This window comes from Paratractidigestivibacter sp., assembly GCF_963660155.1.
Taxonomy (GTDB): Bacteria; Actinomycetota; Coriobacteriia; order Coriobacteriales; family Atopobiaceae; genus Paratractidigestivibacter.
In genome coordinates, this window is sequence record NZ_CAVKWG010000049.1 from 1 (window position 1) to 57,671 (window position 57,671).

46 protein-coding genes and 1 pseudogene (1 of these 47 running past the window's edge) are annotated in these 57,671 nt (G+C 63.1%); 24 read left to right on the forward strand and 23 right to left on the reverse strand.

What is annotated here, in order from left to right; translation table 11 throughout:
- On the forward strand, positions 1 to 480 hold a 480-nt coding region (locus tag U5709_RS09970), incomplete at its 5' end, for a hypothetical protein (RefSeq protein WP_321972304.1).
- 103 nt (positions 481 to 583) lie between these two features.
- Here U5709_RS09970 and U5709_RS09975 read toward each other — a convergent pair.
- The gene (locus U5709_RS09975; protein WP_321973312.1) at positions 584 to 1,669 is read right to left on the reverse strand and encodes a GGDEF domain-containing protein; all 1,086 of its coding nucleotides are present in this window, start codon (positions 1,667 to 1,669) and stop codon (positions 584 to 586) included.
- Between the two features lie 233 nt (positions 1,670 to 1,902).
- Here U5709_RS09975 and U5709_RS09980 point away from each other — a divergent pair, with 233 nt between their 5' ends.
- The 4 genes from U5709_RS09980 (at position 1,903) to U5709_RS09995 (ending at position 6,747) form a co-directional block, all read left to right on the forward strand.
- Positions 1,903 to 2,604, forward strand: a complete 702-nt coding sequence (locus tag U5709_RS09980; RefSeq protein ID WP_321973313.1) for a 3'-5' exonuclease — start codon at positions 1,903 to 1,905, stop codon at positions 2,602 to 2,604.
- 137 nt (positions 2,605 to 2,741) lie between these two features.
- Complete coding sequence (locus U5709_RS09985) at positions 2,742 to 3,608, forward strand: MurR/RpiR family transcriptional regulator (RefSeq protein WP_321972299.1); 867 nt, start codon at positions 2,742 to 2,744, stop codon at positions 3,606 to 3,608.
- 162 nt (positions 3,609 to 3,770) lie between these two features.
- Complete coding sequence (locus U5709_RS09990; protein WP_321972298.1) at positions 3,771 to 5,168, forward strand: PTS transporter subunit EIIC; 1,398 nt, start codon at positions 3,771 to 3,773, stop codon at positions 5,166 to 5,168.
- 175 nt (positions 5,169 to 5,343) lie between these two features.
- Positions 5,344 to 6,747, forward strand: coding sequence for a glycoside hydrolase family 1 protein (locus U5709_RS09995; RefSeq protein WP_321972297.1), 1,404 nt, complete (start codon positions 5,344 to 5,346; stop codon positions 6,745 to 6,747).
- 347 nt (positions 6,748 to 7,094) lie between these two features.
- Here U5709_RS09995 and U5709_RS10000 read toward each other — a convergent pair whose 3' ends face one another.
- The 3 genes from U5709_RS10000 to U5709_RS10010 all read right to left on the reverse strand — a co-directional run bounded on the left by U5709_RS10000 (position 7,095) and on the right by U5709_RS10010 (position 10,486).
- On the reverse strand, positions 7,095 to 8,138 hold the full coding sequence (locus U5709_RS10000) for a Gfo/Idh/MocA family oxidoreductase (RefSeq protein ID WP_321973314.1): 1,044 nt from the start codon (positions 8,136 to 8,138) through the stop codon (positions 7,095 to 7,097).
- Between the two features lie 121 nt (positions 8,139 to 8,259).
- Positions 8,260 to 9,516: an MFS transporter gene (locus U5709_RS10005; RefSeq protein ID WP_321972295.1), complete on the reverse strand. Its 1,257-nt coding sequence runs from the start codon at positions 9,514 to 9,516 to the stop codon at positions 8,260 to 8,262.
- Positions 9,517 to 9,604: 88 nt separating this feature from the next.
- Complete coding sequence (locus tag U5709_RS10010; RefSeq protein WP_321972294.1) at positions 9,605 to 10,486, reverse strand: SDR family oxidoreductase; 882 nt, start codon at positions 10,484 to 10,486, stop codon at positions 9,605 to 9,607.
- Between the two features lie 161 nt (positions 10,487 to 10,647).
- Between U5709_RS10010 and U5709_RS10015 the strand changes: the two genes are divergently transcribed.
- Complete coding sequence (locus U5709_RS10015; protein WP_321973315.1) at positions 10,648 to 11,532, forward strand: LysR family transcriptional regulator; 885 nt, start codon at positions 10,648 to 10,650, stop codon at positions 11,530 to 11,532.
- Positions 11,533 to 12,064: 532 nt separating this feature from the next.
- Here U5709_RS10015 and U5709_RS10020 read toward each other — a convergent pair.
- The 7 genes and pseudogenes from U5709_RS10020 to U5709_RS10055 all read right to left on the reverse strand — a co-directional run bounded on the left by U5709_RS10020 (position 12,065) and on the right by U5709_RS10055 (position 21,165).
- On the reverse strand, positions 12,065 to 12,310 hold the full coding sequence (locus tag U5709_RS10020; protein WP_321972292.1) for a hypothetical protein: 246 nt from the start codon (positions 12,308 to 12,310) through the stop codon (positions 12,065 to 12,067).
- Between the two features lie 345 nt (positions 12,311 to 12,655).
- Positions 12,656 to 14,110: a 6-phospho-beta-glucosidase gene (locus tag U5709_RS10025; RefSeq protein ID WP_321973316.1), complete on the reverse strand. Its 1,455-nt coding sequence runs from the start codon at positions 14,108 to 14,110 to the stop codon at positions 12,656 to 12,658.
- 77 nt (positions 14,111 to 14,187) lie between these two features.
- Complete coding sequence (locus U5709_RS10030; RefSeq protein ID WP_321972290.1) at positions 14,188 to 15,627, reverse strand: glycoside hydrolase family 1 protein; 1,440 nt, start codon at positions 15,625 to 15,627, stop codon at positions 14,188 to 14,190.
- A 66-nt stretch (positions 15,628 to 15,693) separates the two neighbouring features.
- Positions 15,694 to 16,696 (reverse strand): annotated as a pseudogene (locus U5709_RS10695) (AEC family transporter).
- Positions 16,697 to 16,745: 49 nt separating this feature from the next.
- Entirely contained in the window at positions 16,746 to 18,221 is a 1,476-nt protein-coding gene (locus U5709_RS10045) for a PTS transporter subunit EIIC (protein WP_321973319.1), read from the reverse strand.
- 90 nt (positions 18,222 to 18,311) lie between these two features.
- Complete coding sequence (locus U5709_RS10050) at positions 18,312 to 19,166, reverse strand: PRD domain-containing protein (RefSeq protein ID WP_321972287.1); 855 nt, start codon at positions 19,164 to 19,166, stop codon at positions 18,312 to 18,314.
- 244 nt (positions 19,167 to 19,410) lie between these two features.
- Positions 19,411 to 21,165 carry an HTH domain-containing protein gene (locus U5709_RS10055; RefSeq protein WP_321973320.1) on the reverse strand — a complete coding sequence of 585 codons (1,755 nt, stop codon included), beginning with the start codon at positions 21,163 to 21,165 and terminating at the stop codon, positions 19,411 to 19,413.
- A 165-nt stretch (positions 21,166 to 21,330) separates the two neighbouring features.
- Between U5709_RS10055 and U5709_RS10060 the strand changes: the two genes are divergently transcribed.
- On the forward strand, positions 21,331 to 22,815 hold the full coding sequence (locus U5709_RS10060) for a glycoside hydrolase family 1 protein (RefSeq protein ID WP_321972285.1): 1,485 nt from the start codon (positions 21,331 to 21,333) through the stop codon (positions 22,813 to 22,815).
- Positions 22,816 to 22,926: 111 nt separating this feature from the next.
- Here U5709_RS10060 and U5709_RS10065 read toward each other — a convergent pair whose 3' ends face one another.
- Both U5709_RS10065 and U5709_RS10070 read right to left on the reverse strand, forming a co-directional pair.
- A complete protein-coding gene (locus U5709_RS10065; protein ID WP_321973321.1) occupies positions 22,927 to 24,267 on the reverse strand; it encodes an ADP-ribosylglycohydrolase family protein in 1,341 nt (446 codons plus the stop codon).
- 164 nt (positions 24,268 to 24,431) lie between these two features.
- Positions 24,432 to 24,854, reverse strand: a complete 423-nt coding sequence (locus tag U5709_RS10070; protein ID WP_321973322.1) for an ATP-binding protein — start codon at positions 24,852 to 24,854, stop codon at positions 24,432 to 24,434.
- Here U5709_RS10070 and U5709_RS10075 point away from each other — a divergent pair.
- A complete protein-coding gene (locus tag U5709_RS10075) occupies positions 24,847 to 25,353 on the forward strand; it encodes a flavodoxin family protein (protein ID WP_321973323.1) in 507 nt (168 codons plus the stop codon). The two genes, U5709_RS10070 and U5709_RS10075, sit on opposite strands and share 8 nt — an antisense overlap.
- On the opposite strand, the gene U5709_RS10080 is transcribed toward U5709_RS10075, so the two are convergent.
- Positions 25,346 to 26,074, reverse strand: coding sequence for a UTRA domain-containing protein (locus U5709_RS10080; RefSeq protein WP_321972281.1), 729 nt, complete (start codon positions 26,072 to 26,074; stop codon positions 25,346 to 25,348). The genes U5709_RS10075 and U5709_RS10080 overlap by 8 nt on opposite strands.
- Before the next feature lie 232 nt (positions 26,075 to 26,306).
- On the opposite strand from U5709_RS10080, the gene treP reads away from it, so the two are divergent.
- From treP to U5709_RS10095, 3 genes are all read left to right on the forward strand, one after another.
- The gene (gene treP, locus U5709_RS10085; RefSeq protein WP_321972280.1) at positions 26,307 to 27,773 is read left to right on the forward strand and encodes a PTS system trehalose-specific EIIBC component; all 1,467 of its coding nucleotides are present in this window, start codon (positions 26,307 to 26,309) and stop codon (positions 27,771 to 27,773) included.
- A 93-nt stretch (positions 27,774 to 27,866) separates the two neighbouring features.
- Positions 27,867 to 29,603, forward strand: coding sequence for an alpha,alpha-phosphotrehalase (locus U5709_RS10090; protein ID WP_321973324.1), 1,737 nt, complete (start codon positions 27,867 to 27,869; stop codon positions 29,601 to 29,603).
- A 54-nt stretch (positions 29,604 to 29,657) separates the two neighbouring features.
- Positions 29,658 to 29,981, forward strand: a complete 324-nt coding sequence (locus U5709_RS10095) for an HAD family hydrolase (RefSeq protein ID WP_321972278.1) — start codon at positions 29,658 to 29,660, stop codon at positions 29,979 to 29,981.
- Between the two features lie 403 nt (positions 29,982 to 30,384).
- On the opposite strand, the gene U5709_RS10100 is transcribed toward U5709_RS10095, so the two are convergent.
- Positions 30,385 to 31,728, reverse strand: a complete 1,344-nt coding sequence (locus U5709_RS10100; protein ID WP_321972277.1) for a CAP domain-containing protein — start codon at positions 31,726 to 31,728, stop codon at positions 30,385 to 30,387.
- A 396-nt stretch (positions 31,729 to 32,124) separates the two neighbouring features.
- Here U5709_RS10100 and U5709_RS10105 point away from each other — a divergent pair, with 396 nt between their 5' ends.
- A complete protein-coding gene (locus U5709_RS10105; RefSeq protein ID WP_321972276.1) occupies positions 32,125 to 32,862 on the forward strand; it encodes a VUT family protein in 738 nt (245 codons plus the stop codon).
- Positions 32,862 to 33,560 carry an SDR family oxidoreductase gene (locus U5709_RS10110; protein ID WP_321972275.1) on the forward strand — a complete coding sequence of 233 codons (699 nt, stop codon included), beginning with the start codon at positions 32,862 to 32,864 and terminating at the stop codon, positions 33,558 to 33,560. Before U5709_RS10105 ends, U5709_RS10110 begins: the two co-directional genes overlap by 1 nt.
- A gap of 238 nt (positions 33,561 to 33,798) precedes the next feature.
- Here U5709_RS10110 and U5709_RS10115 read toward each other — a convergent pair whose 3' ends face one another.
- The gene (locus U5709_RS10115; protein ID WP_321973325.1) at positions 33,799 to 36,909 is read right to left on the reverse strand and encodes a glycoside hydrolase family 3 protein; all 3,111 of its coding nucleotides are present in this window, start codon (positions 36,907 to 36,909) and stop codon (positions 33,799 to 33,801) included.
- A gap of 201 nt (positions 36,910 to 37,110) precedes the next feature.
- On the opposite strand from U5709_RS10115, the gene U5709_RS10120 reads away from it, so the two are divergent.
- The gene (locus tag U5709_RS10120) at positions 37,111 to 37,818 is read left to right on the forward strand and encodes a LytTR family DNA-binding domain-containing protein (RefSeq protein ID WP_321973326.1); all 708 of its coding nucleotides are present in this window, start codon (positions 37,111 to 37,113) and stop codon (positions 37,816 to 37,818) included.
- Complete coding sequence (locus tag U5709_RS10125) at positions 37,815 to 39,197, forward strand: ATP-binding protein (RefSeq protein WP_321973327.1); 1,383 nt, start codon at positions 37,815 to 37,817, stop codon at positions 39,195 to 39,197. The genes U5709_RS10120 and U5709_RS10125 overlap by 4 nt, the downstream gene beginning before the upstream one ends.
- A 232-nt stretch (positions 39,198 to 39,429) precedes the next feature.
- Here the strand turns inward: U5709_RS10125 and U5709_RS10130 are convergent, their stop codons facing one another.
- Positions 39,430 to 42,243 carry a glycoside hydrolase family 3 C-terminal domain-containing protein gene (locus U5709_RS10130; protein ID WP_321973328.1) on the reverse strand — a complete coding sequence of 938 codons (2,814 nt, stop codon included), beginning with the start codon at positions 42,241 to 42,243 and terminating at the stop codon, positions 39,430 to 39,432.
- 128 nt (positions 42,244 to 42,371) lie between these two features.
- On the opposite strand from U5709_RS10130, the gene U5709_RS10135 reads away from it, so the two are divergent.
- Complete coding sequence (locus U5709_RS10135) at positions 42,372 to 43,085, forward strand: LytTR family DNA-binding domain-containing protein (RefSeq protein ID WP_321973329.1); 714 nt, start codon at positions 42,372 to 42,374, stop codon at positions 43,083 to 43,085.
- Entirely contained in the window at positions 43,085 to 44,461 is a 1,377-nt protein-coding gene (locus U5709_RS10140) for an ATP-binding protein (protein ID WP_321972269.1), read from the forward strand. The genes U5709_RS10135 and U5709_RS10140 overlap by 1 nt, the downstream gene beginning before the upstream one ends.
- Positions 44,462 to 44,681: 220 nt before the next feature.
- On the opposite strand, the gene U5709_RS10145 is transcribed toward U5709_RS10140, so the two are convergent.
- Entirely contained in the window at positions 44,682 to 46,646 is a 1,965-nt protein-coding gene (locus U5709_RS10145) for an FAD-dependent oxidoreductase (RefSeq protein ID WP_321972268.1), read from the reverse strand.
- A gap of 134 nt (positions 46,647 to 46,780) precedes the next feature.
- Between U5709_RS10145 and U5709_RS10150 the strand changes: the two genes are divergently transcribed.
- Complete coding sequence (locus tag U5709_RS10150; protein ID WP_321972267.1) at positions 46,781 to 47,410, forward strand: PadR family transcriptional regulator; 630 nt, start codon at positions 46,781 to 46,783, stop codon at positions 47,408 to 47,410.
- Here the strand turns inward: U5709_RS10150 and U5709_RS10155 are convergent.
- A complete protein-coding gene (locus U5709_RS10155) occupies positions 47,314 to 47,997 on the reverse strand; it encodes a TIGR00730 family Rossman fold protein (protein ID WP_321972266.1) in 684 nt (227 codons plus the stop codon). The two genes, U5709_RS10150 and U5709_RS10155, sit on opposite strands and share 97 nt — an antisense overlap.
- A 124-nt stretch (positions 47,998 to 48,121) precedes the next feature.
- Between U5709_RS10155 and U5709_RS10160 the strand changes: the two genes are divergently transcribed.
- Complete coding sequence (locus U5709_RS10160; RefSeq protein WP_321972265.1) at positions 48,122 to 49,075, forward strand: phosphatase PAP2 family protein; 954 nt, start codon at positions 48,122 to 48,124, stop codon at positions 49,073 to 49,075.
- A gap of 69 nt (positions 49,076 to 49,144) precedes the next feature.
- On the opposite strand, the gene U5709_RS10165 is transcribed toward U5709_RS10160, so the two are convergent.
- Together U5709_RS10165 and U5709_RS10170 are read right to left on the reverse strand one after the other, a co-directional pair.
- Entirely contained in the window at positions 49,145 to 49,711 is a 567-nt protein-coding gene (locus tag U5709_RS10165; RefSeq protein ID WP_321972264.1) for a sugar O-acetyltransferase, read from the reverse strand.
- Between the two features lie 110 nt (positions 49,712 to 49,821).
- Positions 49,822 to 52,110, reverse strand: a complete 2,289-nt coding sequence (locus tag U5709_RS10170; protein WP_321973330.1) for a hydratase — start codon at positions 52,108 to 52,110, stop codon at positions 49,822 to 49,824.
- Between the two features lie 553 nt (positions 52,111 to 52,663).
- Between U5709_RS10170 and U5709_RS10175 the strand changes: the two genes are divergently transcribed.
- The 5 genes from U5709_RS10175 (at position 52,664) to U5709_RS10195 (ending at position 56,527) form a co-directional block, all read left to right on the forward strand.
- Positions 52,664 to 53,224 (forward strand): prolyl-tRNA synthetase associated domain-containing protein, encoded by a 561-nt coding sequence (locus U5709_RS10175; RefSeq protein ID WP_321972262.1) that lies wholly within the window; start codon positions 52,664 to 52,666, stop codon positions 53,222 to 53,224.
- A gap of 332 nt (positions 53,225 to 53,556) precedes the next feature.
- Positions 53,557 to 53,775, forward strand: coding sequence for a hypothetical protein (locus U5709_RS10180; RefSeq protein ID WP_321973331.1), 219 nt, complete (start codon positions 53,557 to 53,559; stop codon positions 53,773 to 53,775).
- A gap of 21 nt (positions 53,776 to 53,796) precedes the next feature.
- The gene (locus tag U5709_RS10185) at positions 53,797 to 55,047 is read left to right on the forward strand and encodes a hypothetical protein (protein WP_321973332.1); all 1,251 of its coding nucleotides are present in this window, start codon (positions 53,797 to 53,799) and stop codon (positions 55,045 to 55,047) included.
- Positions 55,025 to 55,789 carry a hypothetical protein gene (locus U5709_RS10190; protein ID WP_321973333.1) on the forward strand — a complete coding sequence of 255 codons (765 nt, stop codon included), beginning with the start codon at positions 55,025 to 55,027 and terminating at the stop codon, positions 55,787 to 55,789. The genes U5709_RS10185 and U5709_RS10190 overlap by 23 nt, the downstream gene beginning before the upstream one ends.
- Before the next feature lie 72 nt (positions 55,790 to 55,861).
- Positions 55,862 to 56,527, forward strand: a complete 666-nt coding sequence (locus tag U5709_RS10195) for a DUF4230 domain-containing protein (protein ID WP_321972258.1) — start codon at positions 55,862 to 55,864, stop codon at positions 56,525 to 56,527.
- A 117-nt stretch (positions 56,528 to 56,644) separates the two neighbouring features.
- Here U5709_RS10195 and U5709_RS10200 read toward each other — a convergent pair whose 3' ends face one another.
- Positions 56,645 to 56,944 carry a TIGR04076 family protein gene (locus tag U5709_RS10200; protein WP_321973334.1) on the reverse strand — a complete coding sequence of 100 codons (300 nt, stop codon included), beginning with the start codon at positions 56,942 to 56,944 and terminating at the stop codon, positions 56,645 to 56,647.
- Positions 56,937 to 57,671, reverse strand: the 3' portion of a protein-coding gene (locus U5709_RS10205; RefSeq protein WP_321972256.1) for a PfkB family carbohydrate kinase. The gene runs 90 nt beyond the window's last position; 735 of the gene's 825 nt are visible here — the last part of the coding sequence; its start codon lies off the right edge, out of view; its stop codon occupies positions 56,937 to 56,939. Before U5709_RS10205 ends, U5709_RS10200 begins: the two co-directional genes overlap by 8 nt.

Consider the following 57,671-nt stretch of genomic DNA (forward strand, 5'->3'; position numbering starts at 1 on the left):
ATGCAAGAAGAGGTGCCCGAGGGCTTCACGCTCTCGCTCGCGCTGGTGGATGCTTTGCCGGTCGCGTTCTTTGCGACGGCGACATTCGCGTTCGGCAGCCGCCTGAACAGCGGTTTGTTTATTGCCGGGGCGGTATTTGCGGTTATCGGCGGCACCGGCAAGGTGGCCTGGAAGCTCGTGATGGCGCTCGGGCACAAAAACCTGCCCGCGCTCGCGCGCCAGATGCGCGTAACGATGCCCATCGGGTTCGTGCTCATCATCGCGGGGTGCGTGGCCGAGGGGCAGGCGTTCATGGGCCTTACGGCGGGGCTTGTGCGGATGCCAAGCCTCGCTTTGCTGCTCGCGTTTTGCGCGTGCATGGTGGCCATGGGGTGGTTCGCCGGCCACATGGACCAGGCCGATGCACGCGCCAACTGGGTCGAGCAGCTGACCAACGCCTGCGGCCAGGCGTGCCTTCTCGCCGCCGTCCTCCTCGCTTAGCCCGCAATACGAGGTCTGTCCCCTTTCTGCAGCGGTTTGGGGACTGTCCCCTTTCTGCAGCGGTTTGGGGACTGTCCCCTATCTGCAGATGCAGGCGGGCGGGCTAGCGGCCAACCTTCTTGGCGCGCTTGACCTCGTACATCTTGGCGTCGGCACGGCGCTTGACGTCCTCGACGTCGCTCGTCGCCGGGTCGAACAATGCGCCGCCGATGGAGACGGTGGGTAGGATCGGCATCTCGGCGCGGGCCTCGGCCAAACGCCGCTCGAGCTCGTCATCGAGCTTCTTGGCCTGCTCGGCATCGCCGAACACGATGGCACTGAACTCGTCGCCGCCGATACGGTAGCAGCTGCCGGCCTTTCCGTAGGTCTCGAAAATGGCGCGACCGATGATGGTGAGGACCTGGTCGCCGATGGCGTGGCCATAGGAGTCGTTCACGCTCTTGAAGTCGTCGACGTCGATGAAGAGGACGACCGCCGGCTTGGCGAGGATCTGCATCGCGCTCTCGTAGCTGTAGCGGTTAAACAGGTGCGTGACCGAGTCGGACTGCTGGATGATGCTGCAGTAGAACAGGTAGAAGAGCACGCCGGCCATGGCCATCGAGACCCACACGACGCGGGCGCCGTCGCCGACCATCTGGATAGCCGTGCCCGCAAGGACGAACGTGAGGATGAGCCACGGAATCGAGCGGTTTCGGGTCTGGAAGCTGATGGAGCAGCGCTTGGTCTCGACGAGCAGGAACAGCGCGCTCGCGATGTAGGCGATGATGTAGAGCGCGTAGGCAGGCCCATGGCGATATACTCCGGCGGCGTCGACGAAGAAGATGAGGCCGATCGGAACGGCAAGGACCTCGATGATCGCGTGCAGTCCAAGGAGCCTATAGGCGCGCATAAGATGCTCGTCGAACATGGACTCGTTGAACACGGCGGCATAGAGCACCGCAAGGGCCGGCGAGAGGGAGAACTCGCAGAGCTTGAGCAGCACGATGGCGTAAGAGGCGATGCCACCCATGCCGTCCAGCATCTTTGCAGCCCACTCGAAGAGGCCGCCGGCCACGACGCCGACGAAGATGGACATGAAGAGGTTTCGCTTCTCGCGGGGCAGCGTGACGTTGCCGAGGACCGCCACCACCATGATGAGAGAGCAGAAACAGGCGAGGATAATGACCGAGGTGTAGAACGAGGTGTTCACGAGGCGGTCCAATCAGTGGGAATTACGAGGCAAGTCTATGGTAACGCCCGGGGCCATGCAGCGGCGGCCCATAAGACAAGGGGACAGTCCCTTGGTCTTACGAAGAAACGCCTCGCCGGGCGCCTCGCGCAAAGAAACCGCCGCATTTTCCCCTGTCTGAGCAGGCGTTTTAATTGTTGTCCCGTGCGCAGGCGATGATGGTCCCAAAGTTATCCGGGGACTAAGGAGCCCACATGAGCAACACGTACGACTGCGACATCATCATCGACCTCGAGTTCACCTGTGTACCAAAGCGCGAGCGCACACTCGGCCTCGCCAACGAGATCATCGAGGTGGGCGCGGTCAAGCTTGCCGCGGACGGCCGCGAGCTCGGGCGCTTCTCTTGCCTGGTCAAGCCGCGCGAGGCCACGCACGTCATCGGGCCCGTGCGCCGCCTCACCGGCATCGACGACAACGACCTCGTGGACGCTCGGCCGCTCGAGGAGGTCGTGGAGCAGCTCGTGGCGTGGATCGGCGCCGGGCGGGCGCGCATGGTCGCGTGGAGCGGCACCGACGAGTGGCAGCTCAAGACCGAGTGCGCCGCCAAGGGCATCGACCTCTCGGCACTCCCCCGCCGCTGGCTGGACATCCAGCGCATCTACCCGCGCCTCATGGGCACGAGCGGCCGCGCGGTGCGGCTCAGCGAGGCGGCCGATTGGTGCGGTATCTCGCTCGACAACAAGCACGCCCACCGCGGTCTCGACGACGCGCTGGTCACGGCCGAGATCTTCCGCATGATGGCTACCGGCGAGTGCGCCGCCCAGCGCGCGGTGCTCGACTCCGGCATCCGCAGCGGCCAGAAGGACGGCCGCGCCAGCAGCATCGCCAGCCGCTGCGGAGGCGACCTCGCGGCACTTCTCGCCAGCCTTCGCGCCGCCAAGGCAGCGGCCGCGTGATGCGAGGCGTGTTTCGGGCAACACAGCGCCAGGAGCGCCTCTCGCCACAGTCATCGAGCGATTCCTCACTCGAAGTGTGACAATGAGCTCTGGCGGCAATTTGGTATCGCCGCGAGAAACGGAGACCGAGGAGCCGTATGTACCTCTACCACCGCATCGAGGAGCTCGTAGCCGCGAACACCGACTCTCGCCGCGCAATCGGCTCGTTTGTGCTGAGCGAAGCCGAGCATCTCTCCGACTTCACGATCGCCGACATCGCTCAAGCCACCTTTACCTCCAAGGCCTCCTGCACGCGATTCGCCCAATCGCTCGGCTACGACGGCTGGCGCCCTTTCATCAAGGACTTCATCGCCGAGCAGCTCTACCAAGAAAAACACCCCGCCTTTGTGGACGCGAACTTCCCGTTCGATGCCGAAGCCAACGAAGAGCAGGTCATCGAGGCAATCGCGGACCTCACAGCCGACGCCGTTTCGGATACAGCGCGCCTCATCAACCGCGGCTTGCTCGCCCGCGCCGCTAAGCTCTTGGCCGATGCGCGCCGCGTGCGCGTCTTCGCGCTCTCCCCCAACTCCTACATGGGAGGGCTCTTTTGCCGCAAGCTCCTCTCCATTGGCATCGACGCCATGGAAGCCGTCCCCAGCGAGCTCGGCGTGATTGCGCGCTCCCTCGGCGAGCTCGACTGCGCGGTCATCATCTCCTACTCCGGAAACAACCCAGAATCGGACCCCATGCGCCAGGTCCCGATCCTTCTCGCCAACAAAGTCCCCATCGTCGCCATTGCCGGAGACGGAAATAATTACCTGCGCAAATGCGCAAACGCCACGCTCACCATCTCCTCCCGTGAGAGCCTCTATTCAAAGATCGGCACCTTGGCGAGCGAGGCCTCGGTCAACTACCTGCTCGATGTGCTCTTCGGCTGTGTCTTTGCGCGCGACTACGAGCGCAACCTCGAGTTCAAACTCATCGGAGGCAGGCAGCTCGAGAGCGAGCGATCCCAAGCGTAAGTTTCATAAAGTTTCATGCTCACGGAACTTCCAACCTATCTCGCTGAAACCTTGTATCGGATTCAGCAGATTCTATTGTTGCAGTTCATGCCCACTTTTTAGAATCCATGCCAAGAAGTGCACACCGGTGCACATGGTAAAGGTTCAAGGAAAGGAAGGGCTATGAGTTCCAACTACACTGAACTCGCTGCATCCATCGTTCGCCTCATCGGCGGCAAAGAAAACGTGAGCGAGGCCAGGCACTGCCAAACCCGACTGCGCTTTATCCTCAAGGACGAGTCGCTCGCTGACGACGATGCCATCAAGGCGCTCGACGGCGTGATCAACGTCCTGCACAGCTCGGGCCAGCTCCAGATCGTCATCGGTCCGCATGTGCACAACGTGTTCGAGGAAGTCGAGCCCCTTGTCGGCAACCTCACGAATCAGCCGACTGGCAAAGCAGCCGAGACCGACGAGAAGAAGAACGCCTCCGAACTCGTCATCGACTTCGTCTCCGCCGTTTTCCAGCCGATCATCCCTGCCCTCTCCGGCGCTGGCATGGTCAAGGCCGTCATGGCGCTTCTCGTCGTGTTCAACCTGATCGACAACAAGTCGCAGACCTACACGATGCTCAACATCTTCGCCGACGGCGTCTTCTATTTCCTGCCCATGCTGCTCGCCTTTACCGAGGCCAAAAAACTCAAGTGCAACCCGATCCTGGCTGCCGGCGTGGCAGCGATGATGCTGCACCCCAACTGGACCGCGCTCGTCTCCGCGGGCGACCCGGTCAGCTTCTTCGGGTTCATCCCCTTTACCCTAGCCAGCTACGGCTCCAGCGTCATCCCCATCATCCTGGTCGTGTTCGTTCAGTCCTACGTCGAGAAGTTCCTTGACCGCGTGATCCCCAAGGCCGTTAACCTAGTGTTTGTTCCCATGCTCACCTTCCTTGTCATGGGCACGCTCGCGTTCTCGGTCCTCGGCCCCATCGGCGCCGTCATCGGCGGCTGGCTCGCCCAGTTCTTCACGTTCCTCTCCACTAACGCCGCTTGGGCGCCCGCGGTCCTCATCGGAGGCCTGCTGCCCATCATGGTTATGTTCGGCATCCACAACGGCGTCGCCCCGCTGGGCGTTATGCAGATGAGCCAGCTCGGTTACGACAGCATCTTCGGGCCCGGCTGCGTCGTCTCCAACATGTGCCAGGCCACCGCGGGCGCCATCGTCGCTTGGCGCACACGTAGCAAGAAGACCCGCGAGATCGCGACCACTGGCGCCGTGACCGCCTACATGGGAATCACCGAGCCGATCCTCTACGGTGTCAACCTGCCCAAGAAGTACCCCCTCATCTGCGCCATGATCGGCGGCGCGTGCGGCGGCCTCTACGCCGGCCTCACGCAGACCCACCGCTTCGCCACCGGCTCCTCGGGCCTTCCCGCCATCCTGCTCTACATCGGCGACGATTCGATGGCCTGCTTCTTCAACATCATCATCGCCATCCTCATCGGCGTCGCCGTCACGGCCGTGCTCACCTTCTTCGCAAGCGCCAAGTTCGAGAAGGACGATGCCGAGAAGACCGAGGCCTAAGGCCCCGAGCGGGCAATGGGCCGCAAAGCGCCACCGGCGACGATGGGGCCGCGTCACGGCCAAGGCCCTCGTCAGGCCCCGTCGCCGCCGAGCGTGCGAGCATGCTCATTCCCCTCGCGGAAGGCTGGGGCACCACCCAACGGCCTTCCGCGAACATCCAGCCAAAGGAGCAATCATGTTCTACAAGCAGGCAAAAGCCTTTCCCGATGGGTTTCTCTGGGGCGCCTCAACCTCTTCTTACCAGGTAGAGGGCGCATGGAATGCGGACGGAAAGGGCCCGAGCGTCCAGGACCTGCATGAGCCGCCCGCAGGCATCACCGACTTTAAGGTGGCGAGCGACCACTATCACCACATGGAGGAGGACGTCGAGCTCATGGCCGAGCTGGGCCTCAAGGCGTACCGCTTCAGCGTGAGCTGGTCGCGTGTGATCCCCGACGGCGCAGGTAAGGTCAACGAAGCCGGGCTCGCCTTCTACGGTCGCCTAGTCGACGCCTTGGTCGCACACGATATCGTTCCCGTGGCCACGATGTTCCACTTCGACCTGCCGCTTGCGCTCCACGAGAACGGCGGCTGGGCCGAACGCGCGACCATCGATGCGTTCGAGCGCTATGCGCGTGTGCTCTTCGAGCGCCTGGGCGACCGTGTGAAGCACTGGCTCACCATCAACGAGCAGAACGTGATGGTCATCCACCCCGGCGCCATGAACCCCGGCCGCGTGCCGGACCAGCCTGAACTCTACCAGCAGAGCCACAACATGTTCGTGGCGAGCGCCAAGGCGACGCTCCTGCTGCACGAGATGTGGCCCGACGCGAAGATCGGCCCCGCCCCCAACATCACGGCGATTTACCCCGCGAGCTGCGACCCCCGCGACGTGATTGCCGCCGACAACTGGGAGGCGATCCGCTGCTGGAACTACCTCGATGTCGCGTGTTTCGGGCACTACAACCCGCTGGCTTGGGCCTATATGGAGGAAAAAGGCTGCGCGCCGAGAATCGAGCCGGGCGACATGGAGCTTCTCGCCAAGGCTAAGCCGGACTATTTGGGCTGCAACTATTACGCGACGGCCACCGTGGCGGCTGCGAAGAACGACGGACACGACCGGGCGCCGCGCGCAGGCGACCAACAGGTGATGCTCGGCGAGGAAGGCGTGTACCGAGGCGCCGAGAACAGTTCGCTGACCAAGACCGAGTACGGCTGGATCATCGATGCCGTGGGGCTGCGAACGACCCTACGCCGAATCGCCGGGCGCTACGGGCTGCCGATCCTCATCACCGAGAACGGCCTGGGCGCAAAGGACGTTCTCGAGACGGACGGCATCGTGCACGACCCGTACCGCATCGACTATCTGCGCCGTCACTTCGAGCAGGCGCAGCTGGCGATAACCGACGGCGTGGACCTGATCGGCTACTGCCCCTGGTCGTTCATGGACCTGGTGAGCACGCACCAGGGCTATGGCAAGCGCTACGGCTTCGTGTACATCGACCGCGGCGAGGAGGAGCTGGGGAGCCTCGCGCGCATCCCCAAGGATTCTTTCCGCTGGTATAAGGGTGTAATTCGAAGCAACGGCGCCGAGATGTAGAGACACGCGGAGCCGAGAGCGGGGGTGCGCCTTCGGCGCCAAGAAACTGAGGTCGCTTGGTTAGAAACGGCCCCCGCGCAAAGAAAACCGCCCGAGTTGGTTCGTAAGCGGTCCGGATGCGAAGAAAACCGCCCGAGTTGGTGCAATAACGACCAACTCGGGCGGTTTTCTTCGCGTATAGGCCGAGATTCGACCAACTCGGCGCGGTTTCTTTGCAAATCGGGCCACGCAGACCAACTCGGCGCGGTTTCTTTGCAAATCGGGCCACGCAGACCAACTCGGCGTGATTTCTTTGCAAGCTGCGGCGGGGCACCAGTTGCAGCGACGCGAGGGCTGCGGCGGCGCGCCTAGAGCTCGACGAGCTCGCCGGTCTCGGCGGCCTGCTTGATGGCGTTGAGCGTGCGCAGGGTCTTCACGTTGTCGGCCGGGGTCACGACGGGCTCGGCCTCGCGGCGCACGACCTTGACGAAGTGCTTGAGCTGCATCTTGTGCGGAAGCGCGGGGTCCACGGCGGGCACGTTCATCTGCAGCGGTTTGTGCCAGCTGGAGGCGCCGTCGTAGCTCACCTGGTGCAGGCGCGGCAGCGAGAGCGCGCCCAAGGTTCCGCCGATGAAGTACGCATCGGCGTCGAACGGGCGGTACTGCGGGTCCTCGCGCGCGGTGGCCTCCCAGTTCCAGGGGCTCGCGGTGGCGTCGGAAATGGTCATGGACGCCAGGCTGCCGTCGGCAAAGCGCACGTTGACCACGGCGGAGTCCTCGGTCTCGAAGCCGCGCGTGGCGCTCGACTGCATGCCCTGGACTGCCACGGGCTCGCCGAGCAGGTAACGCAGCAGGTCAACGTCGTGGACGAGGTTCACCAGGATGGGGCCGGCGCCCTTCTTGCGGCGCCATTCGACGTCGAAGTACTCGTCGTTCTTGTAGATCATGTAGTGGAAAGAGGACACGGTGAGCTTGCCCAGCTCGCCGGACTCGATGATCTGCTTGGCCTTGTTCACAAACGGGTTGTGGCGGCGGTGCTGGCCCACGAGCACGGGCACGCCCGCGGCCTCGGCCTCGGCGGCGAAGCCCTCGGCGTCCTCGAGGTCGTTGGAGATGGGCTTCTCGACCAGCGGCACGATGCCGCGGCGCACGGCCTCGCGAGCGACGCCCAGGTGCAGGTCGTTGGGAGTGGCGATAATAACGCCGTCGGGCTTGACCTCGTCCATCATGGCAGCGGGGTCGGTGAAGAACGGCACGCCGGCGGCCTCGGCGGTGGCGCGGGCGCCCTCGAAGGCGTCGACAATGGCCACGAGCTCGGCCTCAGGCTCCTCGGTGACGAAGCGGATGTGGTTCTTGCCCATGGCGCCGGCGCCGATGACGGCGAGACGGACGGGGGCCTGGTTCTCGGACATGGTTGCTCCTTTTATGAGTTAAGAAGTGCGGCCCGACCGATATAGCTGCGGGGGTTTCGGCCGGGCCGCCAGGAGAGGCTGCGAAATGAGCTGCCTAGTATGCAGGCTCGCGCCCAGATGCCTACGCGGCCTTCTTCTTGGAGTCGGAGACCATCATGTAGACGGTCAGGGCCACGGCGACGGCCGCGATGACGATAGCGCCGTAGAAGGACTGCTGGTAGGCGGCGTTGCCGGCATCGGCGTGGTAGAGCACGGCCGTGATCGGCTGGCTGATCCAGGTGGAGGCGGCGTAGCCAAGGAACATGATGCCGTAGTTGACACCGAGGTTGCTCGTGCCGAACGCGCCGCCGGTCAGCGGCGGGTAGATGACGAGCAGGGCGCCGAAGCTGAAGCCGAGCAGGGCCAGAGCCACGAAGAACATCGCCTGCGAGAAGCTCATGGACATGATGACCAGCGCGGCCATGGTGATCACGAGCATGATGAGCAGGGACTTGTAACCGCCGATTCTGTCGGTGATGTGGCCGAACGTAAGGCGCCCGACGAGGTTCGCGCAGGTGTTCACGGTGACCACGACGCCGCCCAGGGCCACGGCCGCGGCGGAGTTGGGGTCCTCGAAGAGCTGGACGGCGGCGATGGAGGCCACCTTGCCGACGAGCAGCGTACCGGCCGTCGCGGCAAAGGCGAACGTGGCGATAAGCACCCAGAAGCGCGGGGTGCGGACCATCTCGCCGGGGGTCAGGTCGCCGAATGTGCCGGCGTGGGCGCCGCTGGCGGGGGCCACGTAGCCCTCCGGCAGCCAGCCCTTCTCGGGGGCCTTGAGGAAGAGGGCCGAGGCGGCGATGGTCACGAGGAACAGGACGCCCATGACCTTAAGGGCGGTGAAGACGCCGAAGGTCGGGATGAGGAACGACGCGAAGACCGGGGACAGCACGGCGGGGCCGGCCGTGGAGGCGGCCAGGGTGATGCCGGAGGCGAGGCCCTTCTTGTCGATGAACCACTTCTGGCCGCAGGTCAGGGCCGGGTTGTAGCCCAGGCCGTTGCCGATGGCGGCGACGACGGAGAACCACAGGTAAAACTGCCAGACCTCGGTCACGGTGCCGCACATGAACCAGCCGATGCCGTAGGCGGCAGCGGCGGCAATCACGATGTTGCGCGGGCCGATTTTGTCGGAGATGCGGCCGGCGAAGATGCCGGTCACGGCCATGATGGTCTGGAAGACCGGGAAAGCCCAGGTCAGAGCGCCGGACCAGTCGGGGTAGACGGCACAGAGGTTCTTGCTCACCACGGAGTAGAGCGCGATGTTGCTGATGAAGAACATGGTGACGCAGGCGGCGGAGAGAACCGCGGCGCGTCCCTTGTTGGAAGACTCGTTTGCCATGCTGTTTGGGTCTCTTTCTGTTTTGCTTTATCGATCGGACGGCACCTGCAGAAGGGACTGTCCCTTTTGCAGGTGCGATCAGGTCGGCTTACTGGTCGGTCGGGGTCTTGACGCCGGCCTCGTCGGTCCACAGGGCCACGCCCTTGTTCTTGAGGTAGTTCTCGGCGTAGGCGCGACGGCCGCCGGGCTTGGCGGTGAGGTCGCCCATCATGTTGGAGAAGCCGCCGTCGACCATGATCTCGGCGCCGGTGGTGAAGTCGGAGCGGGTGGACGCCAGGAACATGACGGCGTTGGCGATGTCGGTGACCTCGCCGATGCGACGGGTGGCGATCAGGCGGCTGCGGTCCTTCTCGACCTGCGGGTCGGCGTAGAAGTTCGCGGACATCGGGGTCTTGACGAAGCACGGGCAGACGCAGTTGGAGCGCACGCCGTAGGGGCCCCACTCGGCGGCGAGCATCTTGGAGAGCATGTTCACGCCGGCCTTGGTGGAGGAGTAGACGCCCGAGAAGGTCTCGGGGGTGTAGGAGGCGGCGGTGGAGATGTGGACCAAGCGGCCGCGGCCCTGCTTGATCATCTCGCGGCCGAAGCGCTGGGAGGCGATGAAGGTGCCGGTGAGGTTGACCTTGATGACCTGCTCGAAGTCGGAGAGGGGCAGGTCCTCCATCGGGGAGAAGCGCAGGATGCCGGCGGTGTTGACCAGGACGTCGACCTGGCCGAAGTCGCGCATGACGGCGTCGACGGCGGCCTGGACCTCGTCCTCGTTGGTGGCGTCCATGCGATAGCCCTCGGCGTGGATACCGAACTCCTCGGAGAGGGCAGCGGCGGAAGCCTTTGTCTTCTCCTCGTCAAGGTCGAGAAGCACGACGTTGGCGCCGTTGCGCGCAAACTCGCGGCAGATCTCGACGCCCATGCCGCCGAGCGCGCCGGTGACGGCGCAGACGTCACCCTTGAGGTTCAGCCAGTTTTCCATGATTAACTCCCATCGTTTACGTGCGAATACATACCATTCGCAATCGTATTTGCGCGACGTATGTAGGGGAATTACCGATTGGATGGTACGGTGTGAACCCCAGGTTCACAGTTGGTATAAGACAAAGGGGCTGTCCTCTTGTCTTGTGGAGGGAGGCGCGCGTGTACGACCGCAGGTTGGACGCCATCGTGGCGGCGGCGGAGCTCGGCAGCTTCACACGGGCGGCCGAGCGGCTGCGCATCTCGACGACGGCGCTGGTCAAGCAGGTGACGACCTTTGAGGGCGAGTTCGGCGTCACACTGTTTGCCCGCAGCCACACCGGCGTCTCCCCCACCGCGGCAGGCGAGCTGCTGGTCTCCGACGCGCGGCAGATCATCGGCCTCTCGGAGGCAGCGCTTCGCCGTGCGCGCGGGCAAGGCGCGCCCGTGCGCCTGGGCGTCTCGCTCATGTGCCCTGGGAAGAACACGCAGGCCCTTTGGCCGAAGATCCACGAAATCGCGCCCGATCTGCAGCTCGAGGTCGTGACCATCGGCGACCTGTACGACTCGCGCACCACCGTGATGGCGCGCCTCGGGGAGCAGGTCGACGTGGTGCAGTCAAGCTACTCGACGGTCCGCTGGGGCGGCCTGTGCCAGCTGCTGCCCATCTTCTCGACCCCGTTCTCGGTCGACGTTCTGCGATCGAGCGAGCTCGCGGGGCAAGGGAAGGTGACCTTGGATGACCTTCGTGGGATGCGGATCCGCATGTTGAGGCACGCCAACGACGCCACCGACCAGCTGCGACAGGCCCTCAAGCGCGAGCACGGAATCGAGGTCGCAGATGCGCAAAGCTTCGACTTCGCCCTGTTCAACGACGCTGCCGAGCATGGCGACGCGGTCATAACGAGCGGCGCCTGGTCGGGTGTTCACCCGGGCTTTGTGGGCGTGACGCTGGACTACCCGCTGGAGGTGCCGTGCTTTCTGGCCTATCCGCGCGACCCCGCGTCCCACATTCAGCGCTTCGTCGACGCCATGGCGCAGGTCCTCGACGACACGCGGGGCGCGTAGGGGCGCGTGCACCGCGCCAACGGCGTACCTGCGCCGCACCGGCGCCAAATCTCCCCTGGTTTTGAGGGTTTTGCGCCGCCCGTTCGGGTGTCATAGCGCAAAACCCTCAAAACCAGGAGGATTACTTCCTCAAATCGAGGGTTCTGCGCGATGTCGATGAATCCAAGGGCGCAAAACCCTCCGTTTGAGGAACGCGAACGCCATTGCCCAAGCGCATAAACCCAGCCGCGGAAGGTTTGAAGTCCTCGGGCCGCACCGCACCGAAAACGCCTTCTTTCCTCTAAGGGCAATGGTCTTCTCAAGTTCTGACGCATTGGTTTACTCGCAGGTTTGATAATCGAGAAGCGTATAACACTCGTTAACGTAGGGCGCGGGATCGTAAAAGGGCCCGCCCAGAAGCCGTGTCGCTTGCCGGCTGCATGCAGTCAACCGCAGAGCCGCGCGGCGAGAAACTCCTGCGCCGAGAGCGCCTCGCCTGCGACGAGCGCGCGAATGCGCGAGGCGTCGCGTGCGGCAGCCCGGCAGCCCCGAGTCACCGCCCACACAAACGACAGGCCCACGAGCGCGCGGATGCGCAGGCTCCGTAAAACGTAACATCCACCTGCAGAAACACCAGCGAAGCCCTCGCCCAGCCCGAAAGCGCCGCCCCGTCGAGAAAGCACGCCCGCCACGTGACCGCAGCGGCGCCCGCCACCACGAGCGCGGCGCCGACGATCGCCCGGCACGCGGGCGGCGCATCAACGCCCTCGAACGAGAACGCCCGCAGCGCGAGCTCCACGAGCTTCGCCGTTCTCACCTCGATCTGTCCCCGGTCCAGCCATCCGTGTTCACAAGCTCATCGTCCAGGTTCAGCCTGCTCAGGAAGAATATTCCTGGGCTTCCGCTGGACGCAGCAAGTCAATGGGACAAAGAATCCGAGCGGTAAGAATCATCGCGACAAGACCAGGTCTTCGAAGGATGAGAGGTACCACAGCCAGGGAACAGCTCGACCAACGAGTCGCGAACGACCTCCGAAAGATGGCGGCGTCGCCGACGCCCGCACGACTTCAATAGGTCATGTGTGTCCCTATCTAGCGAGATAAACACAAGGATCACGTATCACGCCATGCGCCGAACTCGGGTCCTACAGTTCTTCGCCGTTGGTCTCACAGACCTTCTTGAACCAGAAGAAGCTGTCCTTCTTGGCGCGGCGCAGGTCGCCCGAGCCGTCGTTGTGCTTGTCGACGTACACAAAGCCGTAGCGCTTCTTCATCTCGCCCGTGCCGGCCGAAACGATGTCGATGGGACCCCACATGGTGTAGCCCATAAGGTCCACGCCGTCGTGCACGGCCTCGGCCATCTGCTCGATGTGCTCGCGCATGTAGTCTATGCGGTAGTCGTCGTGGATGGAGCCGTCCTCCTCCACCGTGTCGGCGGCGCCTAGGCCGTTTTCCACGACCATAAGCGGAATCTGATAACGGTCGTACATGTCGTTGAGGTACCAGCGCAGGCCCTTGGGGTCGATAGCCCAGCCCCAGTCGCTGAACTTGAGGTAGGGGTTCAAGGCGTCGTCGTAGAACACGTTGCCGGTGCCGGCCTCTACCGTGGGGTCGGTGGAAACCGTGGAGCTCTTGTAATAGCTGAAGGTATAGAAGTCCACCTTGCCCTCGGCCAGGATCTGCTCATCGCCGGGCTCCATGTCGATGCTGACGCCCTTCTCCTCCCACAGGCGCGGGGCCCAGCTGGGATACGCGCCACGCGCGTGCACGTCACCGCAGTAGTGGTTGCAGATGCGCTCCATCTTCTGAGCCAGAAGCACGTCCTCGGGGCGGCAGCTGTACGGGTACACGGCGCGGCTAGCGATCATGCAGGCGACCTTGTTTTCGGGGTCGATCTCGTGGGCAGCCTTCACGGCAAGGGCGCTGGCCACGAACTGATGGTGCAGGGCCTGGTAGCGGCGCTGCTCGTCGTCCCACTCGACCTTGATGCTAAAATCGAGCAGCGTGTTGTCCTCGGGCGGCATGATGCCGGCGCCCATGACGTTGCCGAACGGTGCGCACAGGCAGTTGATCTCGTTGAAGGTGATCCACAGCTTTACAAGGCCCTTGTACTCGGTGAAGCACAGCTTGGTGTAGCGCACGAACAAGTCGATAAGCTTGCGGTTGGACCAGCCGCCGTACTTCTTGGCCAGCGCGAAGGGCAGCTCGTAGTGCGAAAGCGTAACGAGCGGCTCGATGCCGTTCTTGTGCATCTCCTCAAACATGGAGCGATAGAAGTCGATGCCGGCCTGGTTGGGCTCCTCGTCCTCGCCCGTGGGGAAGATGCGGCTCCAGTTGATGGACACGCGCAGGCACTTAAAACCCATCTCGCCAAAGAGCGCGATATCCTCCTTGTAGCGATGATAGAAGTCGATTGCCTCGTGGCTGGGGTAATACTCGCCCTCGTGGATGGTGGTGGTCACCATGCGCGGGGTGTCCATGGTGCCGCCCTTGATGACATCGGGCACCGAGAGGCCCTTGCCGTCTTCGAGGTAGGCGCCCTCGCACTGGTTGGCGGCCAGAGCGCCGCCCCACAGGAAGCCATCGGGGAACTTAGACATGCGAATTCCTTTCGTCGCAGGTTAATGAACAAAGATACGCGCAAGCGCCAGTTTGAGCGGCAAGCCCGCCGACTCAGTTAGGCCAGGTCTTGGCCGTTGGACTCGATGCACTTCTTATACCAATAGAAGCTGTCCTTGCGGCTGCGCTCGCCGGTGCCGGTACCGTCGTCGTGCTTATCGACGTAGATGAAGCCGTAGCGCTTGGCCATCTCGCCGGTAGAAGCGCTCACCAGATCGATGCAGCCCCACATGGTGTAGCCCATAAGCTCCACGCCGTCTTCCACGGCCTCGCCCATCTGCTGAATGTGCTGGCGCAGATACTCAATACGGTAGTCGTCGTGCACTACGCCGTCGTCGCCTGGCTTGTCGAAGGCGCCCATGCCGTTCTCAACCACCATGAGCGGCTTCTGGTATCGATCCCACATCTCGTTGAGGCTCCAACGCAGACCCTTGGGGTCGATCTGCCAGCCCCAGTCGCTGGCTTTAAGGTAGGGGTTCTTAACGCCGCCGAACAGGTTGCCGCCGGTCTTTTCCAGCGTCTCGTCGCAGCTCACGCAATTGCTCATGTAGTAGCTGAAGGTGCAGAAGTCAACGGTGCCGGCGCGCAGCAGCTCCTCGTCGCCCTCCTCCATCTTCACCGTGATGCCGTTGTCGGCAAAGTAGCGCTTCATGTAGCCCGGGTAGTAGCCGCGCACGTGCACGTCAGAGGTGAAGTAGTTCACGCGCTGCATCACCTGCTGCGACAGCAGGATGTCGTCGGGCGCGCAGGTGCGGTAGTAGTACGGAACGTAGATGCACATGTCGCCGATCTTAAGCTTGGGATAGTGCTCGTGCGCGTAGAGCACCGTTTTTGCGCTGGCGACAAACTGGTTGTGCACGGCGGTGTAGCGCACCGAAAGATCAAACGGCAGCTCGGTGCGCGGGCCGGTGTAGCCCTTGAACGTACCGGTAGAAGTGCTGGCGCCGCCGCTGGCCAGGCCGCAGTTGATCTCGTTGAAAGTGAGCCAGTACGTAACCTTGTCGTGATAGCGGTCGAGCACGCACTTCGCATAGCGAATGAAGTGATCGATGCAGCGACGGTCCTCCCAGCCGTTCATCTCGTCTACCAGCGCATAGGGCATCTCGTAGTGGCTGATGGTAACAAGCGGCTCGATGCCGTGCGACCGCAGGCAGTCGAACACGCGGTCGTAGAAGGCAAGGCCGGCCTCGTTGGGCTCCTCCTCCATGCCCGTAGGGAAGATGCGCGTCCAGGCAATGGACATGCGAAAGGTCTTGAAACCCATCTCGGCCATGAGGGCGATGTCGCTCTCGTAGGTGTGGTAGAAGTCGATGCCGTCGTGGTTGGGATAGTACTTGGCGGGATCGAGCGAGGGGTCGATCATGCGCGGCGTGTTAACATCGCCGCCGGTGACCACGTCGGCAACCGACGCGCCCTTGCCGTCCACGTCCCAAGCGCCCTCAAACTGGTTGGCGGCGGTGGCGCCACCCCACAGGAAGCCTTCGGGGAACTTTGCCATAACGGACTCCTTTCCTTTACGCCCGGGCCGGGCGATTGAAGATAAACGGGGCGAGGCGCCCTACGGTCAGTACAGCCTGAGGCCGAACATGAGCATGAGCGGCATGGTCACGATGGACAGGATGGTGGAGACGGTGGAAAGCCCGGCGCCGAAGCGATAATCGCCGCCGAAGAGCTGCGGAAACATTGAAGACAGCGTGCCGCATGGAGCCGCGAAGGCAATAAGGATCACGGCCTTGCACGGCACGGGCATGGGCCACACCGCCAACAGCAGCACCGTTATGCCGGTGACCACGATAAGGCGCAGGAAGCTAGCCTTGTAGATGGAACGGGTGCGCAGCAGGGCGCGCAGGTCGGACTGGGCCAGAAACACGCCCAGAAGCAGCATGCTCAGGCCGGTGTTGAGGTTGGCCATGCCATCGAGAAACGAATCGATAGCGCCCGCGGGCTCAAACGAGCAGAAGAAGCACACGAAGCCCACCGCGACCGAAACGATGACGGGGTTGGTGACGATCTTCTTGGCGCTTACAAACGAGGCGTCGCGCGTATAGACACACCACGTACGTCCAGATAAAGAGCACCTGCACGGCGATGCAGGCCGAGACGAACACCACGTATTCCGAGCCGATGACGCTTTCCACCAAGGGGATGCCGATAAAGCCCATGTTCGACACGCTGCTGCCGATCTGGGGCACGCGCTCGCCGTTGAAGCCGAAGGCGGCATGCGCCACGGCGATGCTCACCACCATGAGCACGGCGGTGACGGCGCACACGGTTAGCACGTCGCCCAGAAGCGCAGGGTCGAACTTGACGGCCAGGGCGCGGATGATCGCCGCGGGCGTGGAAACATAGGTAGCTATGTTGGTGAGGACCTTGGAGCCCTCCCTGCTGATGAACTTGGCCTGGAAACAGATGGCTCCCACGGCCACCATCATAAACATGGCGGCTATCTGCGAGAGCATGATGGGCATCGTTGTTGTCAGGGACAACTCCATGTGCAACAGGACCTTTCGGGGGTGGAATCGGAATACGCGGGGTCGGTCGTGTAGGAAAAGGGCCGCTCGGGCCATAAGTCAGAGCGGCCCTCTGCAAACTATGCGATCAATCGCATGTGCTCAATTAAGCCTGAACCTTCTTGGGCTCGTCCTCCTTGTAGGTGACGTAGGTCAGCGCGAAGGAGATGACGCAGGCGATCACGATGCCGATGGCATAGTAAATCATGTTGGTGATGCCCTCAGTGCCCGCAGGATCGATGTAGACGGGCAGGCCGAGCAGACCGGAGTAGCCCATCATGAACTGCTTGGCACCCATGAGGCCCATAAAACCGCCGCCGATAGCGGAAGCGATGCAGGACATAACGAACGGGGTCTTCTTGGGCAGGGTAACGCCGTAGATAGCAGGCTCGGTGGTACCAAACATACCAGTGATGGCAGCAGGGATGGCAATGTCGCGGATGCTCTTGTCCTTGGTCTTCACAAGCACGGCGAGAACAGCGCCAACCTGAGCATGAGTGCAGACCTGGCGGCCGCCGAAAACGGCGTCATAGCCGAGGGCGCTGATGTTGTTAAGAATAAGGGGGACAACGGCCCAATGAAGACCGAAGATAACGAGCACCTGCCACAGGCCACCCAGAACCGCGCCGCAAAGCAGGCCGCCGACAACGGGAATCTCGTAGATGGACTGGAAGAAGAGGGCCAGCAGGTTGGTGAGGACGCCGGCAACGGGGCCGATGACCAGATAGGTAAGGGGCACGAAGATGATCAGCGTCAGCATGGGCGTAGCGAAGAAGCGCAGGGCTGCGGGGATCTTCTTGTCAACGGCGTTCCAGAACTTGGCGGCGCAGAGCACGGCCAAGATGATGGGAACAACCGAGCTGGTGTAGCCAGAGCTGGGGAACACGATGGGCAGGCCGAAGAACGTGTTGGAGTAGCTCATCTCCATGAAGGTGCCACCGAAGACGGAGCCGATGGCGTCGGCCGACTTCATGGCAACCATGTTGGGATAGCAGAGGGCGGCACCCATAGCGCCACCCACGAACTGGTTCATGCCGAACTTCTTGGCCGAGGTGATGCCGAGGAAGACGGGCAGGAAGTAGAAGAAGCCGTCGGCGAACGCATAGATGGTCTGGTAGGCACCGTCAGTGGAGGTCACGACGCCCAAGAAGGCCAGCAGCGACAGCAGGCCCTTGGTCATGCCGGAAGCTGCAAGAACGGGAATGACGGGCTGAAGAATGCTGGAAATGAGGTCGATCAGAACGTCGACGGGCTTCTTGGGAGCGCCGTCGCCCTCGCCCTCGCCCTCCTCGAGGGCGTTGCCATCCTCGTCGACCAGGCCACCGGCCTGGAACTTGCCGATAGCAAGAACGGTGTCGTACACGTCGGTTACGTGCGGGCCGATAACAACCTGATACTGGCCGCCGGCGTGCATAACCTTGATCACGCCGTCGGTATTCTCGAGGATCTCGTCGTTAGCCAGCGACTCGTCCTTGAGCTTGAAGCGCAGGCGGGTAACGCAGTGAGCCAGGCTCTTTACGTTGTCCTTGCCGCCCACGTTCTGGATGATGATGCGCGCCAGGCCATCATATTTGCTTGCCATGTCCACTCCTTTTCCAAATGTCGGGCATAAACGTATATGTACTGACGTGCATACTCGCGGCGCCTGCGAGCTTGCACGGTCGATACCGATCTAAAAGACCTGCTCTTTTTCGGGGGACATCGAAATGAGGTACATAAGCAAGTAGAAGCGCTCCTCGTCCGTGAGCTTCCATCCGTGTTCTTGCTTGAAATACCGCGCAATGGCCTTGGAGGTCGCGTTGGCGGTTGGATAGTTCTTGGCGATATCCATAATGAGGTCGAGTTCGGCGTTGAGCTTTTCTCCCCCATCCATCAGGCGCTTAACAAGAAACTTGAGATGCGTGACAAAACGCACGTAGGAGTGGCTGCGCCTTTCGATCGGGCGACCGTGGCACATCTTCTTCTCGACGATGGCGGTAACGTCCCCAATGATGGTGAGGGTCTTCTGCACATCATACAGGCTTCTGGCCTTGGAAGAACCGCAGCCCTCGGCGCTAGTAATGTGCAAGGCTATCGAGCAAGCCTCGGTTTCGGGGAGCCTAACCCCACAGGCGCCATCCATAAAAGCGAGGCCGGTCTTGCCAAGCTCATACTCGACCGGATAAGCCAGAGGGATATCAGCGGCAAGGGGATTCTCTATGACGACGCCCTCGGCAAACCGCTCGGCCGCAAACTGAAGATGGTCGGCCAGCGTGAGATAAAGATTGGGATTGAGCTTACAATCGAGCTCGATCTCGGCCAGGCGGACTATGTCCATCGAGACACCGATGACCTCGCCCGAGATGGAGTTGATGCTCTTGAGCAAATCTTCGTTGACATGGCGAAACACGCGATGAATCTGAGAGGTCTCTTCGAGCTCATATGGCGGTTTGCGAAACCCGAGACCCTTGCCGAACACGACGAGTTCGTTGCCGTCGGCATCTTCTGCCATGGCCACGTTGTTGTTGATGCGCTTGGTAATCAACATGAAAAAACTCCTCTCAAGACTCGACATAGACCAATAGGATGCGCCCGCGCGAACAGGACGTTTGTTCTATGGGCTTCGTCTTGCCTCACTGAGGAGTAACAACCGAAAATTTTAAAGCATGATAGCGCCTAAGCGAGGAGTTTGAACCTGAAAATTATAATTTCCCCACTCGCTGCGCGATTTCTACCACTCGCCCTGAACGGGGATCAAGGTTTCGTATGCCTGCAGTCGAAATTCGAGCAGGTCATCTCGAGTCTTTGAGCTCTTTTACCAAAACGTCAGAAAGAACCTCGAACACCGCGCGGGCCGATATGCCCCCTTCCCCCCAGCGCACATGCACCGCACGCCGATAATGCTTGTCACGGTAAACAATCGGGACCTCAAGATCGCATATGTTGACGTGTGCCTCGGAAACGCCCGACCACTCGACCGCGCACACGCATCGATATGCCGTAAGAATCGTCGAATCTGGCCGCGCCGTCGCACACGCCTCGCGAACGAGTCCTTCGGCGGCGGGGTCGTGAACGACAAGTCGGCTGCGCAACGTCTCATGACGTTCGTGCGTTCGTTGAGCGAGCCGGCGGTCGAGTTGCAGCAGGTCTTCCTCGCTCGGAAGGGCAGGGACCACCAAGGCGCTCGGATGCATGAGCACGCTCGAGGGATCGGTGGCCAACTCCACCACACCCTCGCCCGCAGGTGTCGGCCACGCTGCAGGACGGACTTCAGCGATATGGAGCTTTCCACGCCATCGCTCCGCAAGCAACCCGCGAATACGCCCAACGACCGCTGCGTTCTCGTCGGTATAGAGCACGGCAGCGTCCACTGACCGCGCACGCTCCAGCGTTTCCGCAAGCACCAGGGCAAGCAGCGCGGCCTCGGCCTTCGAAACGCGTCCCTGCATCGTGCGATCCAAGAATCTTGTCACCAGATAACTCGCCAGCGGATAGCGCGCGACGGTTTCGCTGGCGTGGTAATTGAGCAATCCGTGTCCCGCAGTTGCGCGTCGCATGGCCCCGTCCATGTGGCACGCCACACGTTCACACGTCGAGGGATCGAAAAAGATGGAGCTCTCGCCCACCATAAGCGCCGCCTCGCACAGCAGTTGAGCGGCAAGCGCCGAAGCTCGGGGGCTCGGAACAACCGGGACGACGCACTCGTCGAGCAAACGCGCTAGCGCCGCAATCTCAGCGTCATCGAGCTGTCCCAGCTGAGCTCGTTCCATACGAACCGCAAGACGCTGGGCGCTGTCCCGCCCCTCTCCCTCATCTGCAACAACATAACGAACCGTCAGGCCGCGCTCGGTTCGAATCAACGAGAGCGCGCACCAGGTTGCCACACGCTTTGCATCGTCCCCCGAGAAACGCCCCTCCACAATCGGCGCTTCGAGCTCATGCTCAACGAGCCCCAAAACAGAAGCGCACGTGCGCCAAAAACGTTCTTGCTCAACCGGGGTGTCGAAGACAGCATCCAAACAATCGCGAGAAATCCATTTTGAGGCCTCGTAGCGTCGTTCTTCCTCGCTCGCGACTATCGAAGCCCCGTCTTTTGCCGAGACCTCAAACACCAAATGAGGCAAACGAGCGATGCGATACCGCACAACGTCGAGCTGAGCGGCCACCGTGGAGCGAGACACGTACAAACGCGCGGCCATTTGCGCAAGCGTTTGCGGCTCTTCCCCCAGGGCCAATAGCAAAAACACTTGCGCATAACGTCGCCTGATGCTGTGGTGGCCAGCGTGGACGTTAAAGTCTTCTGCAAGCTTTAAGCGCATGCAGTCGTCCAATCGCACGATTCGATAGCCCAGACGCGTGCTCGACTCCACGTCAGCCGACGCACCAAGCTGTTCGCGCACCGCCGCGATCTCCTGCTTAACCAGTCGAGTGCTCACCGATAGGCGCTTCGAGAGCTCGGAAGCAGTAGCCCACCCGTCCGCTCCTACCAAAAGCATCACCAAACGCACCTGTCGCTGTGTAAGCATCGCATCCCTGCGCATCGACATCCCAAACTCTCCCCCGCCCTCGCAACGCCAAAAATCGGCTGCTCATGCAGGGCCGACTTTCGGTCGGTTACCTTCCCTATTAGAAGTGAAATCAATCGAACATGCAACCTGGAGAACCCATCGTTAAATAAAGGCAACGGCAGGCCCAACTAGAAAGGTTCAACCATGGCAGACGCATTGCACATTCCGGACGGCTTTCTCTGGGGCGGCGCGACCGCCGACTTCCAGTGCGAGGGCGGCTTCGGCGAAGGCGGCCGCGGCCTGCTCACGCGCGACTTTGAGACCGACGGCAACCAGGAGCAGCCGCGCCAGATCACGCTCAAGATGCCCGACGGCAGCCGAACCTCGGTGAACAGCAGCTTCTTTATGTGCGAGCCGTTCCCCGAGGGCGCCGTCCCCACCATCTACGACGACTGCTACTACCCCAGCCACCAGGCCGTGGACTTCTATCACCACTGGCGTGAGGATATCGACTACATGGCCGAGATGGGCTATGGCGTGTACCGGTTCTCCATCACGTGGAGTCGTATCTTCCCGCTGGGCGATGAGGAGAAGCCCAACGAGGAAGGCCTCGAATTTTACGAGGACGTCGTCGACTACCTGCTCTCCAAGAACATCCAGCCACTCATAACCATCTGCCACGACGAGGTACCCGCCTATCTGGCCGAGAAGTACAACGGCTGGGAAGATCGCCATGTTATCGATTGCTACCTCAAGCTTTGCCGCGCGCTGTTCGAGCGCATCGGCAGCAAGTGCAAATACTGGCTCACCTTTAACGAGATCAACGCCATCGCCGGCTACATCGCCACCGGCTCGCCCAAGACCGACCCGCAAACGCACTACACCTGCATTCACAACATGTTCCTGGCGAGCGCCAAGGCCGTGGTTCTCGGACACGAGATGATGCCCGGCTCGATGTTCGGCACCATGTATGCGCTCTCCGAGGTATATCCCGCCACCTGCAACCCCGACGACGTGTTCCGCCGCATGCAGTTCCGCCACATGAGCCAGTTCTTCTCCGATGTAATGGCCCAGGGCTACTATCCCTATTACGCGCAGGACATTTTCCGCAACCTCGGTGTTGACCAGGCCGCCTTCATGCAGGAGAGCGATGCCGAAGTACTTGCCGCGGGCCCGCTTGATTACGTGACGTTCAGCTACTATCGCAGCGCCATCATCCACGCCGATACCGAGCTTAAGCGCCTGGGCGGCGACATGAACAACCCCTATCTCAAGAACTCCGACTGGGGCTGGCCGATCGACCCGGTTGGTCTGCGCTACGTCATGAACGAGGTCTACGACCGCTACCGCAAGCCGATCTTTATCGTCGAAAACGGCTTAGGCGCCTATGACAAGATCGAGGAGGACGGCACCATCGACGATCAGTACCGCATCGACTACCTGCGCGATCACCTGCGCGAGATGGCAAAGGCCATCTGCATCGATGGTGTCGATTGTCTCGGATACACCATGTGGGGCTGCTTCGATCTGGTGAGTCTCTCCACCGGCGAGATGGCCAAGCGCTACGGTTTTGTGTACGTCGATATGGACGACAAGGGCAACGGAACACTCGAGCGACGCAAAAAGAAGAGCTTCGACTGGTTCCAGCGTGTCTGCGCCACCAACGGCGATTCGCTTTGGCAGGACTAAGCAGATTAGCAAGCTCATTGCTCACAGCATGACATTGAGTAAAAAGCGACCGAAAGCCTAGGGCACATACAAGACAGGGCGCTGAGCAAGACGAATGTTCTGCTCAGCGCCCTAGAGCTCAACGCTCTCAAAAGAGAACGCCTGCAGCGCGAGCTCCACGAGTTTCGCCGTCCTCGCCTCGATCTGTTCCCCGGTCCAGCTATCCGTGCTCACGAGGTCCTCGTTCAGGTTCAACCCGCTCCGGTAGCCTACGTACGCCCCGCTCGAGTCCTTACGCTCGCGCTTCTCGACAAAAGGCAGGTTGCCCAGGTTCGAGTTATAGCCCGTTAAGGTGAGGTTCCCCAACGTGTGCACGCATGCCGCCTGGATTTCCCGGGCCTTGTCCTTATCGCCGCCGCCAATCATCTTGACCCAACTCGACGGGATGTTCTCTCCTTGTGGGAAGATGTGCTCGATCGTCCAAACGTAGTTGCCGGACGAGTTACGCTCCCAGAGGCCCTTCATCTGCTTGGTCACGCTCGGCTCTGCCAAAGTGGCAAGAATGAACCTCGTCATATCGGGGTTCACGTCGTTGCGCGCGACGGCGACTTCGCGCGGCGAGCGGCCGGCGATAAGCTCGCGAGCAGCCTGGACCATGCGCACGCACGCCTCCGTCGACGTGCGGTGGGCGTGGGTGATGGCCGAAACGGCCCGCACTTCGTCGTCGGCCGCACTTGTGAAGGCCGGCGGCACGGTGCGCATGAGGGAGCCGTTGCCGTTGTCGCGCTCGCCGGAAAGCCCGCGACCGACGCGCAGGGCCGTCGCCGCGGCGTTGCCGGTGTCGAATAGCCGCTCGCAAGTGCAAGCGTCGTCGTTGTACCACGCGAGGAACTTCTTGCGAATGTCGTCTGCGTCAATGCGCCCCAGCTCACGGTAACTGTCGCAGATAGCGAGCGTCATCGAGGTGTCGTCGCTCCACGTACCTGCCGGCTGATTATGCGTGCCGTGGCCCTCCATGCCCGTGCACGTAAAGGAGCCGCGCTGCAGCACAAAATCGACCTCGCCGACCTTCGATTTGTTGTAGTACGACAAGCGGAATCCATGGGCAAGGAGCTCCTGTGCCACCACGTTCTCGAGAAAAGACCCCTGGTTGATCGATAGGTCGCCTTGGATGATGTCGAACTGAACCGCTCCCACCGAGGCAGCGCTCAGCAAACCGCAGTCACGGAGAAAGAGCTTGAACAAGTTATGTTGCAGATTAATCTGCAGGAGCACAGTCGGTGCGCTTACGTTGCAACAAGGCAACGCGACCCCGGCATCGGCAAGCCACATCAAATCGCTCTCGTAGCGTTCCATCCGGGCGGTCTTGGAAAGGTCGCTCAGCTTAAAGCGGCGGTTCTTCTTATTCAGCTGAGCCGGAATGGCATCGAATATGGCGTTGACGTGGACTTTGTTCGGAGCGTACTTGACCACATCCTAGCGATAAAGCGCCAAGATACCCCGCTGGACCTCCAGCACCCGCGCAGGACCACCCGTGTCCACGAGCTTCTAGGGTTGGATTCCCGCGGCCACCGCGCTGCAGTCCAGCTGTTAAGGGAGCACATGGCAAGAAGGGCTTCTCGCCAACCCGCAGCCTCCTATAGCTTGCGCCCGAGCTGCGTGAGTTTGAACTGGTCAGATTTGGTCTCCTGAACCTCTCGGCTGAACTCCAGACCGGCCTCAAAACCGAATGCGCCGATGCCCCCGCCCGCAACATGCGGGACGTCAGAAACGTACCGACCACCGGAGTCCTGGACCTTCTCGACGATCCTTGCAAGCATCCCATCCGAGACGATTGTGGGAGAAGCGACGACGTAGCCCATCTCGGTCGCTCGATCCGCCAGCTCCCAGAGAAGAACGGTCTTACCGCTTCCTCGCTGGCCGAGAAGGACGGTCGAGCGCTCTTTACTCCCCGGCACGGAGTCAAGGCCCGCGATCAATCCATCGAGGACAAGCTCCCTGCCCACAAGATACGTAGGCCTGTTTCCGAATGCCGGCGAGAAGATCGTGTCCTTGATCATCGTAGATCCCCTTTCCTTTTTTCCTATTTGTCAATTACCTGCGGTAATGTGCTTTTGCCGCAACGGGAAATCCGTTGTGGGACACCCCGGTAACGGCGAGTGCGTCTTGAAGGACGACGTGGCAGGCGTTCTGGAGAAGCTCCGCGCCGCCGACGCGATCGTCTTCGCCTCGCCCATCTACTGGTTCGATATCACGGCGCAGGAGAAGGCCGCGATCGACCGCATGTACGCCTTCGGCGGCCTCGACTTCCTCATCCGTCAACCCCTTGAACTCAATGGTCGTTCGTCTTGCCACGTCAACGATCGTTACAGCAAAGCCCATCAGGCGCACCGGACAACAAGTAGCCCACCGACGCGGCGGCCGGGTCCGCGCGTCCTCGGCATCGCGCAGCCCCGCGCCGCACAAATAACGCCCGCAAACAGGGGCCGAAGCGTTTCAACAGGAAGATTCATGCCGAAGTCTCAACTTACGGGCATAAAGAACCGAAGCGCTACGTGATCGGCGTCTTTCGGTGCGCCACGTCGTGGAACACGAAGAAATCCGGCCTATGCCGAGACTGTGTGCACTCGAACATAATCCCATCGTTTGTGAACACACGGTTCGTCATGATGGCCATGTAGCTGCCATCCAAAAGCTCCAGCAGCTCGTAGTCCCTCTTGGTCGCCGGCTCAACAGTGATCTCTCGCATGCTCTGCGAAATGCCGAGGCCCAGCGTCCCTTCGAGGTACTCGTAAATGGATTGCGCAGCGACCTCCTTGGTGAGCCCCTCAACAGCGCTCGCCAAGAAGTAGCTGTTGTCTCGGATGGCCGGCTCGCCGCCGAATGTGCGGAGACGCTCCACGTGCAGCAGCTCGGTGCCTTCCTCGAACCCCGTCCGCTGAGCCAATGCCTTGTCGGCGCAAACCGGCTCGAACGTGCTCACCAGCGTTATTTGCTCGACCCCCATGCGCGCCATGCTCTCGGTGAAGGTCTCGATGCTGCCGACCTCAAAGAGTGCTCTCTCGCGCGGCCTAAAGATCACGCGGACACCCTTACCTTGGATCGGTTGCACGAGGCCTTCTCCCGCGAGCGTGGCGAGCGCCTTGCGGAGCGTGTTGTGTGAGCAGGAGAAATGCTCGGTCAGCACAGCCTCTGAAGGCAGCAGCGACTGAAACGGGTAGGTTCCGTCCGTAATGTCTTCGCGCAGGTCGCGGTAGATATTTTGCCAGATGGCCCTCATGAATCGTCCTTGTCTTTTTCATTGCCGACCGAGCCAAATTATAGAAGCAAGCCTTATGGTCGATGTGACGTTCGCGCTGAAATTCCTACCGTTCGCCCTACTTATTCAAATAAGATGGGTTTCCACCTGACTTATTCAAATAGGTCAGCCTATACTGCGGAGCAGCTTATTCAAATAAGTGGCCGCAGGGAGCAGGGGGCTCGTAACGGCCAAGGAGGAAAGGGAGGAAGACATGGGCAAGTACGCTCAGGATGCGGCGAAGCTGCTCAAGCTCGTCGGTGGCAAAGAGAACATCGCCGCGGTGAGCCACTGCATCACCCGCATGAGGTTCGTCCTCAACGACGAGTCCAAGGCAGACGTGCCGGGCATCGAGGCGATCCCCTCCGCTAAGGGCACCTTTACCCAAGGCGGGCAGTTCCAGGTCATCATCGGTAACGACGTCAAGACCTTCTACGACGAGTTCGTCGAGATCGCCGGCGTCGAGGGCGTCTCAAAGGACGCTGCCAAGGCCGCGGCCAAGCAGAACCAGAACCCGCTGCAGCGCGCCATGACCGTCATCGCCGAGGTCTTCGCGCCGATCATTCCCGCTGTCATCGTCGGCGGCCTTATCCTCGGCTTCCGCAACTGCATCGACTCCATCTATTTCTTTGGCGACGGCACGCTGACCCTCGTTGACGTGAGCGCCTTCTGGGCCGGCGTCGACAGCTTCCTATGGCTCATCGGCGAGGCTGTCTTCCACACGGGCATCCCCGTGGGCATCTGCTGGTCCGTTACCAAGAAGATGGGCGGCACCCCGATGCTCGGCATCGTCCTCGGCCTTACCCTGGTCTCCGGCCAGCTGCTCAACGCCTACAGCGTCGCCGGCACCGCCGCCGCAGACATCCCGCAGTGGGACTTCGGCTTCGCCCAGGTCAACATGATCGGCTACCAGGCGCAGGTCATCCCCGCCATCCTCGCGGCCGTGACCCTCGGCTTCCTTGAGCGCTTCTTCCGCAAGATCACGCCCGAGGTCGTCTCTATGATCGTCGTGCCGTTCTGCTCGCTCCTGCTTGCCGTCATGGCCGCCCACTTCGTCCTCGGCCCCATCGGCTGGTGGCTCGGCAGCGGCATCTCCAGCATCGTCTACGCCGGAATCACCGGCCCGCTCTCCGCTGTGTTCGGAGCGGTCTTCGGCGCCCTCTACGCCCCGCTCGTCATCACCGGCCTGCACCACATGACCAACGCCATCGACCTGCAGCTCATTGCCGACTTTGGCGGCACCATGCTCTGGCCCATGATCGCACTGTCCAACATCGCCCAAGGTTCCGCCGTCCTCGGCATGGCCTTCCTGCAGCGCAAGAACGAGCACAACCAGCAGATCAACATCCCGGCCATCATCTCCTGCTACCTGGGCGTCACCGAGCCCGCCATGTTCGGCGTCAACCTCAAGTACACCTTCCCGTTCGTGAGCGCCATGACCGGCTCTTGCATCGCTGGCCTGCTCTCTGTGGCCACACAGTGCACCGCGAACGCCGTCGGCGTCGGCGGCCTGCCGGGCATCCTCTCCATGCAGCCTGCGAGCTGGGCGATGTTCGCCGTGTGCATGCTCATCGCCATCGTGGTCCCGTTCGTACTCACGGTTCTGGTCGGCAAGAAGAAGGGCATCGACGTCGAGGCTGAGCGCGAGGCCGCCGAGATCGCGGCTAAGCTCGCCGCCTAAGGCCGAGCACAAGCAATAAGGGATCGATTACGTCTGCTACGGGTGCCCGCAAGACAGCGGGCACCTTCGCACACAATAAGGAAAGGTGCGGGGATGAGTACCCTCGATATCTCGAACAAGGTTGTCTACCAGATCTATCCCAAGAGCTTCAAGGACTCAAACGGCGACGGCTGGGGAGACCTGCGCGGCGTCACCTCCAAGCTCGACTACCTGGCTGAGCTCGGAGTCGACTACATCTGGCTCACGCCGTTCTTCCCATCACCTCAGCGCGACAACGGCTACGACGTAGCCGACTATCGTTCCGTGGATCCGCGCTATGGCACGATGGCCGACTTCGAGGAGCTCTCTCGCGAGGCACATGCCCGCGACATCGGCATCATGCTCGACATGGTGTTCAACCACACCTCAACCGAGCATGAGTGGTACCAGAAGGCCATCGCCGGCGACAAGCGCTACCAGGACTACTACCTCTTCTGCGAAGGCGCCCCGGGCAAGCTCCCCAGCAACTGGGCCTCCAAGTTCGGTGGCCCCGCCTGGCAGTGGGAGCCGGCCGTGGGCAAGTGGCGCATGAACCTCTACGACCCCTCGCAGGCCGACCTTAACTGGCGAAACCCCGAGGTGCGCCGCGAGTGCGCCGACATCGTCCGCTTCTGGAAGGAGAAGGGCGTCGATGGCTTCCGCTTCGACGTGGTAAACAACATCTCCAAGCCCAAGACCTACAAGGACGACTTCATCGGCGACGGCCGCCGCTTCTATGTAGACGGCCCGCACGTGCACGAGTACCTGCAGGAGCTGGTGCGCGAGGCCGGAATCGACGCCACTGACGGCTTCATGACCGTCGGCGAGATGTCTTCCACCTCGCTCGAGGCCTGCCTGGGCTACACCAACCCCGCCGACCGCGAGCTCTCCATGGTCTTCTCGTTCCACCACCTCAAGGTGGACTACAAAGACGGCCAGAAATGGGCCCTCATGCCGGCGGACCTCAACGAGCTGTACCGCCTGCTCTCCACCTGGCAGGAGGGCATGCAGGCCGGCGGCGGCTGGAACGCCTTGTTCTGGGACAACCACGACCAGCCGCGCGTTGTCTCGCGCTTCGGCGACGACGGCAGGCTCCGCGTGCCGTCCGCCAAGATGCTCTGCCTGTTCATGAACCTGTTGCGCGGCACACCCTATATCTACCAAGGCAACGAGCTCGGCATGACCAATGCTCACTTCACGAGCATCGAGCAGTACCGCGACGTGGAGAGCACCAACTACTACCGCATCCTCATGGACGAGGAGGGCAAGACATCCGAGGAGGCGCTGCGCATCGTCGCCGAGCGCTCGCGCGACAACGCGCGCACGCCCATGCAGTGGGACGGCAGCGCAAACGCCGGCTTTAGCACCGGCGAACCATGGAGTACCATGGCCTGCGACGCGCCCGACTGCAGCCAGGCGGAGATTTGCGTGGAACGCGAGGTGGCAGATCCCAATTCCATCTTCGCCTTCTACAAGCAGGTGAACGAGCTGCGCCACCAGATGCCGGTGGTGTCCCGCGGCAAGGTTAAGTTCCTGGACGCCGGCTCCGCTCCGATGTTCGAGTATTGTCGCTTCGGCGATCTTGTGGTTGGAGAGAAGTACGACGCCGCGACCGCCACGACCGCTGACCTCGCCGCGCCGGGCTCCCTGCTCGTGCTCGCCAACTTCGGCGGCGAGCCGCGCACCATGGGAGAAGAGGCGAAGGCACTTTTAGCCAAGGGCGAGTGGGACGTGCTGCTGCGCGCGTACGACGACGCGCCTTCCGACGACAAGCTGCGTCCCTACGAGGGCGTGGTTTACATCCGCAAGTAACGTTCAGCGCGCCTCCGGTCGATCCGGCGGCGCGCCTTTCTTTGGAGATATGCAATGGGACGCATCAGACTCATCGCGAGCGACATCGACGCTACGCCGCTCTTCGATCGGCGGGCCAGAACGCTCAACCCAGATGCGCTCGTTGCCGTTGAGCACGCGCTCGACGCTGGGATCGTGTTTGTCGCCGCGAGCGGTCGGCAGTGCTTCAACATGCGAAATCTATTCGGGTCCCTCGCCGACCGGCTCATCTACGTATGCGATAACGGGGCGCTCGCCCTGCAAGGCAGCAAGGTCCTCCACAACGCGCGGTCGACAGAGAGCAACTTCTCAAATTGGCTCACTCGGTGCTTGAATCTGAGCACCTGCACCTCTTGCTGAGCGGAACCAAGACGTGTTACGTCTCGGAGAGGGACCCGATTTTCTTTGACCGCATGGAAAAAGTCCTCGGAAACCCGACGATACCTTTTGGGCACCCCGACAACATCAATGATGCGCTGGTCAAAGTAGGTGTTTAGTTCGACAATACAAGCGATACGGAGACCCAAACGGAGGTCGAGAGCCTAAAAGGCTCGTTTCGGCGGCTCCTTCGAAATCGTCAGCTCCGACGTCAACTGGTGCGACATCGTGCGCCGCTTCGAGCTTAGTCAACACGCGAGGCGCTCGAATATTCTCATCGCCGTTGGGACCGGATGACCGCTGATTCAGGTCACCGGGTACGCACAGCAACAAAAAAATCGCCGACCCAAGGCCGGCGACGCATTGACGCGCGCGATTCAAGCGCTTATTTGTTTCCGTACCAGGAGATTCCCTCGTAATTCCAGCCGGCCTCTCGCAGGCCCGAGATCTCAGCCCAGCTCGTGGTGTAGTGGTGCGTGCCCACGGATGCATACGGGTTATACACGCGATACAGCGGGACGCCGTCGCTCGTGTCGGCCGAGTACCAACCGATGCCCTCATAGGTCCAACCGGCTTTCTTGCACTCCTCGACCTCTTTCTCGTCGAGGGTATAGTGATGATCACCGCCTGGGGCGTACTTGTTGTACAGGCGATATACCGGGGTCGAGGAGGACTTCGGCGCGTACCACGAAATGCCCTCGTAGTCCCAGCCGACGGCGTCGAGCTTAGAGACCTCGGCCGCATCCGCGGTATAGAAGTGCTCGCCGGTATAGCGGTTGTAAAGGCGATACATGGTGTTTGCGCTCGTGTTCTTGGAGCTGCCGGACGACGAGCCGGAGCTGTCGGAGCCAGAGCCGCGTGAAGACGACCCGCTCGAAGACGAGCTGCTCGACGACCCTTTGGCCAAGACCTTGTCGACGGTAGCCTTGCTGACCGTGCTGTAGCTCACGTAAATCGTCTCGGAGCCGGACTGCGACGACTTGGACACGTAGCTCTCAGACCCCGCATCGGCAAAGGTCTGCGCCCAGTAATAAGTGCCGCCATAGTAGAAGCAACCGATGCCCACCGAGGTGTAGTCGCCCGAGAGCATATTCTGCTTGTGGCCCGCGCTGTTCATCCAAGCCGTGGTAACGGCAGCGGGCGTCGTCTGTCCCATGGCCAGGTTCTCGCCTATCGAATACCAATCCACGCTACTGGGGATCGCCGTCGACCACTTGGTGCCGTTCGGACGCGTGTGGGAAAAATAAACCGCCGCCTCGGCCGCGCGCTGCATGGCGACCTTCTGGAGCGTCGAGTTCATGACCAGGCGATTCTTGCCGGCGCTGGAGCGCTCGTTGTTCAAAAGCGTGAGCTGCTGTGCGGCGAAGTCGTAGCGCATCGTTCCGTTGAGGGTGATGACGGCATCCGAAGAAGAAGCGAGCGTGACCTCAGCCACATCCTCCTCGACAAGGGGATCAAACGCGTCGTAATCACGCGCCTCGACGGCTCCGTCGTCGGAGATGACATCGGCAGCGCCCGCGTAATCGGCGTCGTCTGCGTCGTGGGCGGCTTCGTCGCCGTCGGTCGCGGACCCAGCACAGGCAACCTGATCTTCCGGGTGGAACGCGCTATCTGAGAGAACGGTAGCGAACACGCCGTCTTCGGCAAAAGCAGCGACGGGCAGAGCAGCCATGCCGAGCAGCGAAAGGGCCAGCACGACGGCGAAACCACTGTACCGAGCGCTTCTCATGAGCTCTCCTTTCGTAAAGGCAATGCTGATAATTACTTAATATATACCTCATATTCTCTCGCCGAAGATTAAGCGTTCATCAAGGCAATCAAATGGGCATCGGCTGCAATTTGGGGACAGACACCTTTGTGAACACGAACCTCGGTATCGGTAATAGACCCAAAGATTCGGCGATATACTCGCGACCACGACGCGCATGCAAAAAGGTGTCTGTCCCCAAATTGCAGTCGAGCCGCTGAACGTGCTTTTGCACGCATGGGCACGCGCTGCGCCGCGCGCCCGCGAATCCCGTGGTATCCTCTCCTACGGCGTCTGCCCTCGGGCCGGCGATCCGCGCTGTTCGGGTCCGATATCCAGCGCGTTAGAAGCTAAAACCAAAGGAGCAAAGGAATACGTATGTTTAAGGACATCATCGAGGACTACAAGGTCCTCCTGCGAAGCGTCCCCGCTTCCACCGTCACCGTGTTCGTCGTCAGCGTCATTCTCATGAACCTGCTGGCAAACAAGGAGCTCGTGAGCTTCCCTTACCTCGCGCTCGACTGCGGCTTCACCCTCTCGTGGATCGCGTTTTTGTGCCAAGACATGATCTGCAAGCGTTTCGGGCCGAAGGCCTCCGTTAAGATGTCTATCCTCGCGCTCGGGTGCAACCTCGCGGTGAGCCTACTGTTCTGGCTCGTCAGCCTCGCGCCCGGCATGTGGGGCGCCTACTACGACACGGGCCTCACCGAGGTCAACTCGGCGCTCAACGCCACCATCGGCGGCTCGTGGTACGTCGTGCTCGGCAGCTCGGCGGCCATGCTCTGCTCGTCGTTTGTGAACTCGCACGTCAACCAGTTCATCGGGCACCTCACCGACGACGGAAGCTTTGCCAAGTTCGCGCTGCGAAGCTACGTCTCCACCGGCATCGGGCAGTTCGTCGACAACCTGGTCTTCGCCCTCATCGTGTCGTACAACTTCTTTGGCTGGACGCCGGTACAGGTCATCACCTGCTCCATCACGGGCGCCCTAGCCGAGCTCGCCTGCGAGATCCTGCTCTCCCCCGTCGGCTTCCGCGTCGCTTCCGGCTGGGAGCGCGAGGGCGTGGGCGAGGCCTACGTGCAGAAGCACGCGTCCGAGCTCGAGGCGCGCGCGTAATGAACATCCTTATCACCGGGACCTCGTCGGGCATCGGGCTCGCCGCGACCGAGAAGTTCTTGGCCGAGGGGCACCGCGTCTGGGGGCTCGATGTTGCGCCCGCAAGCCTTGAGCACCCTTCTTACCAGCACTTTATTTGCGACGTGACGGATGAGGCGAGCCTGCCCGCGGGCCTCGAGCCCGAGATTTTGGTGAACAACGCCGGCGTACAGGGCTCGGCGGACGACATCGCCGTCAACCTGCGCGGGACCATCAACGTGACCGAGCGCTACGCCTTTGCCGGCGACGCTTCCGGCGAGAGGCGCGAGCTCGGACGGACCCCCGCGCCGCGCATCCGCGCCGTAGTGATGGTCGGATCCGCGAGCGGCCACACGGGCAGCGAGTTTCCCGCCTACGCAGCGAGCAAGGGCGGCGTGGCGGCCTACACCAAAAACGTCGCCGGGCGCCTCGCGCCGCAGGCCATCTGCAACAGCATCGACCCCGGTGGCGTGTCGACCGAGCTCAACCGGCCCGTTATGGACGATGCCGAGCTCTGGGGCCGCATCATGGACCTCACGCCGCTGCGCCGCTGGGCCACGCCGGCCGAGATCGCGGACTGGATCTACTTCATCGGCGTGACGAACCGTTTCATGACGGGCCAAAACCTGCTCATCGACGGCGGCGAGGCCGGCCGCACCGAGTTCGTCTGGCCCGATTAGACGTATTTCCGCGGCCCGCGGACCCGCTTGGCGCGCCCAGCCTTTTACACACCCACTTAAAACGGCGGATATGCGACGCTCGAATTAGAGCCGCGTCGCATATCCGCAGACTTTTGCACCGTCTCGCCGCACTTTGCGGCAGATATGCGACGCGGTGGCAAACTCAACGTCGCATATCCGCCATAAGTGAGGCGTCCAGGCAAAGAAAACCGGCGAAGGGACAGTCCCTTCGTATCATTTAGCGCTTTTTGCCGCGGTAGAGCTCGGGGTGAGCCTTGACGGCCTTGGTGCGGCGGACCATCAGCACCACGCCGCCGGCGAGAAGCGCAACGACAACCAGGTCAAAGACCCAGACGCCAATCTGCCAGGGGGAGACGGCCGTCTTGGTGTAGCTGCCCGGGACCATGCCCTGCAGCGCGTTGGAGTTGGCCACCGTGTACGAGATGTTGTGGATCGCGTTGCGCATGGCGGTGCGCGCCGTGGCGGAGTCGTAGTCGGAGATGCTCCACATGACGGGCATGCTCATGCACAGGTAGGTGTCGCAGCCGGTGCGGACGCAGAGGTCGCGCAGGTTGTTGTCGCCCCAGGTCCAGTAGTCGGAGATGACCATGCCCTCAAAGCCCCACTCGTCGCGCAGAAGGTCCTTGAGCAGCGCGTCGTTGGTGTGGCCGAGGCGCGTGCCCATGCACGTCTGGGTGGCCATGACCGCGGTGCCGGCGCGCATGATGCGGCTCTTGACCTCGCCGGTCTCGGAGTCGGAGTAGCGCACCGTCATTCGAGACTCCTCAAGGGCGATCTCGAACGGACGCAGGTAGAGCTCGCGCATGGCCTGCTCGTCGGCCCAGGTGCACACCAGGGCGGCGCGGCCGGTCTCGGTCTCGTTCATGGCGAAGTGCTTGACGTAGCAGTACATGCCCTGGTCACCGGCACCGCTGATGGCGGCGGCGGCCAGCTTGCCGGACAGCAGCGGGTCCTCGGAGTAGTACTCAAAGACGCGGCCGGAGAACATCGAGCGGTGCAGGTTAATGGCCGGCGCGTACCAGCCGCTGATGCCGTTGGCCAGCGACTCCTGGCCAAACGCGGCGCCCACCTGGTAGATCAGGTCGACGTTCCAGGTGCTGGCCATGAGCGGCGCAAACCCGAACGACGAGCTCTTGGTCATGTCGTAGCCGTTGTCTGCGCCCTGGACCTTGAGGCCGTTGATGCCGTCCATGTCCACGGTGGCGGGCAGGCCGATGGAGCTGATCGCGGCCGTGGTGTAGGCGTCGCCAGAGAAGTTCTGGATGATGTTGTCCTTGTCGGCGCTCCAGTCGATCTGGTCGAGAAGGTCGCTCCACTTGGGGTCGTCATAATCAAGGCCGCGCATGTCAGAGACGGTGAGGCCGTTCTTGGCGCCCGAGGTGGGCTGCTCGGCGACGTAGACCTCGCTGCCCTCGACGTTGCCGTAGGCGGCGTCGGTCTGGACGTCGAAGGTCACAAAAAGGTCGGAGCCCTCGGCAAACTGGGGGGAGATCTCCTTGGTGGCCTGGAACTCGGTCTGGGTGCCGGCCCAGTCGGAGCGGGAGAGCACCTGCGAGTCGGTGTTCATGTAGTCCGAGCTCTGCTGGAACTTGTTGGTTGCGGCCTTGTACTCGGCGGAGTCGTCGACAAGGGCCTCGCCGGTGGTGGCGTCCACGTCGGACTGCGCGGCCTTCTCGGACTCGCGGATGTGGTCGTTGTCGGAGCCGTCGTACCAGATGGTCTCGGCCTGGCTCACCGTGGCGGTGGCGATGACGTCGTGGCTGTTGGCGCGCAGGCTGATGCCGTAGTCGCCGGCCTCGAGCACGTAGCAGCCGGTGGTGCCGTCGCCGTTGTCGTGCGTATAGCAGTAGCTGGCCAGATCCTCCTTGGCAAAGGAGAGCGTGAGCGTCTGGGACTGGCCGGGCTCGAGCAGCTTGGTCTTGTCGAAGGCGGCCAGCACGCAGCTGGGCTTCTCGATCTGGGCCTGCTGGTCAAGCTCGGTGTAGGGCGAGCTGCTGTAGACCTGCACGACCTCCTTGCCGGCCACGCTGCCGGTGTTGGTCACCGTGACGGTGGCCACGACCTGCCCGCCATTCTCGACGACGGAGTCAAGCGTCTGCGAGAAGGTCGTGTAGCTGAGGCCGTAGCCAAACGGGTAGACCACGGCGTCGTCGTAGCTGAAGGTGGAGTCCACCTCGGCCGCCGTCTCGTAGTAGCGGTAGCCCATGTAGACGCCCTCTTGGTACTCGTTGTAGCCGCGGTTGAAGGTGCCGCCGTCCGTATAGCTGCTGGAGGTGGTCGTCAGGTTGCTATAGGTGCCCTGACCTGCGCGGGAGATGTTCTCGTCGCGCAGGAAGTCGGAGGCCCAGATGTCCACGGTGCGGCCGGACGGGTTGACGTCGCCGTCTAGGATGGAGGCCAGCTGGGAGAAGCCGCGCTCGCCGGGGTGACCGTAGTAGACCACGGCATCGACGGCCAGGTCGCCCTCCATGAGGTCGGCGCACTCAAGGGGCGCGGAGCTGACGAGGATCACCACGACCTTGCCGCACTTGGCCTTGGCAGCGGCGATGGTGCCACGCTCGTTGGAGGATAGCGCCAGGTAGTGACGGGTGCCGTCGGAGTAGGCGTCGGACTTCTGGTCCTGGCCCTCCTGGCCGAAGCGCGTGATGAACACGAGGCCCGTGGCGTCAGGGTTGGCGGCGATGCCGTCGTAGATGGTCGGATCGTACTCGTAGAGCTTGCAGTCACCGCCCAGAAGCGAGCCGGCCTCGCCGGCGGCGGTGGTGCCCTCGGCCTCGATCAGAGGCGTAACCTCGCCGGCGGCGTTCATGGCGTCCACGGCGGCGTTGTCGATGGTCAGGCCGGCAAGGCCCTGCTCGGGGGTCACGGGGTCGGCGACCCACTTGGCCGAGCCGCCGGAGGCGTTCTGGCCGTAGCTGGGGTTGAGGTAGGCGTAGCCAAACGGCATGACCGTGGCGCCCTTGGCCAGCGGCAGCGCGGCGTTGTCGTTCTTGAGCAAGACGGTGCCCTCGTCCTGGACCTGCGCGGCCACGGCGTAGGCGGCCTCCTTGGCCTCGTCTGCCGAGGCGGCCTCGGTATAGTAGCTGCCGTCCCAGTCGGCCTTGTCAGACGGGGTGACGATGGTGGTCTCGCCCTTGCCGACGTAGGTGTCCAGCGTGGACTTCATCATCGAGGTGGCCGTGTTGACCGCAAGCGCGATCAACAACAGCAGCACCATCGGGATGATGAGAAGCACGCGGAACTTGAGGTTGCTCATCTTGAGCTTGGGCTTCTTGCCCTTGGGCGCGTCGGCGCCCTGTGGCGCGGCGCCCTGCGGCGTATCTGCCATGTTTCTTCCCTTCTCGCTTGGCCCCGCACGGAACGACGGCCGCGGCGGGGACTCTTCCTCAGGCTAAAAGGTAGCCGCGGTCACCCGCCCGTGCGCAAAGCGGCGAAATCGGTGCGCGGGGCGGCAAAACCGGTTCGCCGCTCGCCGAGGTGGCGTCGGTAGACGGTCGGCCGACCCGTACCATCTATTCGGGGAGGAAAGATGCACCGAATTCTGATAGTGGAAGACGAGGATGGCGCGGCGTCGCAGCTCCAGGCCGCCATCGAGCGCTACGGCCAGGCGCACGAAGAGACGTTCTTGGTCGCGAGGCTGAAGAGCGCCGTGGGGCTCGATGACGCCGCCGACGTTGACCTTCTCTTCATGGACATAGACCTGCCGGGCGGCAATGGCCTGGACGCGGCCATCGAACTGCGCAAACGCAACCGCTCGACGGTTCTCGTTTTTGTGACCAACCTCGCCCAGTACGCCGTGCGCGGCTACGCCGCCGAGGCACTGGACTTTATCGTCAAGCCCTTCTCGTATGGGGACTTCGCCCTGCGCATGGACCGGGCGATGGGCGTGCTGCATCGGTGCGCCGGGCGCTCCATCACGGTGGCCTCGCACGGCGAGACGCACATCTTTGCGGCCTCTGACCTGATCTGCATTGAGGTGCGCGGGCACAACGTGGAGTATCGGCTGGCAGACGGCCAGACGTTTCTGGCGCGCGCAAGCCTCTCTGCCTCCGAGGAGACGCTGGGCGGCTCGCCGTTTCTGCGCGTGTCCTCCGGCTGCGTGATCAACATGGGTCACGTGCGCGGCGTGAACGGCGTCGAGGTCACGCTGACAGGCGGCTCCACCGTCTGGATCAGCCGCGCCAACAAGCGGCGCTGCCTGGAGGAAATCAGCCGCTACCTGGGCGCGGGCGCATGACGGCCGAGCTTGGCCTGGCGAGCATCCTCGGAGTGCTGCTGTGCCTCACGCAGCCTGCCGAGCTGCTGCTGCCGGCGCTGATGATCACGGACTCGCTGCCGCGGCGCGACGACTTCCGCCGCAGGGCCGTCGCGCTGGGCGCTGCCTGGGGCCTCTGCGTGATGGTGGCCACGGTCGCGGCCGGCGCCCTGATGATGGACACGGGCGCGCTGGCGAGAAGCGCGTACTCGTTCTTCTCGTCCGTGGCGATGCTTCTGGCCGCCATCCCCACCATCATCTGCCTCTACGAGGCCTCCGTGTGGAAGGCGTTTTTCTGCGTGGGCGCCGGCTACACCATCCAAAACATCGCGAGCGGCCTGGCCGAGCTCATATTCTTGCTGGTCAGGCGGCTTACACCATTTGACATGGACCCCGGCAGCCTGGGGGACGTGACCGTTTCCGACACCTCGCCCATTGCCTGGCTCATCTCGGCCGCGATCTACATCGTGGTGCTGGCGGTGGCCTACGAGCTGTTCATCCGACGCGTAGGACGCGGCCGCCTCTCCGAGGTAGAGGACCGAAAGATGACGGCCGTGCTGCTGATGGTCATTCTCGCCGTCATCGCGTTTGACGTGGTCAACAAGTACCTGGACAAGCTGGACTACAGCCTGGCCGTGCTGCTGGTGCTGCGCGGCGTGCACGGCGCGGTCTGCCTGTTTGTGCTGTTCGTGCAGTATGAGATGCTCTACAGCCGCGTGCTCGAGGCGCAGATGGACGCCGAGCGGCGCCTGGCCGCCGAGCGCGAGCGGCAGTACCAGCTGAGCCGCCAGAACATCGACGCCATCAACGTGAAGTGCCACGACATACGCCACCAGATCCGGGCGCTGGCCGACGGCGGCGCCGTGGTGGACGCGGGCGCGCTGGAGGACATCGCGCGCGAGGTGGCCGTGTACGACTCGCTGGTCAGCACGGGCAACGAGCCGCTGGACACCATACTTTCCGAGAAGGGCCTGGTGTGCGAGGGCTGCAGGATCACGCTGACCTGCATCGCCGACGGGTCCGCGCTGGGGCAGCTCTCCCCCGCCGAGATCTACGCCCTGTTTGGCAACGCGCTGGACAACGCCATCCGAGCGGTCGTGGAGCTCGACGACCCGGAGCGGCGAAGCATCAGCGTCGTCGTGCGTCGCGTGGGCTCGCTGACAAGCATCCATGTGGAGAACTACTACGGCGGCGACCTGCGCTTTGTTGATGGCATGCCGCAGACCACGCAGATAGGCGACGGCCACGGCTTTGGCACGCAGAGCATGCGGCGCTGCGTCGAGGCCCACGGTGGGACCCTCGCCTTCGGCGCACACGACGGCGTCTTTACCCTGGACGCGCTGCTTCCCGCAGAAAACTAACGACAAAGCCCTGACTTTTCCCACTTTAAATTTGGGAGCTGCGAGTAGCCGTGCCCAAAACGGCAGCGTTTGCCCAGTTGAGCTTCATGGGTCACTCGGGGTTTCCGATTTTAAAGTGTGAAAAGTCAGGGTTCGTTACGCGCCGGCCGCATCCAAGGGCCTTTCGGACCAAAAAACGGCCGGCCCCGCGACGGGAGCCGGCCGAAAGAGTGCAGGGGCGGCCTAGCTCAGACTAGGCCTCGCCGTGGATCTTGCGGGAGATCCAGCCGCGGGGCTTGCCAGCCTTGCGCCAGCGGACCATGCCTACGTGACGACGCCAGAAGTACAGCGCCACCAGGGCAACAACGACCACGTCAAAGACAACGATGCCGGTCTTGATGGTGCCAGCGATGCCCGCCGTGCCGGTCTCAAGCGCGTCGGAGTTGGCCACCATGTACAGCACGTTGTGCGTGGCACGACGCAGCGCCTGGTGGCCAGCCGCGGTGTCGGTGGTGTCGCTCGTCATCCGAAGGTCCTGCAGGAAGTTCAGGTTGAGGTCCTGACCCGCGCGCAGGCTGCGGTTGACGTCGGATGTGGCCCCGGCCATGGTGCAGTCGGTGATCACGGCGCCGCGGAAGCCCCACTCGCCGCGAAGCACGGTGGTCAGCAGCGCATAGCTCTCGGCCGTCGGCGTGGTGCCCAGGCGGTTGTAGGAGCTCATCATGCCCGTGCAGCCGCCCTCCTTGACGATGATCTCAAACGGGCGCAGGTAGATCTCACGCATGGCCTGCTCGTTCAGCCAGGTCACAAGGCCGCCGTCGGCACGGTGGGTCTCCTGGTCGTTGGCGGCAAAGTGCTTGGTGTAACAATAGACGCCGTTGGCCTGGATTGACTTCACCTCGGCGGCAATGACCTTGCCAGCCAGAAGCCCGTCCTCGGAGACGTACTCGTAGTTGCGGCCGCCGAACGCGCTGCGGTGCGTGTTGACGGCGGGCGCGTAGACGCCGGCCACGCCGTTGGCCTTGGCCTCGGCCGCAAACAGCTCACCCAGGCGAGAGGCCAGCTCGACGTTCCAGGTCTGGCCCAGCACGCTCTGGCCGGTGAACTGCGTGCCGTTGATGCCCACCATCAGGTTGTTGATGCCGTTGGGGCCGTCACACTCAACGAGGGCAGGCTTGCCCACGGACTCCACGCTAGCGGTCAGCCAGCCGGCGTTGCCCACCAGGATCTTCATCTCGGACAGGCTCACCTGGTCGAGAAGATCGCTCCACTTGGCGTCGTCGTAGTCCAGGCCCTTCATGTCGGCCAAGGTCAGGCCGTTCTTCTTGCCGGTGACGATATCCTCGGTCTCGGAGTTGTCCAGCGGCTCGGGGTCGGTCAGGGCCTTGACCTGCTCAGCCGTGGCCTCCTTGGTGGCGGCGGCGCGAGTGGTGGGCATGGTGCCGGCCCAGTCAGCGCGACTCACGTAGGTAAGACCGTCGCCGTTGCTCACGTCGTCGAACTGGTTGGTAGCGGCCACCTCGTCGGAGGAGCGCTTGCCGTCGTTGGCGTCGTTGTAGATGACATCGGCGTCAACGTGGACGGTCTGGCTGGCCACCACGTTGTGCGAGTCGGTCTGCAGCTGGATGCCGTAGTCGCCGGCCTCCAGCACGTAGGCGCCGCCCTCGGCCTTGACGCCGGAGTAGTCGTAGCTGGCCATGTCCTCGCGAGCAAAGCTGATGCTCAGCGTCTGGGACTCGCCGGGCTCCAGCAGCTTGGTCTTGTCGAAGCCGGCGAGAACCACGGAGCTCTTCTCGATGCCACCGGTGGTGTAGGGCGCGGCCACGTAGATCTCGGCGACCTGCTTGCCGGCCACGCTGCCGGTGTTGGTCACGGTGACGGTGCAGGTGATGTTGGTGCCGTCGTCAACCACACTGTCCAGGGTCTCGGAGAACGTGGTGTAGCTCAGGCCGTAGCCGAACGGGAACTGGACGGTGGAGGCGTAGTCGATGTAGCCGTCGGCCGCCGCGGTCTCGTAGTAGCGATACCCGACGTAGATGCCCTCCTGGTACTCCACGTAGTGGTAGCTGTCCTGGCCGGCCACAGCGTCACCGGTGCCGCTGAACATCGAGGTGTTGGCGTAGGTGGCGTTGCTGTAGGAGTAGTCGCCGAAGTTGTAGTAGCTGGGCGCGGACTCCACGGCGTACGGGAACGTGTCCACGGTCTTGCCGGAGGGGTTAACCTCGCCGGTCAGCACGTTTCCGATGGCGTTGCAGCCGGTGGCGCCCACGGTGCCCACCCACAGGGCGGAGTCGATGCGCTCGTCCTCGAGCCAGCCGAGCTCCATTGCGTTGGGGCTGTTGAGCACCACGATCACGTGGTCGAAGGTCTCTTCGGCCACGGCGACAAGGTCCTCCTCGTTGGGGGTCAGCTCGAGGTAGCTGCGGCCGGCCTCGGAGCCCTTGTAGTCGGCCATGTCCATGGGCAGGTCGTAGCCCTCGCCGCCCTTGCGGGTGATGACGACGATCGCGGTATCGGAGTACGCGCGGGCGTCGGCGGCCCAATTGGCGTCGTAGCTGGACTGGGGCAGCTCGTAGAGGTTCCAGTCGGTGCCCACCAGGCCGTAGTCGATGGCGCTGGCGGCGTTGGCCTCGTAGAAGCTCTTGAGGTCGGGGTTGACCTCAATGCCGGCGTTGGCCAGGCCCTGGTAGAAGCTCACGTTGCTGGACTCGTCGCCCGCGCCGGAACCGGTGCCGCCATAGGAGAAGTTGTTGCCTGCGGTGGAGCCTAGGACGTTGACCTTCTTGTTGGCCAGCGGCAGGCTGCCGTCGTTCTTGAGCAGGATGATGCCCTCGGCCTCGATCTGCTCGGTGATGTCGGCGGTGTCTTGGCGAGCCTGCTGATAGGTCTCGGTCGTGGTGTCCGGGCGCTTGGTGAACACGTTCACGATGTCCAGGTGCGGGGCGAGAAGCCCCCAGAACGCCACGTTGATGGCGACGATTGCCGCCACCACCAGGCACACGAGCACAAGAAGCGGCCTGTTGGGCCTTCTCGGCACGCGTTCCTTCTTTTCTGTCTGATCTGTCATGTATTCCCTTTCCTTCCATGGGCAGCCTACATTCAGCCTGAATCCTAGGCGGCGAGCGGCGCGGACGGGAAAACGTGACTTAGAATGCGCAGGTGATGACTTACTTGACGCGGCCGCGCGGAGGCGACGTGTACCGAGCACTTATCGTAGAGGACGACGCTGTCGCGGCGGTAACGCTGTGCGACTACCTTGCGCGCTTTGGCGCCGAGAAGGACGTTCGGTTTGCAAACGAAGTGCTGGTCAGCGCCGTCGAGCTGCTGGACGGGCAGCACCCTGCCGACATCATCTTTTTGGACATCGGGCTTCCGGGCATCAACGGCATGGAGGCCGCCTGGATCATCCGCAAGACCGACGAGGTGACGCCGATCGTCTTTGTCACGGACCTGGCGCAGTACGCTGTGCGCGGCTACTCCGTGGACGCGCTGGACTTCATGGTCAAGCCCGTGCGCTACGAGGACTTTGCGCTGCGGATGGGTCGGGCGCTTAGGGTGATGGCGAGAAATGATGCCGCCACGGTAAGCTTGCCCACGGCTTCTGGCCTGCGCATCGTTGCCTTACGCGACGTGATTTTCGTTGAGATTTTGAAGCACGACCTGTACTGGCACGTGGCTGGCGAGCCCGAGCCGCTGAGGATGCGCGGGTCGCTGAAGGCCGCCGAGGAGCAGCTTGGCCCCGAGCGCTTCTGTCGCATTGCTGCAGGTTATGTGGTCAACATGGGGCACGTCACGCGCGTGAGTGCGGCTTTGGTCACCATGAGCGACGGCACCGAGCTCACGATTGCGCGCTCACGCAAAGCCGAGGCGATGGCGGCCTTCTCGCGCTACGCCGGCGGGAGCATCTGATGGGCGAGCTCACCGTATGGCTGGGAACGTACTCCAATGCAACGGCGGGCCCGCTGGCACAGGGCTCCTCAACAGTGATCACGCTGTTCGCGGTGGTTGCAGGAATTATGCTCTTCTCGCATAGGCTGCCGACAAGGACGAACTATGCGGCGCGGCTGGCGGCCATTGTGTTTGCATGCTTCTGCACGCCGGCGGTCATGACGATGTTGGCCCCGCTGGCGAGCATCACCATCACACCAGCCGTGGGATACGTGGCCATGTTCGTCTGCTATTCGCTGCTGCTTTGCGTCTGCGTACTTGTGGTCCGGGCGGTGCGCGAGGCGTCCGCATGGTCGGCGATGTTTTGTGCCACGGCGGGCTACACCATCCAGAACCTGGCCTCGGGCACCATGGAGTTCGTGGCCCGCCAGCTGCGCGAAGTTGGCGTGGACCCCACGCAGCCCGGCATCTACCTGACCATGTACCTGCTGTGCATTTGCGCGGTCCTGCTTGGTGCGTGGTGGTTTCTGGCACGACACATCGACTCCGACGGCCTGGCACATATCGACAGCCATTCGCTTGCATTTATGATGCCCGTGGTTTGCGTGTGCATCATCGGCTTTGACGTCATGATCAAGGCCATGGACGGCGCGGGCGTGGGCATCGCCTTCTCGGTGTTGCTGCGGCTCTTTCACGCAATGGCCTGCGTAGGCACCCTGTGGGTGGAGTACCAGATCCTCTTCCGGTCGCAGCTGGAGCACGAGCGCCAGGTCACCGAGCGCCTGCTTGCCGAACACGACCGCCAGCTGCGCCTTTCTCGCGAAAACATCGATGCGATCAACGTCAAGTGCCACGACCTGCGGCACCAGATTCGCTCGCTGGCAGACGGCGGCGCTGTGGTGAGCGGCGACGCGCTGGCCGACCTGGCACGCGAGGTGCGCGTCTACGATTCCAGCGTCAAGACCGGAAACGAGGCGCTGGACACGATCCTCACGGAAAAGCGCCTGGTTTGCGAGGGTCGTGACATCACGCTGACCTGCATCGCGGACGGCGAAGCGCTGGCCATGATGGCGCCGGCCGACATCTACTCGCTGTTTGGCAACGCGCTGGACAACGCCATCGAGGCCGTGAGCGCACTGGCCGACCCCAAGCGACGCTCGATCACGCTGGTGGTGCGCCGCGCGATGGGATGCGCGAGCGTCCACGTGGAAAACTTCTTTGACGGCGAGGTGCGCGAGGGCCCCGACAAGCTGCCGCTGACCTCAAAGAAAGACCAGGTAAACCACGGTTTTGGAACGCGCAGCATGCAAGCCGTGGCGCAGCGCTACGGCGGCACGTTCTCTGCCGTGGCGGACGCCGGGACCTTCCGCCTGGACCTCATGCTGCCGCTCGAATAGGGCTTCGGAGACGGAACCCTGACTTTTTTCACTTTAAAATTGGAAATCCCTAGTAGCCACGCCCAAAACGACGACGTTTGCCCAGTTGAGATCAGAACACTACTCGGCAAATCCAATTTTAAAGTGAAAATAGTCAGGGTTTAGCCCGCGCAAGCCGTGCCCAGGGGCCATTCGCCCCGAAAACCCGCAAAAGGGACTGTCCCTTTTGCGGGTTTTTGACTTAACGGATGTCCAGGGCGGCGTGGTAGCCCTCGTAGACGGCGTTGGTGATGGTACTCACGCGGCCGGCGTCGCCGATGACGCGCACGAACGGGGCGCTGTTGCGCAGGCTCGCGGCCACGTCGGCGCGCGGCTTCTGGCCGAGGGCGCAGATCACGGTGTCGGCTGCGATCTGCACGCGCTGGCCGTTGGCGTCCTCGCAGGTCACGCCCTTTTCGCCGACCTCGACGCAGCGCAGGCCGCAGCGGGCGTCCACGTGCGCGGCGACCTGCTCGAGCAGCAGCGGGCGGTGACGTACGTTGGCATCGGGCGCAAGGGCGTCGCGCATCTCAACCAAGGTGACCTTCTTGCCAAGTTTGCCCAGGTAGACGGCGAGCTCACAGCCTGCAAGACCGCCGCCGAGCACGACGACGCCCTCCCCCACCTCGTCGACGCGCTGGTAATAATCGGTGGCCAGGATCACGCGCGGGTCGCTCAACCCCGGAATCGGCGGCAGCAGCGGCTCGGAGCCCACGGCCACGATGAGCGCGTCGGGCGCCTCGGCCGCCACGAGCTCCGGGTTGACCTCGACGCCGCAGCGGATCTGGACGCCGGCCTCGCGGGCGAGCAGCTCATAGGTGCCCGCGAGCTCGAACATCTCGTGCTTGAAGTCGATGGCCTGCTCGCCCTTGAGAACGCCGCCGATCTCGGCTTCCTTCTCGTAGAGCACGACGTCGTGGCCGCGTCGCGCGGCGGTATAAGCGGCATAGAGGCCGCCCGGGCCGCCGCCGGCCACCATGACGCGGCGCTTGGTCGCGGCGGGCGCGACCTCGCGGCCCTCCATCTCGCGGCCGATCAGCGGGTTCACGGTGCAGCGGCGGGTCGAGGTGGCGGCACGCTCGGCCATGCACGTAAAGCAGCGCAGGCAGCGCACGATGCTCTCGTCGCGGCCGGAGACGACCTTGCGCGGCAGCTCGGGGTCGGCCAGGAGCGCGCGGCCCATGTAGACCACGTCGGCCTTGCCGGAAGCGATGATCTCCTCCATCTGCGCCGGGTCGTTCAAGCCGCCGAGCGTGGCCACGGGCACGTTGACGTGCTTCTTTATCTCGGCCGCGAGGTACACGTTGCGGCCGTGGTCCTCGAACATGGAGGGGTGCGTCTTGCCGAAGCCGCGCTGATAGGTGCCGGCCGAGACGTGCAGCAGGTCGATCTTGGACTCGAGCTGCTGAGCGATGCGCACGCCCTCATCAATGTCGTAGCCGCCCTCGAAGAGCTCCGAGCCGCTCAGGCGGAACTCGATGGGGAACCTGGGGCCCACGGCCTCGCGCACGGCGTCGAGCACCTCAGCGGCAAAGCGGCAACGGTTCTCGAGGCTGCCGCCGTACTCGTCGGTTCGCTGGTTGAAGTACGGCGAGAGGAACTGGTTGATGAGCCAGCCATGGCCGCCGTGGATCATGAGCATGCGGAAACCCGCGCGCTTGGCCAGGCCCGCGACGTGCCCGTATGCAGCCGCTATCTCGTGCAGCTGCTCGACGGAAAGAGCGCGGACCTCGACGCCGTCGGGGCGCACGGTGTCCATGGGGCCCCACTGGTGCATCTCGTGCTGGCGGGTCTTGTCGGTCATGTAGGTGCCGGCGTACATGCCGGAGTGCGAGAGCTCGAGGCTCGCCACCGTGCCGTGGCGGTTGATGGCGTCGGCGGTGTATGTGGCCGAAGCGAGCGAGTTCAGGATGGATTCGTCGAGGTGATAAGCGTGGCTGCCGTCTGTCGCGGGGTGAACCATGCACTCCGAGACGGTCACGGCCGCCGCGCCGCCCCACGCGCGCAGCTCGTAGAAGGCCGTGGACTTGGGCCCGATGCAGCCGTCGTTGGTGATGTCCGTGCCGCCCATGGGTGCCGAGAACATGCGATTCTCAAAGGTCTGGCCGGCGATGGTGATGGGCGACGACAGGTGCGGGTACTTCGGGACGAACGCTGCGCAGGACATAAGTCTCCTCTCACTTGATGGCAAGAATAGGATAATCCGCTGGTCGTTGCTATGTCAATATTTACATGTTTGGATTTACAGGTATGGCTATGCGACAATGGTTTCGCCTACGAAAGAAACAAAGGACCGATCCTATGGGAACCCTCAGATACGCCATCCTCGGCCTGCTCGACCGCCGCGACATGACCGGATACGAGCTCACGCAGGAGTTCAACTCGTCGCTCAGCGAGTTCTGGAGCGCGCGGCACAGTCAGATCTACCCCGAGCTGCGCTCACTCGCGGACGACGGCCTCGTGACGTTCGAGGTCGAGACGGCCAGCTCCGCGCTGGAAAAGAAGCGCTACTCCATAACGACCGAGGGACACCGCGCGTTTCTTGCCTGGGAGCGCAAGCCGCAAAAGCCGAAGCCCACGCCAAAAGACGAGTTCCGGCTGCAGCTATTTTTCTCCGATTGCTTAAAGGCCGGCGAGCGAGAGACGCTCTTACAAGACCAGCTGTGCATCCACGAGGAGCGACTCGAACACCTGCGTGCAAACGAAGCGCAGCTGACCGGGGGTGAGCCGGACACGCTCGACGACGCTGCTTGGAGCGATTACCTCGTGCTGCTGGGCGCCATCGAGCGCGAGGAGGGCACCTGTCGCTGGCTTAACCGCTGCCTCGAGCTCGACTACGAGCGCGCCTCGATGCCGACGCAGGCAGCGGCAGCGGCCTCATCGACGTCATCGGTGATCAGCAACGAGCTGAGGTCCAGGCCATCGATGTAGCGCGAGTCGATCGGCGCCTGCCGCAGCCACGCAAAGAGGCCTTCCCAGTACGCCTTGCCCAAAAAGACGACCGGCACGTCGGCTGCCTTGTTCGTCTGCATCAGCGTGAGCTGCGTAAAGAGCTCGTCGAGCGTCCCGAAGCCGCCGGGCGTGACGATATGGCCGTCGGCATACCAGTTGAACATGGCTTTTCTCACGAAGAAATACCTGAACTCCAGCGAGACGTCCAGCCAGGGGTTCGCTTTCTCCTCGTGGGGCAGCTGGATGGCGAGCCCCACCGTGGTGCCGCCCACCTCGTGCGCCCCGCGGCTGGCGGCCTCCATGGCGCCGGGGCCCCCGCCCGTCATCGTGGCCACGCCGCGGCGAGCCAGCGCGACGCCGAGGCTTCTTACCAGCTCGTAATCCGCATCGCCCTCCTTGGAGCGCGCCGTACCGTACACGGCGACGCAGGGCCCAAGGTTCGCCAGCTCGCAGAACCCGTTGACGAATTCGGTCTGGATCCTGACCAAGCGCCGGGCGTAGCGAGAAAAGAGTTCCTTGGACTGCTCGGTGTCAAAAGAGCTGCGCTCGATGGTCGTGTCCGCCATGGTATTCCTTCCTGTTCGCTCGGGCGCTCGTTTAACCGATAGGTCGGCGCGCCCACGCCGCCCTCGAGTTGCGCGGTGCAGCCAGTGCTTAGAATAGAGCAGGTCACCGACTCGAGGAGCCCACATGGACATCGATTACCTGTTACTTCTTCAAAACCTGCGCGACGCAAGCGGCGCTTTCTTGCCGGAACTCATGGGCATCATAAGCAAGATCGCCGTCAGCGAGCTGCCGCTCATGCTCATCTGCTTCGTCTATTGGGCGCTCGACCGCCAAGGCGGCAAGAGGATTCTCGGCGGATTCTCGCTCGGCCTCTTTATGAACGGCCTGCTCAAGCTCACGTTCTGCGTCTATCGCCCGTGGATCCGCGACGCGCGCGTGCTGCCCTACGGCGACGCGAAGGTGGCCGCGACCGGGTATTCCTTCCCCAGCGGCCACTCTACCTGGGCGACGGGTTGCTTCGGCGGCACCGGCGAGTGGCTGCGCAGGCAAGGGCGGCGAGCGCTCTGCATCGTGTGCTGGGTCTGCGTGGCACTCGTGATGTTCTCGCGCAACTTCCTCGGCGTCCACACCCCGCAAGACGTGATCGTTGGCTTCGGCACCACCGCGCTCTCCATCTTCGCGATCTATAAGCTGGAAGCCTGGACCGACGAAGATCCCAAGCGCGACCTCTACGTGATGATTGGCGGCTTGGCGCTCTGCGTCGCCGCGGGAGCCTTCTACTACCTGAAGCCCTATCCGCTCGACTACAACGCCGACGGCACCCTGCTCGTTGACCCCCTGAAGATGGCGAACGACTCGTTCGAGGGCCTCGGCATGCTCGGCGGCTATGTGACCTGCCGCTTTATCGAGCGCCGCGGATTCGCCTTCGACCGTGAGCTCACCATGCGCGACCGCGCCGTCGTGGCCGTCGTGGCGCTTATCCCCTTCTACGGGATGCTGCAGCTGTTCGCGGCGCCTCTCGCGGCCGTCGTCGGCGCCGCGGCAAAGAACGTGATCCGTTTCTTCGCCGTCGCGCTCTACGCGATGGTCATGGTGCCCGCGGCGATGTCGCTCGTGGCCAAGCTCCAGAAGCGATAAAGCAGTCCCAATCCCTGCATCAAAACTGCAACGGGACAAAGGGACTGTCCCTTTGTCCTCTCCTCGCGGCTACTTCGTGTCGTCGACGATGTCGCGGATCTTGCGGGCGGGGACGCCGGCCACGACGCAGTTGTCCGGAACGTCATGGGTCACGACGGCGCCTGCACCCACCACGACGTTGTTGCCGATGCTCACGCCCGGCAAAACGGTCACGTTGCCGCCGATCCACACGTCGTTTCCGATGCTCACGGGCTTGGCGATGGCCGCGTTCTGGCGGCGCGCCATCGGCGAGAGCGGGTGGCCCACGGTAGTGATCATGGTGTTCGGCCCGATCATCACGTTGTCGCCGATGGTCACCTCGCGGATGTCCAGGATGGTAAGGTTGAAGTTGCCGGTAAAGTTGTCGCCGATGGTGATGTTCTTGCCGTTGTCGCAGTTAAAGGTGTCGGCGATCCAGACGCGCTCGCCGATTTTGCCGAGCATGGCCTCGAGCTGCACGCGGCGGGCGGCAGAGTCGCGGCTGTCGATGGCGGCGTAGGCGGCGCACTGATTGATAGCGTTTTGCTTGAGCGCGGCGACCTCGGGGTCGTCGAAGTGGTACTCAAGTCCAGCGCGGAGCTTCTCGAGCTCGGTCATGCGAGGTCCTTCCTAAGGGTTTCTTATCAATAAACCACAGGTCAAACATGGAGAAAAAAGCGCGAGGCCGAATGAGCCCCGCGCCTTTGCGCTGCGGTTGCGCGCGAGCCTTACTTGCCGGCCTTCTCGCGGTTGAAGTTGATCAGGCAGCCGGCCTTGACGATGGCTCGCTCCTCGGGGGTCATGTCGGCCACAAAGAGTTTGACCTTCTCGACCTCGCCACCGGCGCGCACCACGTAGGCCGCGATGTCGGAGAGGTCAGCGTCCATGGCCGAGCGGATGCCGGGCACATAGATGTAGTCGCCGACTTCGAAGTTGGGCTCGCCCGTCATCTGGAAGGGCACCATGCCCCAGTTCATGACGTTTGAGCGGTAGCGCTTGGTGGCGTACTCGGAGACGATGTTGGCCAGGCCGCCGATGACGCGCTGGCAGCTGGCGGCCTGCTCGCGGGCGCTTCCGTCGCCGGGCTTGACGGCGTAGACCATGGAGCCGTACTCGGCGGCGGCGGGGTCTGCGGCAACGCCGGCGCGTCCGAGCGCCGAGAAGACCTCGGAAAGCGCAGGGTCAGCCTCAATAAGGCTCTGACCTGCGACGCGTTGCTTCTCCACTGCGTCGACGGCCTTGGAGCGGCCGACGTAGTCCGGGTCGCGGCGGGAAAGCGTGAACTCGGCCAGGCCCAGCGGGTTGGAGCGGAAAGAGCTCGTCTCGCCGGAGGGGATCAGCTCGTCGGTGGTGGTCACCGGGTCCATGATCTTGGAGCAGACCTTGAGCAGGATGTTCTCGCCCAGAGGCTCCATGGCAGGCCACGGCTTGATGTTGGGGCCCTCCACCAGCGCAAGCGTGGTGTCGGCCTTGTCGTAGCCCCAGTAGACGCGCTTGTCGTAGGGGGCGGAGTCAAAGTGGTACTCGCACTTCTCGTCCCAGGTCTCATCGGGAAGCTCGGTTGCCGCGGTGAGGACGCCGCCTGCGGCCGCCGTGGCCGCGATGGAGCGCGCATCCATGAGCGCGACGGCGCTGAGCTGGCCGTTTCCGGGCTTGGAGCCCTCGCGGTTGGGGAAGTTGCGCGTGGTGTGGCGGATGGACAGGCCGTTGTTGGCGGGGGTGTCGCCGGCGCCGAAACACGGGCCGCAGAAGGCCGTGCGCACGATGGCACCCGCCTCCATGAGGTCGTACATGTAGCCCTTCTTGGCAAGCTCGAGGGCCACGGGCTGGCTCGTGGGGTAGACGGCCAGGCTGAACTCGCCGCAGCCGGTGTTCTTGCCCTTGAGGGCGCGGGCGGCCTGCACCACGTTGCCGTAGTTGCCGCCGGAGCAGCCGGCGATAACGCCCTGCTGCACGTGCAGCTTGCCATCGTGGACCTTGTCCAGAAGCGAGAAGCTGACCTTCTCGCCGCCGATGCGGGCGGCCTCGACCTCAACGTCGTGCAGGATGTCGGTCAGGTTATCGTTGAGCTCTTCGATGGTAAAGGCGTTGGACGGGTGGAACGGCAGCGCGATCATGGGCTTGATCGCCGAGAGGTCGACGCGAACGCAGCCGTCGTAGTAGGCAACGTCTGCCGGCGCAAGCTTCTGGTAGTCCTCGCCGCGGCCGTGCTCGGCGAGAAACGCGTGGGTATCCTCGTCGGTTGCCCAGATGGAGGTGAGGCAGGTGGTCTCGGTGGTCATGACGTCGATGCCGTTGCGGTAGTCGGTGGTCATACTCGCGATGCCGGGGCCCACGAACTCCATGACCTTGTTCTTCACGTAGCCGCACTTGAAGACCTCGCCGATGATGGACAGGGCCACGTCGTGGGGGCCGACGCCGGGACGCGGCGCGCCCTCGAGGTAGATAGCGACGACACCCGGGTAGGCAACGTCGTAGGTGTCGCGCAGCAGCTGCTTGGCGAGCTCGCCGCCGCCCTCGCCCACGGCCATGGTGCCCAGGGCGCCGTAGCGGGTGTGGGAGTCGGAGCCCAAGATCATCTTGCCGCAGCCGGCAAAGTTCTCGCGCATGAAGGAGTGGATGACGGCGATGTGCGGGGGCACGAAGATGCCGCCGTACTTCTTTGCGGCGGAAAGACCGAAGACGTGGTCGTCCTCGTTGATGGTGCCGCCGACGGCGCAGAGGCTGTTATGGCAGTTGGTGAGCACGTAGGGCAGCGGGAACTTCTCCATGCCGGAGGCGCGGGCAGTCTGGATGATGCCGACGAAGGTGATGTCGTGGCTGGCCATGGCGTCAAAGCGGACCTTGAGCATGCCCGGGTCGCCGGAGGTGTTGTGCGCCTGAAGGATGGAATAGGCGATGGTGCCCTTCTTGGCGTCTTCGGGCGCGACGTCGATGCCCGCCGCCGCGGCCTGGCTCGCCGGGATGACCTCGGCGCCGCCGCGCAGGTAGATGCCCTCGTCGTACAGCTTGACCATGCAAGACCCCGCTCTCCCCCGGGCCCTCCCCGGGACGTAGGGACGCGCGTCGCGCGTCGATGCAAGTGGTTCTATTATCCACACGGAGTTTGCGGGCGGGTTACCGAATGCGGCGGCGCCCAAAACGTCGGCACGGGCCAAGGCTTTACGGAACTTGCGGCAGCATCGGCCACGAAAACGCGCCAGTAAGCAAAATGCGGCCCATGACCACCCGCATAACGGCGCTTTCGGGCCCGCCCGCTGCAAAAAATCAGGGATGGCGGCAGTTTTTTGAGGACCGGCCGAGTATTCCCCACTTAGTGCCCAACAAAACCGCAGGTAGACGAGCTGTTCTAAATCCGGATACTCGGGCAGTGCTCGGAAAACTGCCGCCATCCCTGATTTTTTGCACACGGAGCCGCCCGGGGGCCGCGGATGAGGCTCCGAACCACAGGCCTGCGACGCTATGCAGGTAACCGTGGGCCAGATAACGTAATTGCCGAAGACGGCCCCAGATCCGCGGCCGATGTGCTGGTATCCTGCCGTGTGGAGATCTTGACGACAGGAGGCAACCATGGCGGGAGCGCAAACGGGAACGCAGGAAACAAGGCGGGTTTGGGAAGACACGCGCACGATACCCGGGGCGCTCACCAAGGCGGACATCTACGCGCTGCTGGACGCGCGCGGCGTCGAGTACGAGGCCGTGGAGCACCCGCCCGTGTTTACCGTCGAGGAGGCGCAGGCCACGGCCAAGCTGCCGTTTGCCGAGCACGAGGCCAAGAACCTCTTCCTGCGCGACCCCAAGCACCGCAATTATTACCTGGTCACGGTGCCCGAGAACAAGACCGTGGACCTCAAGGCGCTGCAGGAGCGCCTGGGCAGCAAGCGCCTGAGCTTCGCGTCGGCGGGCGACCTCGCCGAGAAGGTCGGCATCTACCCGGGGTCCGTCTCGCCGTTCTGCGCGCTGAACGACGAGGCGCGGGCCGTGCAGGTCGCGCTCGACGCCGACTTCGAGCGCTGGGGCTGGATCGGCTGCCACCCCTGCAGCAACACCGCGAGCGTGCACCTGAGAACGGCCGACCTCGAGACCATCCTGCGCGACCACGGCAGCCCGTTCACCTACATCGAGCTCTAGTCTCCTCCAACGTCTCTCCCAACAGAAAATGCGCCTGATTCATTCGCGGGCCGAAATTCGCAGTTATAGCACCCATTGAAGCGCTATAACTGCGATTTTCGGCCCGCGAACCGTCTCACCGCAAGAACCCCCTCGCCGCGCAGAAGTCGCGGGGCCTCAGCCTGCCCGAGGCCAAGCGCGAGCTCGACCGCCTGACAGACGCCGGGCGAGCCGACGACGACCTGCTGCAAGACTACGCCGACCGCCTCGCCGAGAAGATCGAGGAGCTCCAGAGCAAGCTGCTGGGCGCCCGCGCGCTTCTTGCCTCCGCCGCGGATGACGTCGGCTCGGCTTTGGCCGCCTTGATCTCCGAGCGTGTGTCGCTAGACCTCATCCCCGCTTTTTTGGCGGACGACCCCGCCACAGCCGCGGAACTCAACAAACCGCAGCTCGAAGACATCGCGCGCGAACTCGAGGACCCCGGCCTCGCCTTGGCCATCGACCTTTGGGCCGGCCCCGGCGCCACCGACCAGATCCGAACCCGCATAGAAACGGCGCTCGCGAGCGCCTGACGCATAAAGAAAGAAGGCCCCATGCGCACCAAACGACTGTCTATCCTGCCTGCCCTCGCGCTGCTGTGCGCGCTCATGCTGCCCGCGGCCGCCCGCGCGGAGGACCAGGTCTACTACCTCGGGACCACCGTCAACGCAGGTGAGGGCTACGCCAAGAGCGACGACGTCTCGGCCAAAGACCCGCACTACGGTTGGAGCATCGGACGCTTCTATCTCACCGGCTTCACCAACGTACAGCGCGAGGGCGACGCGGTCACCTTCCTCAAGACCGCCGGCGACGACGTCACGCTGAAGTTCCGCCTCGACCAGGACATCGACTGCCTCGACGGCAAATCGACGCTCACCATATCCGACGACTCGGACGGCTACGACGAGCGCCTCCAGACCGAGAAGACCGAATCCGGCTTCGGTCGCGGCACGTTGCTCATTCGCCAGACCAATTACCAAAACGACGAGTCCGAGGTGCAGACCTACGTCAACTACCTCGCCGGCATCGAGGCGGGCGCCGAGACGGCCGTGGCCACGCTCGCCGAGGGCGACTACGAGGTGGCGCTCGACTACGAAGTCAAGAACGACGCGCGCACCACACCCTCCATAGGCCCCATCCCGTCCTTCTCCATCCTGCCCGAGTACAACAGCTACACCATCCGCTTCAAGTTCTCCGTGCGCAACGGCAACGCGATGGTTTTCCTGTTGGATTCCGCCACGGGCTCGGAGCTGACCGACAGCGCCGTCACCGAGAACGGCTTTATGGTCGACTTCGCCAAATCGCATTACCTGGACATCTACGTCAAGCGCTCGGTGCTCTCGTCTAACGGAACCGACCTCGTGGACGTGCGCTCCAACGAGCCCGCGAGCGACGGCACGTCTTACACAGAGTCCGGCATCTACACCATCACGGCCACGAACCCCGCCACCAACCAAACAACCGAAAAGGTCATCTACGTAGGCAACGAGCCGCTGCTCAAGTGCTATGCCATCACCGGCTACAGCTTGTCGGAGATTAAGACGATGATGGATCAGGGCGCGACCATCGCCGAGGACGGCTCGATCCAGTGGCCGGAGTCGCCGGCCGTCGCCGAGGCAGGCGACGCCGCGGCCGAGGAGGACCCCTCGGAGGCGAAGGCCGAGAAGGCGGTCACGCTGCCCATTGTGCCGATTGTGGCCGTGGTTATCGTCGCCGCAGGCGCGGTCGCGTTCGCGAAGAAGGGCGGCAAGGCTGCCGAACTCAAAGCAAAGGAGGTGTCCGATGAGAAGCCCAAGGACAACTAAGACGATCGCCTGCGTCCTCAGCGCGGCGCTCGCGCTGCAGGGCTGCGGCACCCCCGCGGCAACGACGCAGGAACAACCCGCGGGGGCAGCGGCGGGCCAGCAGTCGGCAAGCGACGGCGCCCAAACCGAGGCCACCAAAGCGCTCGCGGAGGTCGACGCCTCCTCCACCGTCGACTCGAGCCTCGCCGAGAAGCTGCAGGACGCCGTCTTCGACTACATCACCGCAGACCTCGACGCCGACGGCAACCCGCAGAACCTCGAGGTCCAGGAGGTCAAGGCCGTCTACCTGTCCAAGGAGTACCTCGAGCAGTACGCCTTCAACACCAAGGAGACCAAGTTCTTCGGCAGCACCTTAGGCGAGCTCGAGGCCCGCTTCGGCGGCGAGAAGTACGTCTTCGACCTCGACGAGAACGGCAAGACCATCGTGCACGCGGTCAGCGACTACGACGACACGTTCGAGCGCGTCACCGAGGTCGCGCTCATGGGCGCGGGCGTGGTTCTCGTCGCCGTGACGATAACCGTCGCCACCGGCGGCGCGGCGCCCACAACGGCGCTCGTTGCCTGCTCGTCGAAAGCAGCCGGGCCGCTAATCGCCAACGCGCCGAAGATCGCCCTTATAGCCGCCAGCGCCGCCGTTTCGCTCAACTCAGAGGGCGACGTGTCCGACGCCGCGGGCAACGTGGCCTTCGACATCGCCGAGGACTTCGTGATGGAGGGCATCGGCGGCTTCGTCACGGCATAGGCCGAACGCCGCGGCAACGCCGCGCCGGCACTTCACGGCATAACATCAGATATTTAATCGAAGGAGTCCCCTATGGACCTCAAGAAATTGTCGAACCAGAAGCTCAGTTTCTTTCTCACCAAGCCGAAGATACTCGTATATGGCCTCATCATCGGCCTTCTCGTCGGCATCTTCGGCATCTCGGCGCTGTTTCGCGCCGGGGAGGCGCGCTACCGGCAGGCGAACACCTTGAGCCCGTCGATCGTGTTCTCGCGCATCGTGTCCGAAAACGAGATGGTCAGCGCTTCGCAGCAGTACAACATCGTGGACAAGTCCACCGACGACAACACGCTGTTCGACATCATCCACATCCCCTTTACCGAGAACAGCTTCTGGTACCGCTACTGCGGCACAATCAAGGTGGGCGTAAACCTAAAGAAGGCCACCTACGAGACGTCGGCCGACGGCAAGACCATCACCGTGACGCTCGACGCGCCCTACATCATCTCCAACACGCCGGACATGGATAAATCCGGCGTGCTGGAGGAGAACAACAACCTGCTGAACCCGATTCACGTCGAGGACGTCGACGCTTTCCAGCGCAAGTGCATCGAGCAAAGCGAGACCGAGATCGCCGCCGGCGGCATCTTCGACGAAGCCAAGCAGAACACCGAGGACAACATCCGTGGCATGTTCAACTCGGCCCTCGGCGACGCCTACACCGTCGAGTTCAGCTGGCGCGACGCCGCGTCTGAGTAGGAGACGAGCATGAACATCCCGCCTAAGGCGCTTATCGCCATCGCCGTCGCAGCGGCCGTCCTCATCGCGTTCTTCGTGCTGAACAGCGCGGTCCTGTCCTGGGGCTAGCGCAGCCCCCTACTCCACGACCTCGGCGAGAAAGACGTTCAAGGTATCGACCTCGGGGCAGCAGAACTTGGCGGTTCCGGGCTCGTTGCCGGGGACCGTTCCGCCGTAGCGCAGGATGTCGATGTAGGGGAAGCCCACATGGCAGGCCATGGGACAGAGCGTGCCGCGGTCGCGGTCGAAGTCGAAGACGTCGCCCGGCTTGTGGCCGTGATGGCACAGGCACTCGCCCAGCTGGTCCACGCAGGTGATGCGGATCTGGGGCCTCTTGCCGCGCGGGGCGCCGGCGTGCTTGCCGCTCTCGCTACTCACCGTCGACCACATCCAGACACGCCTCGATGGGAAGGCCCGCCGACTTATCCTCCTGAGCGGCGTTTCTCACGATAAGCTCGCGGACCACGCGGGCGGCGTCCGCCGTTGCCCGTTGCAGCGACCAGCCCGCCATCACGCGACCGAGCAAGACCGCCGAGAACGTGTCGCCTGTGCCGGGGAAATACACGTCGACCATCTCGAACGCGATGGTGAAATACTCCCCCGCCACGTGGTCGTAGCCCACGATGGCGTGCGCGCCGTCAACCACGCAACTCGTCACCACGACAGACTTGGCGCCGAGGCGACGAACGGCCACCACCAGCTCGCGGGCCTCGTCGGCGCTCATGGCGGCCTTCATCGGGGTGCCGGTGAGCAAGCAGGCCTCGGTGTAGTTGGGCACCGTGTAGTCCGCGCAGGCAAGAAGCTCGCGCATGAGGCCGATGGTCGTCTCGGGCACGCCGGCGTAGAGGGCGCCGTTGTCGCCCATGATCGGGTCGACGAACACCTTGGTCCCGCGCTCGGCGCGCGCGTGGCAGAAGTCGGAGATGATACGCGTCTCTTCCTCGCTGGCGATGAAACCGGTGGAGATGGCGTCGAACTCGAAGCCGAGCTCCTCCCAGATGGCGAGGCTTTGGCGCACGTACTCAGTCGTGTCGTGGATGTAGAACTTTGGGTAATTCAGCGTGTCGGACACAAGGGCCGTCGGCAAGTTGTGGATGCGGTAACC

Bases quoted from the DNA above. Each gene is read 5' to 3' on its own strand.
- U5709_RS10005 (WP_321972295.1), bottom strand. From the start codon at position 9,516: ATGGCAAACGAGTCTTCCAACAAGGGACGCGCCGCGGTTCTCTCCGCC.
- U5709_RS10140 (WP_321972269.1), top strand. From the start codon at position 43,085: ATGGGCGAGCTCACCGTATGGCTGGGAACGTACTCCAATGCAACGGCG.
- U5709_RS10120 (WP_321973326.1), top strand. From the start codon at position 37,111: ATGCACCGAATTCTGATAGTGGAAGACGAGGATGGCGCGGCGTCGCAG.
- U5709_RS10060 (WP_321972285.1), top strand. From the start codon at position 21,331: ATGGCAGACGCATTGCACATTCCGGACGGCTTTCTCTGGGGCGGCGCG.
- U5709_RS10195 (WP_321972258.1), top strand. From the start codon at position 55,862: ATGGACCTCAAGAAATTGTCGAACCAGAAGCTCAGTTTCTTTCTCACC.
- U5709_RS10130 (WP_321973328.1), bottom strand. From the start codon at position 42,243: ATGACAGATCAGACAGAAAAGAAGGAACGCGTGCCGAGAAGGCCCAAC.
- U5709_RS10160 (WP_321972265.1), top strand. From the start codon at position 48,122: ATGGACATCGATTACCTGTTACTTCTTCAAAACCTGCGCGACGCAAGC.
- U5709_RS10110 (WP_321972275.1), top strand. From the start codon at position 32,862: ATGAACATCCTTATCACCGGGACCTCGTCGGGCATCGGGCTCGCCGCG.
- U5709_RS09980 (WP_321973313.1), top strand. From the start codon at position 1,903: ATGAGCAACACGTACGACTGCGACATCATCATCGACCTCGAGTTCACC.
- U5709_RS10125 (WP_321973327.1), top strand. From the start codon at position 37,815: ATGACGGCCGAGCTTGGCCTGGCGAGCATCCTCGGAGTGCTGCTGTGC.
- U5709_RS10175 (WP_321972262.1), top strand. From the start codon at position 52,664: ATGGCGGGAGCGCAAACGGGAACGCAGGAAACAAGGCGGGTTTGGGAA.
- U5709_RS10145 (WP_321972268.1), bottom strand. From the start codon at position 46,646: ATGTCCTGCGCAGCGTTCGTCCCGAAGTACCCGCACCTGTCGTCGCCC.
- U5709_RS10190 (WP_321973333.1), top strand. From the start codon at position 55,025: ATGAGAAGCCCAAGGACAACTAAGACGATCGCCTGCGTCCTCAGCGCG.
- U5709_RS10095 (WP_321972278.1), top strand. From the start codon at position 29,658: ATGGGACGCATCAGACTCATCGCGAGCGACATCGACGCTACGCCGCTC.
- U5709_RS10105 (WP_321972276.1), top strand. From the start codon at position 32,125: ATGTTTAAGGACATCATCGAGGACTACAAGGTCCTCCTGCGAAGCGTC.
- U5709_RS10080 (WP_321972281.1), bottom strand. From the start codon at position 26,074: ATGAGGGCCATCTGGCAAAATATCTACCGCGACCTGCGCGAAGACATT.
- U5709_RS09990 (WP_321972298.1), top strand. From the start codon at position 3,771: ATGAGTTCCAACTACACTGAACTCGCTGCATCCATCGTTCGCCTCATC.
- U5709_RS10165 (WP_321972264.1), bottom strand. From the start codon at position 49,711: ATGACCGAGCTCGAGAAGCTCCGCGCTGGACTTGAGTACCACTTCGAC.
- U5709_RS10090 (WP_321973324.1), top strand. From the start codon at position 27,867: ATGAGTACCCTCGATATCTCGAACAAGGTTGTCTACCAGATCTATCCC.
- U5709_RS09995 (WP_321972297.1), top strand. From the start codon at position 5,344: ATGTTCTACAAGCAGGCAAAAGCCTTTCCCGATGGGTTTCTCTGGGGC.
- U5709_RS10025 (WP_321973316.1), bottom strand. From the start codon at position 14,110: ATGTCTAAGTTCCCCGATGGCTTCCTGTGGGGCGGCGCTCTGGCCGCC.
- U5709_RS09985 (WP_321972299.1), top strand. From the start codon at position 2,742: ATGTACCTCTACCACCGCATCGAGGAGCTCGTAGCCGCGAACACCGAC.
- U5709_RS10070 (WP_321973322.1), bottom strand. From the start codon at position 24,854: ATGATCAAGGACACGATCTTCTCGCCGGCATTCGGAAACAGGCCTACG.
- U5709_RS10185 (WP_321973332.1), top strand. From the start codon at position 53,797: ATGCGCACCAAACGACTGTCTATCCTGCCTGCCCTCGCGCTGCTGTGC.
- treP (WP_321972280.1), top strand. From the start codon at position 26,307: ATGGGCAAGTACGCTCAGGATGCGGCGAAGCTGCTCAAGCTCGTCGGT.
- U5709_RS10150 (WP_321972267.1), top strand. From the start codon at position 46,781: ATGGGAACCCTCAGATACGCCATCCTCGGCCTGCTCGACCGCCGCGAC.
- U5709_RS10030 (WP_321972290.1), bottom strand. From the start codon at position 15,627: ATGGCAAAGTTCCCCGAAGGCTTCCTGTGGGGTGGCGCCACCGCCGCC.
- U5709_RS10010 (WP_321972294.1), bottom strand. From the start codon at position 10,486: ATGGAAAACTGGCTGAACCTCAAGGGTGACGTCTGCGCCGTCACCGGC.
- U5709_RS10170 (WP_321973330.1), bottom strand. From the start codon at position 52,110: ATGGTCAAGCTGTACGACGAGGGCATCTACCTGCGCGGCGGCGCCGAG.
- U5709_RS10045 (WP_321973319.1), bottom strand. From the start codon at position 18,221: ATGGCAAGCAAATATGATGGCCTGGCGCGCATCATCATCCAGAACGTG.
- U5709_RS10155 (WP_321972266.1), bottom strand. From the start codon at position 47,997: ATGGCGGACACGACCATCGAGCGCAGCTCTTTTGACACCGAGCAGTCC.
- U5709_RS10115 (WP_321973325.1), bottom strand. From the start codon at position 36,909: ATGGCAGATACGCCGCAGGGCGCCGCGCCACAGGGCGCCGACGCGCCC.
- U5709_RS10000 (WP_321973314.1), bottom strand. From the start codon at position 8,138: ATGTCCGAGAACCAGGCCCCCGTCCGTCTCGCCGTCATCGGCGCCGGC.
- U5709_RS10050 (WP_321972287.1), bottom strand. From the start codon at position 19,166: ATGTTGATTACCAAGCGCATCAACAACAACGTGGCCATGGCAGAAGAT.
- U5709_RS10100 (WP_321972277.1), bottom strand. From the start codon at position 31,728: ATGAGAAGCGCTCGGTACAGTGGTTTCGCCGTCGTGCTGGCCCTTTCG.
- U5709_RS10055 (WP_321973320.1), bottom strand. From the start codon at position 21,165: ATGTCGATGCGCAGGGATGCGATGCTTACACAGCGACAGGTGCGTTTG.